The organism is Acinetobacter sp. BD54 (genome assembly GCF_044778325.1).
Classification (GTDB): Bacteria; Pseudomonadota; Gammaproteobacteria; order Pseudomonadales; family Moraxellaceae; genus Acinetobacter; species Acinetobacter baumannii.
The window spans coordinates 57,672-115,342 of the sequence record NZ_JANJEP010000010.1 but is presented as its reverse complement, the minus strand read 5'-3'; the positions used below and the strand labels follow the sequence as shown (position 1 = coordinate 115,342).

Below are 57,671 nucleotides of genomic sequence, written 5' to 3'. Positions count from 1 at the left end.
TTTAAGTACCTTTCAAGCGGGTGCATTAGGCAGTGCTTCCTTGGCAGGTATGGGGATTGGCGGTATTTTGGGTGGCTGGGCATGTGACAAGTTTGGCCGTGTACGAACCATTGCCAACTCGGTGACTTTCTTTTCTGTAGCGACTTGTTTGTTAGGCTTTACGCAAAGCTTCGAGCAATTTATGGCTCTACGTTTTATAGGTGCTTTAGGAATCGGAGCACTCTATATGGCCTGTAATACCTTAATGGCTGAATATGTGCCAACCACTTACCGTACAACGGTCTTGGGCACGTTACAGACGGGCCAGACTGTAGGTTATATTGCTGCAACGTTATTAGCTGGCGCAATTATTCCAGATCATGGCTGGCGCGTTTTATTCTTCCTGACCGTAGTACCTGCTTTCGTTAATATTTTTCTACAACGATTTGTGCCAGAGCCAAAATCTTGGCAGCTCACCAAAATTGAAAGCTTGCAAGGCAATAGACAACCTAAAGAAATGGTGGTGGCTGAAAAGCCGAAAAGTGGCAGTATTTATAAGCAAATTTTTAATAACTTTAAGCACCGCAAGATGTTTTTGTTGTGGATGACCACAGCATTCTTCTTGCAGTTCGGTTATTACGGCATTAACAACTGGATGCCAAGTTATTTAGAAACAGAAGTGCATATGAACTTTAAAAACTTAACCAGTTATATGGTGGGTTCATATACTGCAATGATTTTAGGCAAAATTTTAGCGGGTTATCTTGCTGATAAATTTAACCGCCGTGCTGTTTTTGTGTTTGGAACAATAGCCAGCGCCGTGTTCTTGCCAATCATTATTTTCTTCAATACTCCTGACAATATTTTGTATTTATTGATCACCTTTGGCTTCTTATATGGCATTCCATATGGTGTGAACGCGACTTATATGGCTGAAAGTTTTTCAACCGATGTGCGCGGAACAGCCATTGGCGGTGCTTATAACATTGGTCGTGTCGGGGCCGCTATTGCACCAGCCACGATTGGTTTCTTAGCATCGGGCGGGACGTTTACCATGGCCTTTATTGTGATGGGCGCTGCGTATTTTGTTGCGGGTGTATTGCCAGGCTTATTTATTAAAGATCGTCAGTACGATCCACAAAGACAATCATAAACAATGACAGGAAGGTGCTCTAAGTACCTTCTAAAAAGATAAGGGTATCGTTATGGGTGCATTACAAGGAATTCGGGTTTTAGATTTAAGTCGTGTGCTTGCGGGGCCATGGTGTGGGCAAATCTTGGCAGACCTTGGCGCGGAAGTGATTAAAATTGAACGTCCTCGAGTCGGTGATGACACACGTATGTGGGGCCCACCATGGATGCTCGATCAAGACGGAAACATGACTCGTGAATCTGGCTATTTTCAGTGTACCAACCGCAATAAATATTCGGTTGCAGTGGACATAACCACACCCGAAGGTCAGGCCTTAATTTATGAAATTGCCAAGACTGCCGATGTCGTGATTGAAAATTATAAGACAGGGTCTTTGGCTAAATATGGTTTGGACTACGCGTCATTAAGTGAGTTGAACCCGAACATTGTTTATTGCTCGATTACCGGTTTTGGGCAAGATGGCCCACGTGCAGAAGAACCCGGTTATGATTTTATTATTCAGGGTATGTCTGGCTTAATGAGCATTACTGGCGAGCCTGATGATGTGGCAGGTGGTGGTGCGCAAAAGGTTGGTGTGGCTGTGGTAGATATTCAAACTGGATTGTATTCCACCATTGCCATTCAAGCGGCACTGATTGCACGCTCACACACAGGACGCGGTCAGTATATTGATATGTCACTCCTTGATGTGCAGGTCGCGGCACTGGCAAATCAGGGAATGAATTATTTAGCTTCAGGTAAAGCGCCACAACGCATGGGTAATCAACACCCAAGTATTGTGCCGTATCAAACTTTTAAGGCTAAAGATAAAGAATTTATTATTGCTTGTGGCAACGACAAACAGTTTAAAGATTTGTGTATTGCGATTAATTATCCAGAGTTGCTCGAAAATGATAAGTTTGTGCGTAACCAAGAACGCGTAAAATATCGAAATGAACTGATACCTTTATTGTCCGAGCACTTTTTGCAGAAAACTGCTAAAGAATGGGTTGATATGATTCATGCGTTAAAAGTACCAGTAGGTGTTATCAACTCTATTGAAGATGCTTTAGCTGAACCACAAATTGTACATCGCAACTTGGTGGTGAACATTCCTCATCGTTTAAATGAAAACTTCCAAACCATTGGCTCACCAATCAAACTGTCTGATACTCCCGTTGAATATCATCATGCACCGCCAGAGCTAGGTGAGCATACTGCTCGAATCTTATCGAGATTTAAAACAGCAGAAGAACTTACTGCATTAAAAGAGAAGGGTATTATTGATGGGAAAATTGCTTAAGCTATTACCGTTTTCAATATGTCCATTCAATTATCATTGTAGTTGAATATAAAAAACCGCTTTTATAGCGGTTTTTTATTAGGAAGTTTTTCTAATCTTAAACATTATGACTTCTTCGAAATACGCTCTTCGATGGCAAATTTGAGTAAAGAAGCACTGCGGTAAAAACCATGTGCGAACTTTCCAAATGGCATGGTAATGAAGAATGTCATGACCGTAGCTAAATGGAAAATCAGTAAAAGTGCCATGTAAGGGGTATTGCGAAATGCCATGAGTGCTAACCCTGAAGCGCTAACGATAAGTAGAAGGAAAATAAAGCCTCGATCTACAGGTTTTTGCTCACGGTCACCATGTAATGGGTGACGTTTAAGATTTAAATAGAGCAAGCCCGATGGTCCAATCACTAAGCCAATCCCACCCAAAGTACCCAAAATCACAGGCAAGCTAAAGATAGGGTAAGGCGCATGTAGGTCAAGAAAATAGTGATATAAAGTCGCTACACCTGTAGCTGCAAAGCAAAGCATAAAGCCATAAAACGTCAGGTGATGGAACACACGGCGGATTTGTGTATAACGGTCATCTTGTTCATTACAGCCTTTACCATGACCGCCATCTAAATATTTAAGTGTTAATACATTTTGAGTGGCTTGAACCAGATCTGGTTTCTCAACTTTGCCATGAATGACTTTAGAGGTTTGTCGCCAGAATTTGCTAACTCCAATGCCGAGTAAAACAATTGCAACTGTAAAGGTCGCTCCAAACAATAGTGCTAAAAAGTTATGCGGGAAAATCGCATAAAAATTACCTTGATAGCCTGCAAACAGGTCGGTGCCTTTCCACCACACTACAGCTAACATGCAAAAAAAAGAAAATAAGTGTTAACGTCGAAACAAAAGGAATACCTACAGACTTATAAAGTCGACCTAAAGGCTGAGGTGTAGCAAATTCTTGATAAGTTTCTAAACGTACTTGTGCCATCGCTTTTGGAATATTTACACCAAACTCGTGTGGTGGAGCATATTGGCAAGCATGTAAACATGCACCACAGTTATGGCAGAGGTTTGCCATGTAATGAATATCGGCTTGGTTAAACTCAAGACGTTTGGTCATAGCCGCAAAAACAGCACAAAATGACTCACAGTAACGGCAAGCATTACAAATCTGTAGCACTCTTTGGACTTCTTGCTCGTGGTCTGAGAGCTGAACAACTGGAATTAGGGCTTTGGTACTAGCATTCATGTTCAACTCCTTGTGAAAGTGCATAGTGGGCGGCATTTTTTCCGGCAATGCGTCCAAAGGTTGTGCCGATCGACATACCAACGCCTGCGGTATAACCCTGACCGAGTACGTTACCTGCCATCATTTCACCTGCGACAAATAGGTTATGGCTTGGTTTATTGTTAAAACGTACCGCAGCATCGTCTTCAACTTTTAAACCTAAATAGGTAAAGGTAATGCCGGGTTTAAGGGCATAGGCATAGAAGGGTGGTTGATCGAGAGGAACAGCCCAATGAGTTTTGTTGGGAACAATATTTTCGGTGGTGCAGTCATCTAAAACGGTATGGTTAAAGGTGCCTTGCACACAGGCTTGATTAAATTCTTCTACGGTATGGCATAAGGTTTTTGCATCCAGCCCGATTTTTTCGGCTAACTCTTGAATGCTATTTGCTTTTACACCTGCAAACACAGGGGGCATAAAGCGACCAATGGCTTTTGAGTCGATAATCGAATAGGCAATTTGCTGTGGCTGTTTGGCAACAAGACGGCCCCAAATCGCATAACGTTTTGGCCAGAAGTCTTCGCCTTCATCGTAAAAACGTTCGGCTTTGTTATTGACTACGATCCCCAAAGAAACGCAGTCAATACGGGTGCAGATGCCGCCGTCATATAATGGTGCGCGTGCATCTACAGCGACACAATGTGATTGTGATGGGTCACCAATAATATCGGCGCCTTGATCTATCATAAATTTGAGTAAGTTGCCTTGATTAAAGCGGGTACCTCGAATAATAAAATTATCGGCAGGCCATTCGCCGTTTTCATTTTGCCCCCATGCTTCTCTTAACCATTCGAGATTTGACTCAAAACCGCCTGCGGCCAATACACAGCTTTTTGCTTTAAACACACGGCCATCTTCAGCAATTGCAGCTTCAAAATGTCCTTGGTTTAACTTTAGATCTTTAATTTTTGTGTTATATAAAATTTCGATACCAAGTTCTTGGGCGCTACGGTAATACGCATTAATAAGGGCTTTACCGCCACCCATAAAAAAGGCATTGGTACGTGCAACATGCAAAGCACCCGATAGCGGCGGCTGAAAATTCACACCATGTTTACGCATCCAGTCACGACAAGTCGCCGTGCTACGAATGACGAGGCGGGCTAAGTGTTCATTGGTTTTGCCCGCAGTCACTTTAAGTAAGTCTTGCCAATATTCTTCTTCGGGATAGGCATCGACCAATACGTCTTGAGGAGCATCATGCATGCAGCGAAGGTTACGAGTGTGTTGTGAGTTACCACCACGCCATTCTTTAGGTGCTGCTTCTATTACCAGCACAGAAGCGCCACTTTCTCTTGCCGTGAGCGCGGCACACAGTGCGGCATTCCCACCACCAATCACAATTACATCATGCATGGATTTCTCCCTTTCTCAGCTAGGGCTAATGTAGCTTCAAAAGGGAAGATGAAGTGAGAGGCTAGGCTTGAATGGGTGTTTAGTAAAAATAAACACTAATGGCTTAAGTGTTTATGAGTTCCGCACCGGGCCAGCGCTTTTCATTAATCAAGTTTGCTACACAGGCACGAATCACCACTTTCGTGGCTAAGGTGGCAGGCGAGAGTTCTTCTTCAGAGAGACTAATTAAATAATTAATACGTTCAATGGCAGGTTCTACAACGCGTAGCAAACATAAGTCTTGCCGCGAGTTTAACGATGCACCCGCAGGTTGAATGGTTGCCATTTCGAGTTGGCTTATACTTTCCATTAACAAATGCAGCCCATCAATTTCATAGGCCACTTTAAGTTGGTGAATTTTCTGTTCGAGCAATAAACGCAGTCCATGTCGTTGGCTCGGTAAAATCAGGGGAAGTTCTTTAAGCTGTAAATGAGTAATGGTCTGAGTGTCGATACAGCTTTCAAGATGGTACTGACTCAGCACTTCTTTAGGCGAGATTAAAAAAATTTGCTCTTTGACTAAAGGTTGTATGGCCCACTGTGGGTCGACATCGTCACTAAAGATGATAGCCACATCGAGCTGCCTTGCATTAACTAAAGCTTTGAGATCACCCGATAACCCTTCGATTAAACGGACTTTAATGTCGGGATAACGGTTTCTCATGAGTTTTAAAAAGTGCGTGCCAATAACCGATGCGACACTTGGCGAAAAACCGACGGTGACATGACCACTTAAACGTGAAGAGTGTGCAGAATCTACAGCATGGTCTAAGTGCCTAAGCGCCAGTTGAACTTGTTGAAAAAAAGCTAAACCCGCAGGGGTGGGAACCGTACCCAAAGCAGTACGTTGTAAAAGGCGAATAGAAAGCTCGCTTTCTAATTTTGAGATTTGCTGACTTAATGCAGACGTTCCAATATCGAGATTTTTTGCAGCTTTACCCAAGCTTCCTGACTCGATCACTGCAATAAAATACTTTAATTGTTTAAGTTCCACGGCAAATTCTACTTTGACCTTTGTTAATTATTCTACACTGGTTTATTGCTCTACATTTTGTTCTATTGCTTTGAGTAAACCGTTCAAAGAGTAAAGGCAACATCCTCTCAAAATGCTGCCTTTTAGAGCTTTTATTGTTTAACCTGCTCAAGACCCTGTTCTTCAATAATTTGTGTTGCTTGAGGCGATTTCACAAATTGAATAAGTTCTTTTGCGACTTTTGCATGTTCCGAGTTTTTACCAATACCAGCAGCAAACACGGTAACCTTTTGGTAAGGCGCAGGGATTGGACCAACTAACTCAACTTGACCATATTTGCCGGTAAAAGGTTTGATTTCACTAATTTGCTGGAAACCAATATCAAACTGGCCTTCGGCAATACGTTTTGCAACGCGGTCACCTACCACTTTTTCTGCTTTACTCGAAATTACTTTGTATTCGACAGGTGGAAAGCTTGGGAAAACATCTTTTTCAAGATGCGTACCACTCGCACTTGCTGAATAGCCTATGTGCTTGGCATTTAATAAAACTTTTTCAAATTTTGCCGCAGAGCTAATGTCTGGCTTTGGTGCACCTTTAGGCACAGCCATGCCAATGCTTGAATTTACTAAAGCACTTTGTGAATTTGGGTCTACATAACCCTTTTCTGCGAGTTTGCTTAGTTCAGGAGCAGCCAAAACTACCACGTCAAAACGTTCACCACGATCAAGACGGTTTGGAATTGCAGTCGGTGATTCACCCATTGATGAACCAGATGAGAGGTGAACCGTGTGACCAGTTTGCTTTTCAAATATTGGAATGAGTTTTTCCATAGATGAATAGAAACCGCCTGAGCTAATTACTTCGAGCGTATCTGCATTGGCAAATGTAGATCCTAAGCCTGCACCAGCTAGGCAAATGGTTATGAAGATAGGGGACTTTTTCATGGTGCCTCACTTGAATTGCAAGAAAGCACAGTACGGAGATTTAAGGTCTGCCGTACTGTTTATTAAAATTTCAGGTTAAGGAATGAGTTGTTTTAAGCGCTAACCTTTGCAGGTTCAGCAATTGCGTCAGGATCTTTCTGTTTAGAACCACGACATAAATACAAGCTTGAGATGAGACTACATACCGCAGCGAGCATGAGCCAGAACGCTGGTGTGCTTGCATTACCTGTATTTTCGACAAGGAAGGTACAAGCCATTGGAGTCATACCACCAAAAATCGCGGCTGCAAGACTAAATGCTAAAGAGAAGCCAACGGTACGTACACGTTTTGGCATCACTTCGGCAAGCGTTGCGACCATAGTGCCGTTGTACATACCAAAGAAGAACGAGAAGTAAGCAAGGGTAATAAGTAGGTTTGAGAAGCTAATGTCGCTCACCAACCAGCTTAAAACCGGATAGCTGGTAAAGATCGCAAGTGTAGTAATACCCACTAATACTGGACGACGACCAATTTTGTCTGAAAGCAAACCACCCATTGGCAACCAGAAGAAATTTGACAAACCTACAAACACGGTTGCTAACAGGCTATCTGTTACCGACATTTCTAAAGTACGTTTCGCATACACCGTGGTATAAACCGTAATAAAGTAGAATGTGGTGGTGGTCATCGCACTCATCATCATGCCGGCAAGTACAATGCGCCAGTTGCTTACAAGTGTGCTGAAAATTTCTTTTGAAGATGGATGAGTTTTTTGCGCTTTAAAGTCTTCTGTTTCCTCTAAAGTACGACGGAACAAGAAGATTAAAGGAATGATTAAACAGCCAATTAAGAACGGAATACGCCAGCCCCATTCACCCACTTGAGCATGAGTTAAAATGGTGTTGAGCCAATAACCAAGTAAGGCCGCAAACACAACCGCAATTTGTTGGCTACCAGACTGCCAGCTAGTAATAAAGCCACGGTTTTTATCGGTTGCAATTTCAGCGAGATAAATTGAAACACCGCCAGATTCAACGCCTGCCGAGAAGCCTTGTAATAGACGCCCAATCACCACCAAAATTGGCGCGATAATACCAATGGTTTCATAACCCGGCACAAAGGTAATTAAGATGGTTCCAATTGCCATAAGACTTAAAGTGACAATCAAACCCTTACGGCGACCGACTTTGTCGACATAGGCACCCAAGAAAATAGCGCCGAGAGGACGCATAAGAAAACCCGCAGCAAATACGGTAAATGTCATCATTAAAGAGACATATTCATTATCAGAATGGAAAAACTTTGCTGCGATATAGGTGGCATAGAAACCAAAAAGAAAAAAATCGTACTGTTCTAAAAAGTTGCCACTCGTTACATTTAATATTTTTTTAAAAGTAGCCCTACGGTTATTAACGACATCCATTGGAGACCTCCTTGGCCTAACAAAATGGAAACATTCACGATCTTCAAGGATTGGACGTAAACTGATTCAATCAATAAACCTAAATAGGAAATGGGTTAGAGATGAGATTTAAAGGTGTCCTTCGTAGAAAATGTGATACCTTGTTTCCAGTTCAAACTACACATCTATGTTTCGATAAACAGAAAACCACTTATCATTCGAAGGAAAATGTAATCTTAAAAAGCAGGAGGGAGTGAGAGGAGAAAATTAATTAGGTATTTAGAAAAATTAATGACCCTTTATAAAATAATTTCAGAACATGGCCAAATCTGGTTTTGAATCAACTCTTTCACACATGCCTTAATGGCTGACTTGGCAGCAAGTGCAGCAGGTGATAATTCTTCTTCGGCAAGACTCACCAAATAGTTAATTCGTTCAACTTCCGGGTCGACAACCTTAAGCAATTGCAGCTTGTGTTTATACTCTTGCAGGCAAGCACTTCCGGGCCTCACACTTGCAAGGTCAAGATGAATCAGGCTGTCCATAAGCAAATGCAAGCCATCAATTTCATAGACGACATTGAGCTGTCCAATCTTGTGCTCAAGCAGTTTCCTTAAGCTATGGCGTTGACGTGGCAACACTAAAGGAATATCGCCAATTTGCTGCGACTGAATAATTCTACTTTTAATACATTCGCTAAGTCCGTATTTTTCGAGCACTTCTTTGCGTGCCATTAAATACATTTGCTCGCGTACCAAAGGCTGAATTGACCACTGTTTATCAATTTCATTGGTAAAAATAATGGCAATATCAAGCTGACGCGAATTAATCGACTGAATCAGGTTCCCCGACAGCGTTTCTACAATCTCTAAACGAATGTCTGGGTAACGTTCAGACATTAGCTTCATTAAAGGGATGCCAATTAAAGCAGTAATGGTCGGTGGAAAACCAAGGCTGACATGACCTGAAAGCCGTGCTGAATGTGCAGCATCTATGGCGAAGTTCACTTGACGCAAAATAAGTTGCGAGTGCTTTAAAAAGGCAAGGCCAGCAGGGGTTGGGGTTACACCAAAAGCATTACGCTGTAATAAGCGAATGCTTAACTCTTGTTCGAGCTTACTAATTTGCTGACTAATCGCCGAAGCACCCACATCGAGTTTTTGGGCAGCTTTTCCAATACTGCCTGATTCAACGACCGTCAAAAAATACTTTATTTGCTTGATTTCCATAATAAATATATTCGCTCATCATCCTTGATTTATAGAGATATGAAGGATTGGGAAATCTATCATGCGTTTTAATATTAACAGCAATATATAAAAAAGTTTCTTAAAAATTAAACGGCTCTACTGAAACTTAGTAAAAAGCAGAACTACACCCGACACACAAAAAATAGAGCTTATTCCAAATCTTAATTTATTTCCTGAGCTGGAGGACTCTTAATGAGAAAAGGGATTTTGTTAATTATTTTACTTTTAGTTGGTTGTACTGCTAATACAATAAACACAAATGTCGAGGTTGGCATTTGTGTTAGAGCATTATAAAAAGCCGCTTAAAGCGGCTTTTAATAGTATTCAAAGGCTTCCTTTGAGAAAATTAACTTAAGTCGAATTTCTGCATACATATTTTCATCAGTATTAAAATTTGCAAGTAAGCCATATTTATTAACTTTTTCTCCTAAATTGGGATAGATCATTGCTAAAAATGCTATACACATAATTTCATCGTGAGTCATATACATTCTAAGAAGTTGTATAGATTCACTCATATACTCTTTAGCTGCATTGTCTTCAATGTAATGGATTAGATCATTTATATAATTAATGTATAAGGTTCTCTCAAAAGGGGATCCCCATTGGTCATAAAAAGATAAATAAGTATTTACCACTTCATCTAATATATGCTCTCTATATTTTTCTTGATTAGTATCATCCATACCTTCTAAAATGATATTTTCAATAGTATTCAAAAACTTATGGGAAAATAAATTAAGAATAGCGTTTCCACTCAGATCTCTATATTTCATTGATTCTATTCTTCTATTTTTTTCTTGGAGTAAATTAAAAAAATTCTCATTAAAATGCTGTTGTTTTGCATCTTTAATTTGTTGTTTTAAAAGTTTTGCTTGCTGGTTAGTAATTTTTCTTTGCTGCTTAGCAATTTTATTGCTGCGTTTAATTTCTCTTCTTTGCTCTTTAATTTCATTTCTTTGTGCCTTTAACTCATCACCTTGTAGGTATAAAGAAAGAATAAGAAAAACAAAGGCTAAACCACTAAAAAGAGTGTTTAATGCACCATAACTATCGCCATAAGTTCCGTATTTCTCACCAATTTTTTGGGCATGAGTTTCGAAGTCAAATGGCTTAAAATGAATATCCGTTGTAGGTCTTAAGGGTACTTGTATCGGAGTATTGTATTTATCTATCCAATTTAATATGAAAGGGAAATATGCCCATAATAAAATCAGACCCAAAAGAAGTGAAAAGAAAAGAAAGATTTTGAAGTAAGACCATAATTTTTTATTTTTTGACTTTTTACCCATAATGATTGCCATGTAAACTTTTGTATCATAAAAATATGATATCAAATTTAAACTGGCCCAATCATATAAAAAAGCCGCTTAAAGCGGCTTTATAGTGATATTACATGGGTAATCAAAAATTTCTGGATTTTCCTTTTTCAGAGTTTCCCGCCATTTCGGTTGTTTTTCTTGAATCCATTTATTTAAATCTGGCTCCTGCTCAATACTATGCTTTACAGATTTTATATAAACTGGATTCGTAACAAATTTACCCATTAAACATAAAGTATTTAATGGAATAGGTTTTACAGTTTTTTCAAGTTTAAATTCTGCACTTGCTTGGTCATCATATCTTTTTAATAAGCCCAGCTTAAATAAAGCATCATCATACAATTGTTTAGTTAAAGCTGACGGGGCCTCTTTTTGAGCTAAAGCATAAGTACCCGCATCAAGATTAAAAACCGTAGGTAAAAATCTAGCTTGGATATCTAATTCTTCTTCTGGTGTTGGTTTCGCGCTACAACCTGTAGTTAAAAAGGGTAAAAGGCAAATTACTAAATATTTCTTCATTCTAGAAAATTCCTTCGATTTCATCTGGATATAATCCTTGTGCAGCTAAGGTTTTTAACATAGTTGGGTTATAGTCTTGGTTAAAGTTCTGTTGATACATCTTTCTGTTAATTTGGGTACCATGACCATTTCTGCGCGAAATCATATGTGCTCCAGTCATAATGTCATCAACCCTCAAATCATCAATAGCTCCTTTAAGACCGACTAAATCTTCAATGGCAAATGATGTACCAAATCTAGTTGTAAAAGCGTTACTTTGGAAGACTGCCATTAAAACAGCTGCATCTTTTTGATAATGTTTTCTTAAGTAATTTTGGAATTTGACATACATCCCAGTGTGAAAACCTGTTGAAAGTAAAACGTCTTCATTTAATTTGGCAATGTCATACTCCATACCAAATCGTACTGCTAATAAAAACTCTAATTTATTTCTTCTTTCTACATATTCCCATTGCTGTGCAGACATCATAAATGTATAGGGCATTGCTATTGGGCGGTCAAATTGGAAATAACAGAAAGGCTTGGGTACATTACAGCTTTCGACTTTTGATGGGTATCCCTCCCAAGCTTTGCTATTTGGTGGAATATTTTTAGTAATTGGTTGATTACCCATAATTCTTACTCCAGCGGTGGCATTGGTTCTGATAAGTCTAGAGTTTCGATTTTGACTTGTTCAGGCTTAACACCTGTTACAGCAAGCTCAGTTTTTCCAGCTCTATTAGTTTTCCCTTGAATTTTTTCGCCCGATGGTAGCGTTAGCTCGTATGGAAAGTCTGTTAATGGTTTACCTGTTTTCGGATCATTAAATTGGAAAACAACGCTATTTTCTTTTTCTGTATTTTGAACAAAATTATCGTTTGTCGTAGAGCTTCCAGATCCGCTTGAACTACCTTGATCACGCACCCACAAACTTTGACTTGGTAAGAATGTTGCACCGCAGCTGGCTTTGTCACCAGCCACAATAATTGCTCGGCCATTAATAACGACAAGTGGGCTACTTGATAGGGCTGTAACCATGACTTTACATTTAGGGCAGAAATGAGTCATACCCTCAACATGAGCTGCTTTACCATCAATTAAATATGTACTATCACCAGTACTAACTATCCCACCGTGATCGGTAGTATTGCCAATAACTATTGCTGGTTTCATATTAACTCCCTATATAATATTCTTCTGAAAATACGGTCTCATATACTTCTTCATAATTAAAACTTGCTAACGCTTTAATTCTATTTAAAAGTTTGTTTTTAACTAAAATTTTACGTAAATCTTCATTGTTAAAAGCAACCAGTGAAATAGAATATAATTCTTTATTTGAATAGTCTGAAATGAAAACGGATAATGCTATACTTTTATCTTCTGTAGTTATTCCTTTGAAATTATTAATAAAATTCACCATGTAAATAAAGTGTTCAATATATTGGGAACTGCATAAATAGAAATAAGGTGCGACTAATAAATTATTTGATTGTATTTGTTTATTAATATCTTTAATTACTTCATCACTATGTTTATAAACTTCTCGGTTATTATGACTATATGCATTATAAATGTTGTAAGTGTTTGAATAAACATGGTAAAAAATACTATTGTCTAATGGTCTCATTGAATAGTTCATTGGAAGATTATCTGCTTCCTTATAATATTCCTGCTTTCTACTCATTAAGGGATAAATAATATTATAAAAGTTTTGAAGTATAGCTTCATTGATTTGTTGTTCTAATAAATCTGCCTGCTGCTCAGTTATTTTTCTTTGTGATTCTGCAATCTCATTAGCTTTGCTTATCTCATCTCTTTGAGCGATTAGTTCTTTTCTTTGTTCGACGAGCTCTTTTCTTTGCATAAATAAAGAAATTAGTAAAAGCGCAAAGGCCCATCCACTAAATAATGTATTTAAAGAACCATAACTGTCACCAAAAGAACCAAATTTATCGCCTATTTTTTCTAAACCTTCCGATTTAATACTTGACATATTAATCTGATTGGTAAATCTAATATTAATCCATTGTAAAAAATCTGGAAAGTAATACCAAACTAAAAAGATTATAATTAGTGCGGCTATAACACCTATAAGTTCTATCAAATCTCTATTTTCTTGATTCTCTTCTTTTTCAGATTTATTAGCCATCTTCTACCTTACAAAACATTTATATTTTATATAGAGAATATAAATTCTACTAAATATAGTTTTGTATCTTGACATAACAGCGCACCCTCGGCAATGTGGAGAAGCACGGCAAAATCGGTGGCAGATGTGGAAGTCTGTTTAATTCAAAAGAGAGTATAAAATATCTGCTCTAAATCGGCTTTTTTACCTAAAAGGTCTGATCGACTATATTTGTTATGGTAGATCGGGCAGGGTAGCTTTTAGCTGGCTGTTATACTCTGCCGAAATGACTTTGATTGGGGAGAGCATATCTATAGCGAAAATATTGCCGATGAATATATCGCTCTAGTTCAAGCAACCAAGCCATCGGAAACCAACGACGTACTCATTTCGACTTCTAGACCAAATTTTTTCAAAAACATGAGCCGCATTGCTGAGTTAAAGCAGAGCTTAAAAGGCTACACCAAAGTTGAACTCGAGCATTTTTATTTATGTTTAGAAGGTTGTTTGGCGGGACTTGGCGCAACGATCATCTCAATTTATATGATTGAAAAAGAGCTGGAGTGGAACTTACTGAAAAAAATTTCACCTGTTGTACAAGATGGTTCAGCCTATTTTTTACTTTCTCATAGCGCTTTTGAGGAAGATTCACGCAAAACCATATTTTTAGAATGGCTAAAAGCAGAGATGAATGAAAGTCAGCACACATTACTTTAAGTTGATTCTTCTAAAATTGAATTTTTTTAATAAGTATCTGAAAATAATGATAAATATTTAGAGTGATTAAAGCGCTATGTGAGCGTCATATATTGAATTTCTGCTGTCTAAAATTCCCTAAGATGAAAAATATTTAACTTCATACTTATTTATAAAACCCTAAACATGAATTTCACTCAGTTTTGAATGAGACTAAATCATTTTTATTCATGTTGTGATTGCGGTATAAATCTATCCATGCTCTGAAGCGCTCCAGTTATTTACTTTTGATAAGACCACAAGGCACAAAACTGACAAGACTGGAAAGTTCAAACAGAGCAAAAAGATTTTTTAGGTTTATCTCAGAAATTAGGGTACTGATCACAATGAGTAAAGAATTTACATTTACGATTAAGAGTATTTGTTTCGATGAGAACTATCGTCCAGCAGACAATACGCGTATTACAACCAACTTTGCTAACTTGGCGAGAGGGATGAGCCGCGAAGAAAATTTGCGCAACACCTTACGGATGATCGACAATCGTTTCAATGCCTTAGCTCATTGGGACAACCCTAAGGGCGACCGCTATGGCGTTGAACTTGAAATCATTTCAGTTGAAATGAACATTGATGCCGAAAACCGTACTAGCGGGCTTCCTTTAATCGAAATATTGAAAACCAATATTGTTGATAAAAAGACCAATGAACGCATCGAAGGCATTGTAGGTAACAACTTCTCGTCTTATGTACGTGACTATGACTTTAGTGTGCTGTTGTTAGATCACAACAAAAACAAGTCTACGTTTAGCACGCCAGAAAAGTTTGGTGAATTGCACGGCAACTTGTTTAAGAGCTTTATTAACTCTGAGACTTATAAAGCCAACTTTAAAAAGGCACCTGTGATTTGCTTAAGCGTTTCAACAAGTAAGGTGTATCACCGTACTGAAAACGAACATCCTGTTTTAGGTGTTGAATACAAGCAAGAAGACTATTCATTAACCGATGAATATTTCCAAAAAATGGGCTTAAAGGTTCGCTATTTCATGCCGCCGCATAGCGTTGCGCCGTTAGCGTTCTACTTTACTGGCGATTTGTTGAGTGATTACACCAACCTTGAGTTGATTAGTACCATTAGTACGATGGAAACCTTCCAAAAGATTTACCGTCCTGAAATTTACAATGCAAATTCAGTAGCTGGAAAATCTTATCAACCAAGCTTGAAGCACCAAGATTATTCACTTACTCGAATTGTGTATGACCGTGAAGAACGTAGCCGTCTGGCTATAGAGCAGGGGAAGTTTGTTGAAGAGCAATTTATCAAACCATACCAAGCGATTCTTGAGCAGTGGTCTGCGAATTACGCTCCTAATTAATCAACATATAGGTCATTTATTATGAAAAAGTTATTACCGACTTCAACTGCTGGCAGCTTACCAAAACCGTCTTGGCTTGCAGAACCTGAAAAGCTTTGGTCGCCGTGGAAACTCGAAAACGAAGGCTTAATTGAAGGTAAAAAAGACGCGTTACGTTTAGCACTTCACGAACAAAAACTTGCGGGTATTGATATTGTTAGCGATGGCGAACAAACCCGCCAACACTTTGTGACGACATTTATTGAACACTTAAATGGTGTAGATTTTGAGAAGCGCGAAACAGTTCGTATTCGTGACCGTTACGATGCAAGCGTACCGTCTGTGGTTGGTGCGGTGTCTCGTCAAAAGCCTGTGTTTGTTGAAGATGCAAAGTTTTTACGTCAGCAAACTGATCAGCCAATTAAATGGGCATTACCTGGCCCAATGACTATGATTGATACGCTTTACGATGGTCACTATAAGAGCCGTGAAAAGCTTGCTTGGGAATTTGCCAAAATCTTGAACCAAGAAGCGAAAGAGTTAGAAGCTGCTGGTGTAGATATCATTCAGTTTGACGAACCTGCATTTAACGTATTCTTTGACGAAGTAAATGATTGGGGTATTGCAACTTTAGAGCGTGCAATTGAAGGCTTAAAATGTGAAACTGCGGTGCACATTTGCTACGGTTACGGTATTAAAGCCAATACTGACTGGAAAAAGACACTCGGTTCAGAATGGCGCCAGTACGAAGAAGCTTTCCCGAAACTTCAAACTTCTAACATTGATATCATCTCGTTAGAATGTCACAACTCTCGTGTGCCAATCGACTTACTCGAACTTATTCGTGGTAAAAAAGTCATGGTGGGTGCAATTGATGTTGCAACAAACCAGATTGAAACACCGGAAGAAGTTGCCAACACACTACGTAAAGCGCTTCAGTTTGTAGACTCAGACAAGCTTTACCCGTGCACAAACTGCGGTATGGCACCTCTTTCCCGTGAAGTGGCACGCGGCAAGCTAAATGCCTTAAGTGCAGGTGCAGAAATCGTTCGCCGAGAACTTACGGGTTTTGATCTTACTGCTTAATATTTACCAATAAGTGGTATAAAGGGTTACTTTTTTGATGGTGGTTGATAATCAAACAAGTAACCCTCATTTTACTTACTACATGTCGCTCTAATCAGATCGCATGTCGATAGTACCTTCCTGATGGAGTTGGGCGGTATAGCAAACACACAGGAAAAGGTACGGTTCAATTTAGGAATAATGTCATGGTTCAAGCAACAGACTTTAGAAATGCAATGTCTTTACTCACAAGTGCGGTTAGTGTTGTGACCACGGCAGGCATGTCTGGCCGTTTTGGATTTACTGCCTCTGCTGTTTGTAGTGTGACTGACACACCGCCGACATTATTGGTCTGTATGAACCAAGCTGCGAGTTCACATGCACATTTCCTAGATAACAAAATCTTAACCGTAAATGTGTTAGGCGCGCACCACGAACATATTTCAAAAGCATTTTCATCTAAGCTCACACCAGAAGAACGCTTTAAACATGGCGAATGGATTGAGTTAGAAACAGGCGCACCTGTGTTGGAAGATGCTTTGGTGAGCTTCGATTGTGAGATTGAGCAAATTCAACAAGTCGGCACACACACGATTTTTATATGTCCGATTGTGGCGATTAAACAAAGCCAACATGACCAAAGTTTGGTTTACTTTAACCGTGCTTATCACCAAGTGGGGCAGACAGAGACTGTCTAATCCTACTTATTATTTCGTTATTTCATATTAAAAGTCTCATTAAGAAATCAATAAGCACGGATCGCTTCTGTTTAATTTTAAAAATATAATTAAATATAATATCTTAAATAATAATTAAGTTAATCTAATGAAAAACAATAAGAAATTTAATCACTTGTCATTAAAGCTACATTGACACATCTCAACTCTCAGATTATGCTTTGCGTGCTGGCCACATTGCCAGCCGGTTTTAGCAGACCGCGCTCAAGAACATTGAAAAAACTCGTTTTTTTTGATGTAGACCCGTTCGTCTCCCTTTTTGTAGCGGTAGGACGGAAGGGGGACACCTTCGGGTGTGCTGGGTCTTGAGCCAGTCTGCTAACCCCCTTTCGTTCTGCCACCATAATTCCAAATGAATGCTTTGGCAGAACTCCCAAAATCAGGAGTTGGCTATGCACATCCACCATTTCTTGGCCTTAAGCGCCAAAAGCTATAACGACACAGCTTAAAAAATTACAGCAGCTTGAACGCCATAAGGTTTTCAGGCTTTACGTCATTTTTACTTAAAACTTAGCAAAACAAAACTTGAGATGTGCCAAGCACCGTCTTACGGCTTTGCTGTGCCTTTTTTTCTCCCAAAAGGGCACAGGCTTTTTATCTCATTTAGAAACAACAAGAATTTATAACGGTAAAACTATGCCAATTTTAGAAATATCTTCCAAAAAATTACAGGTGGTCCAAACCGCAATCCAACTCTTTACCACGCATGGGTTCCATAATGCAGGGGTAGACCTCATTATCAAAGAAGCCAAAATACCGAAAGCCACGTTTTACAACTACTTCCACTCCAAAGAACGCCTAATTGAAATGTGCATCGCCTTTCAAAAAAGCCTACTTAAAGAAGAAGTGCTCTCGATTATTTACTCAAGCCGTTACTACACCCAAAAAGATAAACTCAAAGAAATTATTGTTTTACATACCAATTTAAACAGCCTATATCATTTGCTGCTTAAAGCAGTTTTTGAAATAAAACGGCTATATCCGCAAGCCTACCGTATGGCAGTTGAATACCGAAAATGGCTACATCGGGAACTTTTTGACCTGATTTTTAGCTGTGAGACCCGTGTTTTCAAATTTGATGCAGACATGGTTTTAAACTTAATTGATGGCTTGATGCTACAGGTTTTAAGCTCTAACAGTTTGAATGAACGAGATGTGGTGTTAGAGAGGTTTTGGGGGAGGGGAATAATAAAATAGTATACGGTGACTATACTTAAAGTTATTCAATAAAATTTTATTTTCATGCTAATATTTACTCGCTAAGAATGTATACAATATATTTATATATTATTTTATACATTAATTTGCGGGTCATTATTTAGGTTGAGATATATTAATAATGAAATTATTTATAAAAATTATTTTATCCTTATTAGCTGTTTTTCTTATTCTATTAGTTTTAACTTCATCTTTTAATCTGAAATTAAAAGTTTTTAAATTATTTCATCCTGATTGGGTTGAAGTAAAAGGTTATAAAATTTTAGATTATAGCGTCTATTGTAAAAGAAAATATTGGCATAGAGGAATGGATAGAAGTGCACGCGGAGATATAAGGTATCAATATACATATCAAAATAAAGTTTATAAATCAGAGGAAAAAGATTTTTTGGTTGTATATAGATTATTTATTTCTGAAAACTGTGATGAGATGAAAGGCCAAAATTTATCTATATTTAATAAGATAAAGAAAAATAATGAATTAAAAGTTTTTATTTCACCAGATATAAAAAAATCAAAAATATTAATAACTAAAAAAGGCTTATCATTTAGAAACTCTTGGGTGATAAATCTTATGTTGGAAATCCAACTAATAATTTTAGTATTAATTGGTTTAATTATATATCTTACTGTCACATCTAAAAAATAATAGAGGACTAATTTGTATGTTAATAGTATATAATTATCAGTCAATTGCTAAAAATTAATCTATTATAGTTTTGAGTTATGAATAAATTTTTCTATAGTAGTCTCTATCTTGTATTATTTTTACTTGTTTTAATTTTTTTATGCACAAGTATTCCTGCTGCTAAGTTAAAAATCTTTAATGTAACTCATCCAACTTGGGTGCGGCTAGAAAAATTTCAGATCTTAAATTATGAAATTAAGTGCTCAAGCCCTTGGGGACGAGGCGGGGATAAAATGGCAAATCTAGCAGTTTCATATCAATATAATTATGGAAATAAAAGCTATTTTCAACAAGACCAAGTTTTTTTTAGAGTATATAAAACATATATTTTTGAACGTTGTGATTCTTTTAAAGAAAAGAATAAACAGCTTTTTAATAAGGCTGTAAAAGATCATACAATAAAATTATTTATAAATAAGAATTCCCCTAATAAAGCTAAGTTATTTTTTTCAAATAAAGAATTTAACTATAGATTATCTTGGTTAAGTATTTTCTTTTCAGAAATACAAGGAATTCTATTAACCTTACTTGTGGTAATTACTATTTATACTGTTTATATTATATTTTTGAGAAGATGATTTTGTAAGTGGTTTTTATTTAGAAAAATTAAAAGAAGTTTATATTTAAGGAAATAAAAGTAATTCAAAATAAATTTTTTCTGATCATTAAAAGTGTTGTTAATAAAAATAGATTTAATATTCAGAGTGTACTGATTAATAAATCTATTTTTATATAATTTTTAATTTTATTGTAATTTAATGAAATTGTTGTAAAGCTTCTTTTGCTGGTTCATATCCATTGTCGGCAGCTTTTTGGAACCAAAATTTAGCTTTTTCATAATCCGAGAAAACATTAGCATACATATAGGCTAGATTATTTTGAGCTTCAGGTACGCCTTTTTCTGCTACTTTTATATATAGCTCTAAAGCTTTTTCATTATCTTGTTTAACAAGAGTACCATCAGAATAAATATTTGCTAAATTATATTGAGCTTCAGAAAGATTTTGATCTGCAGCTTTCTTATATAATTCTAGCGCTAAATTAATATCTTTTTTTATTCCATTCCCTGAAAGATAAGCATTTGCTAAATTATATTGAGCTTTAGCATATCCTTGATCAGAAGATAATTTATAAAATTCTAAAGCTTTTGATCTATCTTTATTTACATAATAGCCATTATCGTACATCAAACCCAAATTATATTGAGCTTCCGGAAAGTTGTTTTTAGCAGCTTTCTCATACCAATAGAAAGCTTTTTCTTCATTCTTCTGAGTTCCAATCCCTTTAAAGTACATTCCAGCTAAATCATTTTGAGCGATAGGTAATCCCTTTTCCGCTGCCATTTGGAAATAAGAAAAGGCTTTTTGATAATCTTTAGTGACATCTTTACCTAAGAAATATCTACCACCTTGTTCATATAATTGACTTGCTTCACTTTGAGTTTTATTTTGTTGTGGAATCGGTTCTGAGCAGCCTGCGGTACCTAATAAAAATATACTTATGAGGCTAGAAAACATTAAACACTTTAAATTCATAATATATCTCTTTTAAATTAATCTGCTCCAACTATATGCCATTCTACCATTGGATCTCTTTTTATAGCCTCTTGTTTCTCTCTCTCTGCCGCTTTTGTCTCAACTTGATCCAATATATCTACTGCATCGAGAACGCCTTGAGCTGCCTCTATAGCGGTCTTTGTTTTTCCAACCGTATTTCCTAACTCATCTCCTTTGTCTTTTAACCAATATTTGAAACCTATGGCTGCACCAGCACAGGTGAGACCAACAACTGTAGCTTTTCTAGGATCTAACCGTTTTATTGCTACTTTTGCGCATTTTCCTGCAGCAGCAAGCCCAGCTACTTCACCCGTTTTTTCTCCAGCTTTAGATAACACTAATGTAGAAGATTTTGTTGCAAGGGCCTCAGGATTTCTATCAACGATAGCTAACGTTAACTCTACTCCATCTGCAAAATTACCTGCTTTTGACCCCAATTTATCAATTTTGGTTCCAAATTTTTTAGTATCGAATACTTTTGTATGCTGATTACCCTTAAAAATTTGTCCTGTCTGGGGGTTTTCTTTATAAAATCGGAATTCTTTGGCTTTTTCTAACCTTTCTTTACTAAATAATGGAGTATTCTTTGAATGTATAAGACCCCATCTAAAATTGTAATTATCTACAACAGAAGTTCCATCTTTTAAGCGCCCTAATATATCTGAAGATTCTGAAGCTACATTAGCAGCAGTTTCGAGATGTTCTCTGGTAAACACTGAAACGGGCCTACCATTTTGATTTACTTTCTGTTGTAAATCTTTCTGTTCATTTGCCATCTTTATCGCTCACAATACTTTTGAATATTCAATTATTTATGATAGTTACTTCTTAAATAATCGCCTTTCTCATCTGTTTCTTGTAATAAATCGATTTCTTTTAAGATCTTAGGACTTACTAAAATTATCTCCCTTACCAAGTTATTTTCTATTCTTAGTATTGGCTTAAATTCATTAGTAATTAAACTTTTCACGGATAATATTGGAAAGTCATCTTTAGGACATACAAATACGGCTTCACCATCATTATTTGTTCTACATTCCATAAGAATTTTATTATTATCATTGCTTAAGTTAAATTCTAAATTTGGTATAGGATCTCCTACAAAATCTAGGAATTTAATATAAGTATTATCCTCAATAGTTCCACCAAAACGACTAATATAGTAGTGCCATTCATCTCCACCAATAAGAACTTTAACTTTTTCCTGTTTCTGTGATCTGATACGTCCAGTCCTACCATATTGATCAAGGAAGCCAGTTTTTACTTGTCCATTTGAATGCAAAACAGAATATTTAATATTTGATGTATTTGGAAATAGATTATAAACATCTAATTTATTGCTAAAAGGAGATTGAACGTTAGGGATCTCTGGTAAAGAATAATTAGCTTTTTCACCGCCTTTAAAAAGGTGTTGTCCAGCTTTTGGCTCAAATTTCCCTGGCGTAATCAGGGTAATACCATCTTTATTAATAATGATTTGAGAACCACCAGCCATTAATAACCTCAATTTTTATAAAAATATTCAGAATTTTGCATTGATATAGCCTAAAATAAATGTATATCAAATGTCTCGTTATTTTACGTAAAATATGACTTTCATCATAGCTATTCAATTAAACGATAGCATTATTGTTGCAGCTGACAATAAAAGAGTAACTTTGAATAAAGATTCAAATATAGAATTTTCTACTACGAATGATTCTAAATTATATGCTTGGGAACAAGGTATTATTACTGGTACTGGAGAATCATATGTTGTTCAGCAAACAGTTGATATATTTAAAAATATAGCAAATTCTAAACTAAAGACTTTACCTGAATGCCTAGATATTTCTAAGAGAATACGTATCTTAGAATTAGGTCAAAACCTTGACCAAGTTCATAATGGAAAACTACTTTGCTCTAGTTATGGTCAAGAAGGTGCGCAATTATATAAAATTGAAAGATTTGATAAAACATCTCAGCATACACTGAAAAAGGTTTCTCCCATGGAGATTATTATTTGGTTGTTTCATCCAAATGTAGACTTGATTGCAGATAATTTGAAGAGGCTTTATTCTGATCTCAGAGATTATTCTCTATTTTCAACACAAGTTGATTGGATCAATTATTATATCAATAGACTTTCACCAATTTATCAAAAACAAAGTAAGGTCGATCCATATATGAGTCAAAGCTTTGATATCTTTTTTCAAACGAAAGATGAGCATTTCTTTGGGCATATTCCTAATACACAAAATATTCCTTTAAGCTTTCAACAAGTTTTTAAAAAGAATAGCTATATTAAATAGATATAAAAGAACAAAATAAAGCTAGATTTTACGATGGCTATTACTAGGCATAGCCATAAAATTACTGGCTTAATGCATTACTTGTTTGATAAAAAGTTATGTGTATTTTATAAAGAACTCTCATACTCCACATACCCATCTTCAATTGCAGGAATAATATCTACAAACTCAAAGTAGGGTACTGTACAAAACTCAGAGTCTCGTATCGCATCAATCACAAAATAATAATCTTGCAAAGATGTCGTCTCAAACACAGCAATATCACTGGCTTTAGTGCTAAACGCTTCAACGTCATACCACCGAACTTTTACAGACGGGTATTTATCAAAAATAGGTTCAAGCTTTTGTGTACTAAACTCAGCCCGCTTTTCACGTGGTAAAGCCAACCAAGCAGGCAAAGCTCTTAAATGAATAAAAAAAGTATAGGTTCTAGACATAACTACTCCATGACTGGGCGAGTTGTAGTTCAACTGAAAAAGACAGCATTTGCTTGTCATATCAACATGACTTAATCAGTATATGAGTGATTACTCACATTAAATACTCGCATTTCGGGCCATGTCAGAAACACTCCCAGATCCACGCAAACGCCCGCGTCAAGCACGTTCAGTGGCTACTTTTGAAGCAATATTAGAAGCGGCTGCTCGCATTTTAGAGTCTTTAGGCTTTGCTGGATTTAACACAAATGCCGTGGCTGAACTTGCTGGTGTAAGTATTGGTAGCCTATATCAGTACTTTCCATCTAAAGATGCTTTAATTGTCGAGTTAATTCGACGTGAGCGGGCTGAGCTTTCAAATCGTATCGTTGAAGCCATACAGCAACACGACACTACAGACCTAAAAGAAAAAATAAAGCTCATCATACATGCTGCTGTGCAACATCAATTGAGCCGCCCACAGTTGGCACGAACACTAGAGTTTGCTTCTGAACTCATTGGAAAAGACATTGAGGAAAGTGAGCTTCAACACGAACTTGAAACCATAATTTCTGATCTGTTTATACGTTCTGGTATTTCACATGCACAGACAGTCGCACAAGATGTAATTGCTTTAAGCAAAGGAATAATTAACGCGGCAGGTATAGCAGAGGAAAGTGATTTAAATGATTTACAGCAGCGTGTTGAAAAAGCTGTATTTGGTTATTTAGATCTGGATTAATGGTCTATAAGTATGAGCGTATTGCTGTTAAAAGCTCTTTAATAAAAAACACCTTCCAAACTCAAGATTTGAAAGGTGCTTTTATAGGGGTTATATCTTTATGAAAACATTAGACAGTCGGTAAAGCATGTAAAAGTTGATCAGTTAACTGATTCACTGTGTTAAGTGAAATCGTATGAATCAAATTACCGCCTGTTGGATCAGGTTCACCCACCGCAATACCTTGATTTGAACCTACCGAGCCGAGGATATTTCCTAAAATATCTTCTACATCTACAGAATTACTATTGTCTGAGTCACCATAGTTAATGCTAATTAAGCCATCTAGGCCACCCAGTAAACCACCGTCGCCGCTGTCAACACCACCAATAATCGTGGTGATTGAACCCAAGAGGCCACCGTTTTCAGTGACTAGGTCATCACCTACAATATGCTGAATAATGGTAGATGCCGTTGAACCATTGGTAATAAGGGTATCAATTACACCAGTAATCGAGCCACTTGCACCCTCAAGGTCAGCGCCTGCAAGGTCAGAAATAGCCTCAAGCGTACCGTTAACACTATCGCGTGAAGTCTCGAAAAGTAGTTTTCCAAGGTCTGCAAAATCACCGACAGGATGCTCTGCATCAGGGAACACACCAATAATTGTTCCGGCAATCGTATCAATACCTGTATTAATCAAACCTGTTTTTAGGCTTTCTAAATTTTGTAGAACGTCAATACCGCTTTGAATAATACCTGTAAGTGGGTTATCGCCTAGATCACCACCGATGCCGCCTATGCCACCGATAATGCCAGTAATCGGGCTTAGGATGTCTCCATCACCACCAATGCCACCGATAATGCCAGTAATTGGACTTAAGATATCTCCATCACCGCCAATACCACCAATAACGCCAGTAATCGGATCTAAGATATCGCCTGTACCATCACCACCAATAAATGAGAAGGAGTTGCCTAATACATTAAGTGGTGTAGTGATAGGGGCAACAACGTCAACATCATCGCCATTACCGTTGCCAATGCCATAATTATGTTCACCGTTACCTGATGAAATACCATTTAATAAGCCATCACCAGAGCCGTTGCCTGAGTCGCCAGAACCAATCACACCACCTGAAGTGTTGCCGTTGTTGGTAGTGTCATTGTCATTGACTGTGTTTGAAGTAGTTGTTGGTGAAATATTAATAGAGTCGGTGGAAGAGCCGCCGATACCAGATAAAGCATTGCCCAAAATATTTAAGCCGCCAGTAAATGGAAGCGTAAAGTCTGCATCATCACCGTTTCCGTTACCAATGCCATAGTTATGCTCGCCATTACCAGATGCTGCACCATTTAAAAGGCCATCGCCAGAGCCATTGCCCGAACCGCCACCAAGGCCACCTGTATTGGCATTATCAATGGTGTCATTATCATTGACGGTATTGGTTGCTGTGGTTGGTGCAACATTTACCGAGTCACTAGATGAACTGCCAAAGCCTGAAAGCGAGTTGCCGGAAAAGTTAAGTACACCAGTCAGAGGGAAAGTGAAATCTGCATCATCACCGTTTCCGTTACCAATACCGTAGTTGTGTTCGCCATTGCCAGAAGCAGCGCCGTTTAACAGTCCGTCACCAGAGCCATTTCCAGAACTTCCACCCACAAGTCCGCCTCCATCATTTCCATTATCAGTTACGTCATTGTCATTAACTGTATTGGTCGTTGTAGTTGGGGCAGTATTAATTGAACTAGAAGATGAATTGCCAATGAGTGAGAAAGAGTTACCAGAGAAATTAAAAACACCTGTAATTGGTGCGGTAATATCTACATCATCACCATTTCCGTTGCCAATGCCGTAGTTATGCTCGCCATTGCCAGAAGCAGCGCCATTAAGTAAACCATCACCAGAGCCATTGCCTGAACCACTACCTGTGCCGCCGCTATTACCATTATCAATGGTGTCATTGTCGTTCACTGTATTTGATGTGGTGGTTGGCGCAGTATTGACTGAACTTGATGAAGAATTACCAATGAGAGTAAATGAGTTTCCTGAAATGTTTAGAACGCCGGTAATCGGAGCAGTAATATCAACATCGTCGCCGTTACCATTGCCAATACCATAGTTATGTTCACCATTGCCAGAAGCGATACCATTACCTGCGCCATCACCTGAACCATTGCCGGAACTACCCAAAGCGCTCACGCCGCTATCACCAGTACCATTGCCGTTATAGGTGGTGTCGTTGTCATTCACAGTATTTGACGTTGTAGTTGGCGAGGAATTAACAGAACTTGCAGATGAATTGCCAATTAGAGTAATTGAGTTACCAGACAAGTTAATAGGAAGGGTAATTGGGGCTGTAATACTTGCGTCATCCGCAATCCCATTTCCGATACCGTAGTTTTGCTCGCCATTGCCAGAGCCAATTCCATTTAACAAGCCATCGCCCGAACCATTACCAGCACCTGAGCCATTGCCGTTATAGGTGGTGTCGTTGTCATTCACGGTATTTGATGTATTGGTTGCAGAGTTGTTGACCGAACTAGAAGATGAGTCACCAATTAGGGTAATAGAGTTACCCGCAAGGTTAATTGGAATTGAAAGTGGGGCAGTAATGCTTGCGTCATCGGCAATACCATTACCGATTCCATAGTTGTGTTCACCATTACCAGAAGCAGTACCATTTAAAAGCCCGTCACCAGAGCCATTGCCTGTACCGCTACCAATGGTAGAGCCGTTACCATTATTTGTTACATCGTTGTCATTAACGTTATTTGAAGTGGTGGTTGGAGAGCTATTCACCGAATTTGAAGATGAATTGCCTATGAGAGTAATTGAGTTACCAGAGAGGTTGAGGGGAATGGTAATTGGGGCGGTAATGCTTGCGTCATCGGCAATACCATTGCCAATACCATAGTTGTGTTCACCATTTCCGGAAGATATTCCATTAAGTAGGCCGTCACCAGAGCCATTACCTAAATTACTGCTTGTGTTACTATTTTCAGGAAGTGGGATAATACTAGTAATCGAAGATAAAATACTTTTAATAAACATAATCTATTTCCATGTGATTTGTTTGAGATGTTGTTATTACTATTTATTGATTATGTGTTTTGGAGCACATAATTGAGAAAGAGTATTTAATTTTTTACTATTTGGTGTCAAGTTGTGTAATTTGTCACGGCTGATATAGCGAGTTTGTAAATATATTCAAAATCAACAAAATAAAAAATACGATTATTTTTAATAACATTTTTAAACATAAAAAATGGACTGAGTTAATAAAAAATTTTTAAGATTAAAATAATATATGTATTTAAAAAATTATTTATCTTTTTGAAATAAAATAATTTTTATTTAAAATTAAAGTAGCTGTGTTTATAACCTTTTGTTTTTAAAATAAATTTAATTTATTTATAGGGCTTAAAACTATCGCTTTAAATAAAGAGAGTGACAAAAATAATATAGATAAATTTTGTGATATTTTTACTTGAGTATTTATTCGGATTTGTAAAATAATCGTAGGGATATAAGTTTTTGTAATAATAATTTGGTATATCTACGCCGTCGGCTGAGTTTTCGTTCGTTTAAAAGCCAGAGTGGGTCAGCCGACACCTTATTTTATCTATTTCTAAAATTCTTTTGAAAACAATAATTTTTATTTTAGTATTTTAAATTGTTTTTATAAATTATTTAGATTTTTATATTATTTATTTTTAAATTAAAAGAATATAACTTATATACGATTAAGTTCAGAACAGCCTTATATAAATTATTAAATATTTATTGAATAAAGAATAAATAAATGAGGCTTGAGCTGAGCCTAAATAATTCTGGTAATAAAAAAGCCACTCTAGATGAGCGGCTTTTCGGGAAAGCGGTAAAACTTACCAGCTTAACGCACCACCAGTTTGGTAGTCAGTTACGCGAGTTTCAAAGAAGTTCTTCTCTTTACGTAAGTCCATCATCTCCGACATCCACGCAAATGGGTTAGTTACACCAGCAAATTGCTCTGGTAAACCTAACTGAGATAAACGACGGTTACAGATGAATTTCAAATATTCTTCCATCATGCTTGCGTTCATACCCAATACACCGCGTGGCATTGTGTCACGTGCGTATTCGATTTCAAGCATCGTACCTTCAAGAATCATTTGAATTACTTCTTGTTGGAACTCGGCAGTCCAAAGGTGAGGGTTCTCAATCTTGATTTGGTTAATCATGTCGATACCAAAGTTCAAGTGCATAGACTCATCACGCAAAATGTATTGGAACTGCTCAGCAACACCATTCATCTTGTTACGGCGACCCATACTCAAAATTTGAGTAAAGCCACAGTAGAAGAAGATCCCTTCAAGAACACAGTAGAACGCGATCAAGTTACGAAGTAAACGTTGGTCGTTTTCAGGCGTACCTGTGTGGAAAGTAGGGTCACTTAACGATTGAGTGTATTTCAAGCCCCAAGCTGCTTTACGCGCAACCGATGGAATCTCGCGGTACATGTTGAAGACTTCGCCTTCGTCCATACCTAAAGATTCGATACAGTATTGGTAAGCGTGAGTGTGAATTGCTTCTTCAAACGCTTGACGCAAAATGTACTGACGGCATTCAGGGTTCGTGATGTGACGGTAAATTGCCAATACGAGGTTGTTCGCAACCAAAGAGTCCGCAGTCGAGAAGAAACCTAAAGAACGCATAACGATCGTACGCTCATCTTCAGTTAAGCCATTTTCAGACTTCCAAAGTGCGATATCGTGGTTCATGTTCACTTCTTGAGGCATCCAGTGGTTTGCACAACCATCTAGATATTTTTGCCAAGCCCACTCATATTTAAATGGAACAAGCTGGTTCAAGTCGGCGCGACAGTTAATCATGGCTTTGTCGTCAACTTGAACGCGTTGCGCGCCCATTTCTAACTCTTCAAGGCCAGGAGCAACATCCAAATGTTCTAAGGCTTCAGATGCTCGAGCCATTGAATCGGTTGGATTTGTTGATCGCACGGAATGGGTTCCAGTGGATTGTGGAGCTGCCACGCTCTGCGATGATGGCTGCGCAGCAGATACATTCTGCGAATCAGGCGTTTTTTCCGGGTTGACGGGCGCAGACTTGTGTTCAGGTGCAGCCGGTTTTTGCGAATCATCTTCAAAATCGTCCCAACTAAGGATAGACATTGTTGTTCTCTCTTCGTTGTATATATCTATGTTCGACATCTCTAAACGAAGATGTCACTACTATACGCTCATAATGTGTAAACAAAATTAAGTTTTATTGATGTATGACCAAATTTTGGGCCTTTGGTCCATTATCCCTACAACTTATTTTGCTTACGCTGTTGTTTACGGATTTTAAAAAAGGCGTAAACCATAGGCGTATAAAAGAAAATAAAGGCAAAGATTAAGATTCCAACACCAAGCATATAGTTATGGCTGAGATGAAAAAACATAATCTTTACCTCGTTTAAAGTTGCTCTTTTTGTTAAAGAGCAACTTTATTGAATGTTATTGGCAAGCTTCGCAATCTGGGTTGTCGATTGAACAAGCCATAGGAACCGGAGCTGCTTGAGTAAAGCCGTCTTCTTCAGCTGCTTCAGGCTTCTTCGCTTCTACGACTGGAGCTGCCGCAGGTGCTGCTGCTTCTACAGTTGCAGGTTTAACCGCGTTTAACGCACCTGTGTTAATTGTAGATTTTTCAGCAGATGTTGCGCCTAACGCACGGAGGTAATAAGTCGTCTTAAGACCACGTAACCATGCCATCTTATAAGTGATGTCAAGTTTCTTACCGTTTGCACCAGAGATGTAAAGGTTAAGAGACTGTGCTTGATCAATCCATTTTTGGCGGCGTGATGCAGCATCAACAATCCAGCGTGGCTCAACTTCAAACGCAGTTGCAAAGATTGCTTTTAATTCTTCAGGAATACGAGCAATTTTTTGTACTGAACCTTCAAAGTGTTTGAGGTCATTAACCATCACTGTGTCCCAAAGACCACGTTCTTTTAATGCGCGAACAAGGTAAGGGTTAATTACAGTGAACTCACCAGACAAGTTAGATTTCACATATAAGTTTTGGAATGTTGGCTCAATAGACTGAGAAACACCACAAATGTTCGAAATGGTTGCAGTTGGAGCAATCGCCATTACGTTTGAGTTACGCATACCGTCTTTTTGAACTTTGGCACGTAAACTGTCCCAATCTAAACGTTGAGTACGGTCAACTTCAAACATACGTTCTGGACGAGATTTCGCAACAATTTCTAAAGAGTCGATTGGAAGGATACCTTGATCCCACAATGAACCTTTAAATGTTGAGTAAGCACCACGTTCAACAGCCAAGTCACTTGAAGTTTGGATTGCATAGTAGCTAATCACTTCCATTGACTCGTCAGCAAAGTTCACAGCTTCATCAGAACCGTAAGCCATACCCATTTCGTAAAGTGCATCTTGGAAGCCCATGATACCCATACCAACAGGGCGGTGTTTCAAGTTAGAGTTCTTTGCTTGTGGTACAGCGTAGTAGTTAATGTCGATAACGTTATCGAGCATACGAACTGCTGTTTTAACAGTGCGCGCTAACTTCTCACGGTCTAATACACCACCTTTAACGTGTTGAACAAGGTTGATCGAACCTAAGTTACATACCGCAATTTCGTCTTGGTTGGTGTTTAACGTAATTTCAGTACATAGGTTAGAAGAGTGAACTACGCCAACGTGTTGTTGTGGTGAACGTAAGTTACAAACATCTTTAAACGTGATCCAAGGGTGACCAGTTTCGAACAACATAGAAAGCATTTTGCGCCATAAGTCTTTCGCACGTACTTTCTTGTGCAACATGTTCTGTTCTTTCGCAACAGACTCATAGTATGCATAGCGTTCAGCAAACTCAGCACCAGTTAAATCGTGTAGGTCTGGAGTTTCAGACGGAGTGAATAGTGTCCATTCGCCATCTTCAAACACACGTTGCATAAATAGGTCAGGAACCCAGTTTGCAGTGTTCATATCGTGAGTACGACGACGGTCATCACCCGTGTTTTTACGAAGTTCTAAGAATTCTTCGATGTCTAAGTGCCAAGTTTCTAAGTACGCACATACCGCACCTTTACGCTTACCACCTTGGTTTACCGCAACGGCTGTATCGTTCGCAACTTTAAGGAACGGAACAACACCCTGAGATTTACCGTTTGTACCTTTAATATAAGAGTTCAAGGCACGTACAGGTGTCCAGTCATTACCTAAACCACCTGCCCATTTAGAGAGCATCGCGTTGTCACGCATTGCACCATAAATGTCATAAAGGTCATCACCAATCGTTGTTAAGTAACAGCTTGAAAGCTGTGGACGTAATGTACCTGAGTTAAACAGGGTAGGCGTAGATGCCATGTAGTCAAAGCTAGACAACAAATTATAGAACTCGATTGCACGCTCTTCTTTGTCTTGCTCATTAAGTGCAAGACCCATTGACACACGCATGAAGAATAATTGTGGTAATTCAAAGCGAACGCCATTTGAATGGATGAAGTAACGGTCAAATAGAGTTTGTAAACCTAAGTAGGTAAACTGGTTAGAACGTTCCGGTTGAATTGCCGCTGCTAGTTTTTCTAGATCGAACTTAAGCAAGTCCGGTGAAAGCAAATCAAGCTCTACACCTTTTTTCAAGAATGCTTCAAGTGCATTGTTTTCAGCTGTATCGGCTGGTAAACCTAAGAATGCTAAGCCAGTGCTGACCAACTCATCACGAAGCAAACGTGCAGTTACGTATGTATAGTTAGGTTCTTGTTCAATACGTGTACGTGTTGCCATCATCATGGTGGTAGCAATATCGCTTTCTTTTACGCCGTTATATAAGTTTTTAACGGTTTCATCGATAATTGCTTGAACATCAATACCTTCTAAGCCTTCAGCAGCTCGATTTACAGTTGCTTGCAGTGCACTTAAATCAAGTGGTTGAAGCTGACCGTTTGCATCGGTAACTTGCAAGGTAGGGTGATGATTAGAATTTGTGTCTTTACGGGCACTTGCGCGTTGATCGCGATAGATAACGTAAGCACGAGCGACTTTGTGCTCCCCAGTACGCATCAGTGCAAGTTCAACTTGATCTTGAATCTCTTCAATATGAATGGTACCGCCAGAAGGTAAACGGCGAGTGAAAGTGTTCAGTACCATTTCCGTCAGTTGGGTAATACGGTCGTGAATACGGCTCGAATCCGCACTTTGTTGACCTTCCACAGCAAGAAAAGCTTTACCAATCGCAACAGAAATTTTCTCTGCATCAAATGCAGCAACATCTCCGGTGCGTTTAATCACCTGAATTTGACCGGGAGTCGAAGTAATTACGCTCATGCCAGCATAGCTCCATTGTCACTTTTGTTATGTTCATAGACCGTTTGAACCGAGCAAAAAACATGCCACGATATTTGAGGGATAAACACAAGACTTAGTAGTTAAAGTTTATTTTCAACACAAGATACGGGATTTTTTACGGTAGATCAATCTTGACTTTTTAGTAATTTTTTATCTGTATGATTTGTCGGGAGATAGCATACCAAAGCTGTGAAAAAACACTTATAGATAACTTTGTGGATAACTCGAAAAACAAACACTTGAGTGAATTTAAATTTAGTGAAGAAATAATTTGTTTAATATTCATACATAGGAAATATGAATAGATTATGACATTTAAGAACAATAAACAGATAATAAAAATACCTGAAAATTCAAAGATTAATAAAATGCAACAAAACATGGTTGTCATGTATCAGTTTGGTGAACGCCTACTTGTTTACAATGTAAACGTGTGTATATTGCAAATGATAAACGAATGTATCTGCAAGATTTTTAAGATACATGTAATGAGATTTATAGGGGCAATGATATGAGCCAAGAAGAAAAGTTACCAAAGATTCTGATCGTTGAAGACGACGAGCGTTTAGCGCGATTAACTCAAGAATATTTAATCCGTAACGGTTTGGAAGTTGGTGTAGAAACCGATGGTAACCGTGCAATTCGTCGTATTATTAGTGAGCAACCGGATCTTGTGGTCTTGGATGTCATGTTGCCGGGTGCAGATGGTTTAACCGTTTGTCGTGAAGTTCGCCCACACTATCATCAACCAATCTTAATGTTGACTGCACGTACTGAAGATATGGATCACGTACTTGGTTTGGAAATGGGTGCAGACGATTATGTCGCGAAACCAGTTCAACCACGTGTATTATTAGCGCGTATTCGTGCTTTGTTACGCCGTACGGATAAAACTGTTGAAGATGAAGTTGCTCAACGTATTGAGTTTGACGACCTCGTCATCGACAATGGTGGCCGTTCGGTAACGTTGAATGGTGAGCTTGTTGACTTTACAAGTGCTGAATATGACTTGTTATGGTTGCTTGCATCAAACGCTGGCCGTATTTTATCGCGTGAAGATATCTTCGAACGTTTACGTGGTATCGAATACGATGGTCAAGACCGTTCAATTGACGTACGTATTTCACGTATTCGTCCAAAAATTGGCGATGATCCTGAAAATCCAAAACGTATTAAAACTGTACGTAGTAAAGGTTACTTGTTTGTTAAAGAAACCAATGGATTGTAAAATCTGATTAAACTTCCTATAAGGTTGGTCGAGTGTTTAAACACAGTATATTCCTGCGAATATATGCGGGGCTGGTAATTCTTGTTGTTTTGGTAGCTGTTTTTGGGTATTTACTGGTACAAATTATCAACTACCAACGCGCACAAGAATACCGAGAATCTTTAACTGATGGTATTTCTTATGTCATTAGTGAAGGAGTCGCTCGACAACCTGGGAAGCAGCAAAAAATAGATTGGATTTCTGACGCATCTGATTTGCTCGAACTTCCAATTTATTATACCGATGCAAGTAAGGTTGAGCTGTCTCGGACCGAGAAAAAGCGGATAGAAGCACAAAAATCTGTAGTTCGTTACGATGCAAGCAATAGCATTGCATATGTCATTATTGGCTTACGTGACGACCCACAACATTACTTATCTATAAAAGTCGACAAAATCACTGAACGCCAAATGAAGGCTCTTCCTATTTTTGTGCTCGACTATTTAATGTTTTATCCGGGGCAGGAACAAGAATATCTTGCCAAGATTCAAAAGCATTTCTCATATCCGATCAATATTCAAAACATTCAAGATGTAAATCTGGATTCTGAACAGATTGGACGTTTGCGCCAAGACCAAAGTGTCATGTTGTACAAAGATAGTGCAACAGTGCGCGGTACAACCATTTCGATTGTGTCTCCAATACCGAATCATCCTGTGCAGGTGTTAGTGCTGGGTCCGGTTCCAATGTTTAACTGGATGCCTTTACAGCTTTCGGCGGGTATTACCTTATTTAGCTTATTCTTATTAAGTCTAGGTGTTTACGGTTTGATTTTGCCGTTAGAGCGCAAAATCCGTCAGGTGCGTTATGCATTAAACCGTATGAAATCGGGTGATTTGTCACTGCGTGTTCCTATTGAAGGAAGCGATGAAATGGCAAACTTGGCTTCAAGTTATAACAATATGTCTGACCATATTCAGCGTTTGATTGAGGCTCAACGTGAGTTAATGAGAGCGGTATCTCATGAGCTGAGAACGCCTGTGGCACGTATTCGCTTTGGTACAGAAATGTTAGCCGAAGAAGATGATTACAATCATCGTATGCATCAGGTCGACATGATTGATAAAGATATTGAAGCACTCAATACCTTAATTGATGAAATTATGACTTATGCAAAACTAGAGCAGGGTACACCTTCATTAGACTTTGCAGAAATTGTACTTTTTGAAGTGTTGGATCAGGTTGCAGTTGAAACTGAGGCTTTAAAAACACAGAAAGAAATTGAACTTATTCCACCGCCTTTATATGTGAAAGTAGATGCAGAGCGTCGTTACCTTCATCGTGTCGTGCAAAATCTGGTAGGTAATGCAGTTCGTTATTGTGATAACAAAGTTCGGATTACGGGTGGTATTCATAGTGATGGCATGGCTTTTGTCTGTGTTGAAGACGACGGACCGGGTATTCCTGAGCAAGACCGCAAACGTGTATTCGAAGCCTTTGCCCGTTTAGATGACAGTCGTACACGCGCATCTGGTGGTTATGGTTTAGGACTTTCGATTGTAAGTCGTATTGCTTACTGGTTTGGTGGTGAAATTAAAGTAGATGAAAGCCCAAGCTTGGGAGGCGCACGCTTTATTATGACTTGGCCAGCACATCGCTTTAAACAACCGCCATTAAAGACCAATAAAAAAGCACCTGCATAAGGTGCTTTTTTTATTGGTTCATTTATAACTGAGTTGCATCAGGTTCCAAAATAGGTTTGCCGCTTCTCAGGCTATTGAGTGCATCTGTATTAAAGTCAATCAAGAGCGAATTATTTTTAGCATCAATTTGATATTTTTGAATAAGAGGCTGATCCCCATTCAAAGTCTCAACTCTATATGAGTCTGCAATATGTAAAATGCCTTCTAGATTTGTTGTGGTTGATGCGAAATCTTGCCTAAAAATTTCATAGACATCTCGCAAGTCAAAAATGGCATTATCTGCATCTGGGTGTTTATGAATATAGCTTTCTATATGTCGCACCAGTAATTGTGCAAACAAGTAATAGTCTGGTTTATGCGTATATTCTAGATTCATGCATTTTTCTCCTTATTATCTGTTATTAGCATACATGGCAAAACAGAAGATATTGTATAAAATTCATTACACTAGATGATGACTTGGAAATATTACAAAGAAATAAAAACTCTATTACGCCCTTGACGCTTTGCTTGATAGAGTGCATCGTCTGCTTCTTTAAACAAACTTTCAATAGAACGGTGATAGCTTGGAGAATATAAGCTAATACCAATACTTACCTGCACAAAGATGGGTAATTTGCCATATACATAAATCGGTTGCTGACTAATTTGAATGCGTATTCTTTCCGCGAGTTCAAAGGCAGCCTCTCTGGTGGTATCCGGAATAAAAATTGCGAATTCTTCTCCACCAAAACGTCCTAGTAAGTCATGAGGGTGTAAAATATTTTGTATGGTCGTTACACAGGTCTGTAAGGCTCTATCCCCAATTAAGTGGCCATAACTATCATTCACTTTTTTAAAATGATCGACGTCCAACATAAAAAATGCAGAGGTCTTATTTTCCTTTTGTACTTTTTCTTGGAGTAGGCGGACTGACTGTAAAAATTGGCGTCGAGTTAAACTCGAGGTGAGTTCATCATGGGCAATTGCATGTTGTAACTTCTGAATTAATTCAGAATGGAGTGCGCTAATACTGGAAACGGTAAGTGGCGCAACCGTCATCATGATTAGCCCTATACGTATAGAAATGTTATTGCTTAAATAGTCTTGCGGATACAGTAATAAATAATGCCCTGAGACATGATAAATAATATATGCACTGGTAAAGGATGTAATGAGAGCAACAATAATCGGTTTATAGCGGATAGCGCACCAGATTAATGCGGCGATGGGGTAGAGTAGGGAACCTGGACCCGAGTCGTAATAACTCACTCCTATCGAAATTAAAACAGCGAATAAAGGCAAAAAATCAATCGCTTTGATATATATACGATTACCCTTAAGGTGGTTTTTTATTTTAAGGTAAGGGGGGATGTTTAAAATAATGGGCAACAACAATAAGGCATTTTGAAGCTCTGATGTAACCCAATAACCAAATTCGGCCCAAAAACTACCAATCATAAATTTGGTGTTAAACATAGGCACAAAAGTTGCTGCAAACAAAGCACCGGTTATGCTGCCAATCCCGCATAGTGCGAATAAGAGTAAATAAGAATAGCCTTGATAAGCTGCTTTTATATGGCGATTAAACAATATTGCGAGTGCTAATGTCGTTACTACATACAGGTAGTTGGATATCGTTAAAATAAGGGTGAGAAAAAGGGGTGTCCCATTAACTAAATCGGCAATCATGTAACCGGTAAAAGCACCGGCAAAACTACCTATTTGGCGTGTTTGTGGAAATCGAAGCAATAGGCCTAGAAATACCGAGTTAGCAGGCCAGAAAAAAGCAAGAAAACTAAGAGGACGAGATGCAATTCCAATAAAGCAACATAACGTAATAATGATGGTAAATAAGAGAACAAATTTCAGGGAGGTAGAAAATGAAAATTCACGAAGTGAGTATGGCATCAGCTGCCCTTAATGATAAATACTCTTATCCAAGAGTAATAAAATATTAATGCATGATTAAACATTCATCATAATTCAGAGGGGAAGATGAATACAATAAAAAACCGATTAATATTATAAAAAAGTAAGGTGTTTAATTTGACCGATTGAGCAATTGTGCAAATAATATTAAAAATCAGAAAATGAAAAAAATCATTACAAGTGCGAAAACTATCAAATAAACCGATTATAAGCGGTGAAACCCCCTCTACAAGACATAGATGATTACTTTTGATTGGAAAATCATCCAAAAGACTAAGACGCTTCAACTAGCAAGGGAAATTAGAAATCAGGTACAATTGGCGGGATTAATTTTGTGTTTGGTGTATTTGAAGGCCAATACATACATTCTTTGTTAAATAATAGGCCTGCCAGGAGTTATCCCCGCATGAGTGCCATTACTCCATACGACTGGGCGATTATCGCCTTCGTGATCGGCGTTACATTTCTTTGCGTCTTTATGCTCACAGTTCCCTTACTCCTCGGGGGGAAATCGTGGGGACGTGCTAAGCAAGAGCAGTTTGAATCAGGTGTCGTGAGTGCTGGTGGCGCTCGCATTCGCCTGTCTGCAAAGTTCTATCTAGTTGCAATTTTCTTCGTTGTTTTCGACTTAGAGGCACTTTACCTCTATGCATGGTCTACTTCTGTGCGTGAAGTAGGATGGTTGGGTTATACCACTGTCGTAATCTTTGTCGTTGACCTATTAATTGCGCTTGTTTATGCCTTCTCTGTAGGTGCTTTAAGTTGGGCACCGGCAGATCGCCGTAAATTAGCAGGTGAGAAGATTAAAGTCGGTTCACCAACAATGAACATTGCTGAAATTACACGCTTTAACTCTATTGAAGAGCTCGTAACTGACCCTACAGGCCAGATTCCAGCCCAATCATCAGGTCGTGTTAAGTCAAAAACTACACCTGCATTGTCATCTGAAAAGGAGTAAGTCGGGATGAAATATACTCTGACCCGCGCGAATCCGGATGCTGATCAATATCCATTGCAAGATCGTCAAATTGTGACAGATCCACTTGAAGAGGAAGTGAATAAAAACGTATTCATGACTCGTTTAGAGGATGTCTTGCATACAGCAGTAAACTGGGGACGTAAAAACTCTTTGTGGCCATTTAACTTTGGTACCTCATGTTGTTACGTTGAATATGCAACGACCTTAACAGGCGTGCATGACTTGTCCCGTTTCGGTGCAGAGGTTATTCGTGCTTCACCTCGTCAGGCTGACTTGATGATTGTTGCAGGTACCTGCTTTGTAAAAATGGCTCCGGTTATCCAACGTTTGTATGAACAAATGTTAGAGCCTAAATGGGTTATTTCAATGGGTGCTTGTGCAAACTCTGGAGGTATGTACGACATCTATTCAGTAGTACAAGGTGTAGACAAAATTATTCCTGTTGACGTGTACGTCCCAGGTTGTCCGCCTCGTCCTGAAGCATTAATCCAAGCATTAATGCTTTTACAAGACCAGATTCAATTAGAGCGACGCCCGCTTTCTGCCGTGATTGGTGATGATCTTCAGCCAGTGTATAAGCCAAAGATGATGCCAGAACGTGATCGTAAGAATGCGCAGCGTATTGCCGTTAAAAACTTACGCTCTATGGATGAGATTAAATAATTTTTTGACGGTGTTTTGACATATCTAACCGATATGTTCATCGAGAAAATTGACAGAATTTGTATTAAATAGGAAGCCAAGCCAATGGCTGAAACTGACATTGCTATGCCAGAATCAACACCAGTTGATTCACGCCCAGCATTTGCAATCGTAGAAGAGCTCAAAACCAAATTTGGTGAGAATTTCTATGTGCAGGCGACTTTTGAAGAGTTTCCAACAGTCTGGGTTGAGCGCGCACGCGTGCAAGAAGTCCTCATGTTCCTGCGTAAAGTGGAACGTCCTTATGTAATGCTGTTTGACTTATCAGCGATGGATGAGCGTTTACGCCAACATCGTGATGGTTTGCCAGCATCTGACTTCACTGTGTTCTATCATTTATTATCGCTTGAGCGTAATAGTGACATTCGTATCAAGGTTGCCTTGAACGAAAACGATCTTAACCTCCCGACAGCGACAAATATCTGGCCAAATGCCAACTGGTATGAACGTGAAGCTTACGATATGTTCGGTATCAATTTCGAAGGGCATCCAATGCTTCGTCGTATCTTGTTACCAACTTATTGGGAAGGGCACCCGCTTCGTAAAGAATATTCAGCACGTGCGACAGAATATACGCCGTACATGCAAGACAAAGCGAAGCAAGATTTCGAACAGGAACACTTACGCTTTGTACCAGAAGACTGGGGTCTTAAGCGTGGTAACGCTGACGAAGACTTCATGTTCTTGAACTTGGGTCCTAACCATCCATCTGCGCACGGTGCATTCCGTATTGTATTGCAGTTAGACGGTGAAGAAGTGAAGGACTGTGTTCCTGATATCGGTTATCACCACCGCGGTGTGGAAAAGATGGCTGAGCGTCAAACATGGCACTCTTTCATTCCTTATACTGACCGTGTTGACTACTTGGGTGGTTGTGCGCAAAACATGCCATATGTCATGGCTGTTGAACAGCTTGCTGGAATCAAAGTTCCTGAGCGTGCACAAGTGATTCGTGTCATGTTGAACGAATTGTTCCGTATTAATAACCATTTACTTTACTGTGGTACGGCAATTCAGGATGCCGGTGGTATGACACCAGTATTCTATATGTTCGCAGACCGTCAAAAAGTATACGACATCGTTGAAGCAATTACGGGTTACCGTATGCACCCGGCATGGTTCCGTATTGGTGGTACAGCACATGACCTTCCAAACAACTGGCAAAAACTTGTTAAAGAGTTGCTAGATTGGATGCCAAAACGTTTGAATGAATACTACACAGCTGCATTTAAAAACTCTGTGTTTATTGGTCGTACACGTAATGTTGCTCAATACGATGCCAAATCTGCACTTGCATGGGGTGTAACCGGTACTGGTTTACGTGCAACAGGTATTGATTTCGACGTTCGTAAATATCGTCCATACAGTGGCTATGAAAACTTCGACTTCGAAGTTCCGGTTGAGTATGAAGGCGATGCGTACGCTCGTGTACTTGTTCACTTCCGTGAAATTGAACAGTCACTCAAAATTATCAAACAGTGTTTGGATAACATGCCTTCTGGTCCATATAAAGCGGATCACCCATTGGCTGTTCCACCACCAAAAGATAAGACGTTACAAGATATTGAAACTTTGATTACGCACTTCTTGAGCGTGTCATGGGGTCCTGTCATGCCTGCTGGTGAAGCGTCATTCATGACTGAAGTTGTGAAAGGTGCAAGTACTTATTACTTGACTTCGGATAAGGCAACGATGAGTTATCGTACTCGTATCCGTACACCGACGTTTACTCACTTACAGCAAATTCCTTCAGTGATTAACGGCAGTTTAGTATCTGACTTAATCATTTATCTGGCGACCATTGACGTGGTTATGGCTGACGTGGATCGCTAAGAGGTAACGCAAAATGATGATTCTGACTGATAAAAAACCACGTGTGAATGTTGAAGGGATTTTGACTGCTGAAGAAATCCACGAAATTGAACATCACATTGGTCACTATCCATACCCACGAGCAGCTTCTTTAGATGCATTAAAGTGCGTACAGCGCCGTAATGGCTGGGTAGATGATGCTCAAATGAACGCCATCGCACAATTATTGACGATTAGTGTTGCAGACTTGGAAGGTGTAGCAACGTTCTACAACCGTATCTATCGCCAACCTGTAGGTCGCCACGTAATTTTGCTTTGTGACTCAATTGCTTGCTTCTTGATGGGTGCTGAAACACTTGCTGAAGCATTCCAGCGCGAATTAGGTATTCAGTTTGGTCAAACGACACAAGATGGTCGTTTTACGCTGCTTCCAATTTGCTGTCTAGGCAACTGTGACAAAGGCCCAACGTTAATGATTGATGAAGATACTCACGGTTTAGTAGAAGTGACATCAATCAAACAGTTATTGGAGAAGTATGTATGAATACTGAACCAAAACCAATTTATGGCGACGGTAATCCGGAAACTCATCCACTGACTTGGCGTTTAAGCAAACAAGAATCGGTACGTAGTGCTGACGATTACGAAGCACTTGAAGGTTATGCCGGCTTTAAAAAAGCATTAGGTATGAAACCTGCTGAAGTGCTTGAAGTCATTAAAGCTGCAACTGTAAAAGGTCGTGGTGGTGCAGGCTTCCCTGCAGGGATCAAATGGTCTCTTATGGCGCCAAATGATGGCGGTCCACGTTACTTGATCTGTAACGCCGATGAGATGGAACCAGGTACCTTTAAAGACCGTTTGTTGATGGAAAAACTTCCTCACCAATTGATCGAAGGTATGTTGATTGCAGGTTATACCCTAGAAGCAACTCAAGGTTATATCTTTATTCGTGGTGAATATATCGAGGCTGCACAATACCTAAATGAAGCGCTTGAGCAAATCCGCGCTAAAGGTTACTTAGGTGACAACATTTTAGGTTCTGGCTGGAACTTCGAGTTACACGTGCACACCGGTGCAGGTCGTTATATTTGTGGTGAAGAAACTGCATTGATTAACTCACTTGAAGGTCGCCGTGCTAACCCACGTACTAAACCACCATTCCCGCAAGTTGCTGGTGCATGGGGTCGTCCAACGATTGTGAACAACGTTGAGACTTATAACAACTTGCCAGCAATCATGCTTCGTGGCCCAGAATGGTATATCGGTTTATCAGCAGGTAAATCAAAAGATCCGGGCACAAAGATTTATGGTGCGTCAGGTAAAGTAAAATTCCCTGGTCTTTGGGAACTACCATTTGGTACGACTGCACGTGAAGTAATCGAAGAACATGCTGGTGGTATGCGTGATGGCTTGAAGCTTAAAGCATGGTTACCAGGCGGTGCGTCTACTGACTTTTTACCGGCGGATACCATTGATTTACCAATGGATGCTGAAACCATTATGAAAGCAGGTTCTCGTTTAGGAACATGTTTATTAATGGTGGTAGACGAGACCCAATGTATGGTGTCGTTGACCCGTAATCTGGAAGAATTCTTTGCGCGTGAATCATGTGGCTGGTGTACACCTTGCCGTGATGGTTTGCCATGGGCTGTTAAAGCGCTTAAAGCACTTGAGACAGGTGAAGGTAAGAAAGAGGATATCGACCACTTACAAGAACTTACTCGTAAATTGTGGATTGGTAAAACTTTCTGTGCCCACGCACCAGGTGCGATGGAGCCGCTTATGGGCGCACTCAAACATTTCCGTAGCGAGTTTGAAGCGAAAGTGACTGATCGTCCTGTCGTGCAAACTAGCAACGTAGAACAAGCTTAAGGGATTCGACTATGGCTACAATTCATGTCGATGGAAAATCGTACGAAGTCAATGGATCAGAAAACTTGCTACAAGCATGTTTATCCCTTGGCATTGATATTCCGTATTTTTGTTGGCACCCATCCTTAGGTTCTGTTGGTTCATGTCGTCAATGTGCCGTAACTCAGTATGCAAATCCTGAAGATACGCGCGGACGTCTTGTGATGTCATGTATGACACCAGCATCTGACAATACCTATATTTCGATTGAAGACAAAGAAGCAGTAGATTTCCGTGAATCTATTGTTGAGTTCTTAATGACCAACCACCCACACGACTGTCCAGTGTGTGAAGAGGGTGGTCACTGTCACTTACAAGATATGACTGTAATGACAGGTCACGACCGTCGTCGCTATCGTTTTACTAAGCGTACACATTACAACCAAGAACTAGGCTCATTCATTGCACATGAAATGAACCGTTGTATTGCTTGTTACCGTTGTGTTCGTTACTACAAGGATTATGCAGGCGGTACAGACTTTGGTGTATATGCTAATGCATCACGTGTTTACTTTGGTCGTCCAGAATCAGGTACTTTAGAGTCTGAATTCTCTGGTAACTTGACTGAAGTATGTCCAACTGGTGTATTTACCGATAAGACTCATTCAGAGCGCTATAACCGTAAATGGGATATGCAATATGCACCAAGCGTGTGTCATGGCTGTTCTTCAGGTTGTAACATCTCTCCAGGTGAGCGTTATGGCGAAATCCGTCGTGTAGAAAACCGTTTCAATGGTTCGGTTAACCAATACTTCCTTTGTGACAAAGGCCGTTTTGGCACAGGTTATGTAAACCGTGCAGATCGTCCACGTCAACCTCAATTCCGTAATGGCGAAACAGTAGCTACTGTTTCTGTTGACCAAGCGTTGGACCAAACAATTGCGAAACTTGAAGGTAAAAAAGTTCTAGGTATCGGTTCGCCACGTGCAAGCTTAGAATCAAATTACGCATTGCGTGAACTAGTGGGCCAAGCAAACTACTCAACAGGTGTTGCACAAAAAGAGCAAAGCCTCGTTGAACTTGCTGCTTCAATCATGCAAACAGAGGGTATTTACAACCCGAACATGCGTGAAATTGAAAGCTACGATGCAGTATTAATTTTGGGTGAAGATTTAACTCAAACTGCTCCACGTATGGCATTGTCAGTTCGTCAAGCTGCAAAAAATAAAGCTCGCGAAATGGCTGCAAAAACACGTACACCGGACTGGTTGGCTGAGCCTGTACAACGTATTGGTCAGGAAGCGAAATCTCCGATCTATATCTTAGCTGCAACTCAAACTCGCCTTGCGGATGTTGCGACTGGTGAAGTTGTTGCATCTCCAAATGACATTGCGCGTTTAGGTTTTGCAGTTGCTGCGGCAGTTAAAGGTGAAACAGTTAATGGTTTAGATGACGATGCAAAAGCATTTGCTCAAACTATTGCCGACACTTTAAAAGCAGCAAACAAACCGTTAATTATTGCGGGTACGAGCTTGCAAGATGCTTCAATTATGGAAGCAGCAGCAGAGTTAACGCAAAACCTTGGCTCAAAAGCTGGTTTAAGCCTTGTTGTTCCTGAAGTGAACTCTATGGGCTTGGCATTATTGGGTGGCTTAAGCCTTGAACAAGCATTTGCTCAAGACTACGACACACTTGTTATTGTTGAAAATGACTTATTCCGTCGTTTACCGGCCGCTCAAGTTAAAGCAGCACTTGATAAAGCTGAAACAGTAATCGTGCTTGACCACAGTGAAACTGAAACTGTGAAACAGGCTGATATTGTACTTTCAGCAGCAAGCTTTGCCGAAGGTGATGGTACTGTCGTAAGCCAAGAAGGACGTGCACAACGCTTCTACCAAGTTTACGATCCAAGCTACTACAAACCTGAATACGCGATTAAAGAATCTTGGCGTTGGTTGCATGCCATTGAAACTGGCCTTAAAGGCAAGCCAATTGATTGGACAGTACTTGACGATGTAATCGAAACAATCGTGAAGAACGTACCGGTACTTGAGGCAATTCAAGACGTTGCGCCAGACGCTGGCTACCGTGTACATGGTTTGAAAATTGCTCGTGAACCACGTCGTTATTCTGGTCGTACAGCAATGCGTGCACCTTTATCGGTTCATGAACCGAAGCAACCAACAGATCCAGACTCAGCATTAACATTCTCTATGGAAGGTTATGTAGGCCCGCAAAAAGCTTCTTCGCTTGTACCATTTGCGTGGGCGCCGGGTTGGAACTCTCCACAATCTTGGAACAAATACCAAGATGAAGTGGGTGGTCACTTAAAAGGTGGTGATTCAGGCGTTCGTTTATTCGACCGTTTAGCAAAACGTCCAGCACGTAGCTATGTTGCTCCAACAGCTGTAGTTGCAAATCCTGAAAGCTTCCGTCTTGTACCAATGCACCATATCTTTGGTTCTGGTGAATTCACAATTAAAACACCTGCAATGGAAACTCGTATTCCTGAAGCTGTATTTGCTGTGGGCGAACAAGACGCAACACGTTTGAATCTACAAGAAGGCCAACGTATTACAGTAAAAGCAGGCGAAACAACTGTGAGCTTACCTGTACAAGTAATCGAATATTTACCTACAGGTTATATTGGTTACCCAGTTGGTTTAGCTCCGACAGTATCTTTAGCTGAACCTGTTTCAGTGGCATTAGGAGTGTAATTCATGAATCAAGAAATTATACGTCAAACGCCACTTTGGGCTGAGAACTGGCCAATTGCTTACGCTGTGGTTCAAGCAGTTGTGATTTTGCTTGTTGTTGTTCTTGTTGCAGCGTTGATGTCTTTCATTGAGCGTCGTTTGCTTGCTTGGTGGCAAGACCGTTATGGTCCAAACCGTGTTGGTCCTGGTGGTATGTTCCAGATCGTTGCCGACATGCTTAAGATCATGTTCAAAGAAGACTGGACACCAAAATTTGCTGATAAATTAACTTTCCGTTTAGCTCCGGCAGTTGCGATGGCAACTGCGGTGCTTTCGTTCATGGTTATTCCTGTAAGCCCTGCATTGGGTGTTGCGGACATGAGCATCGGTTTGTTGTTCTTTATGGCAATGGCTGGTATTGCGGTTTATGCAGTGTTATTCGGTGGTTGGTCATCAAATAACAAATATTCATTACTTGGTGGTTTGCGTTCAGCTGCTCAAACAATTTCTTATGAAGTGTTCTTGGGTATCTCGCTAATGGGTGTGGTTGCAATCGCTGGTTCATTTAACCTTCGTGAAATTGTTGAAGCCCAACGTGATGTTTGGTTCATCATTCCACAGTTCTTAGGTTTCTTGATTTTCGTTGTTGCAGGTGTTGCGGTAACTCACCGTCACCCATTTGACCAACCTGAAGCAGAACAAGAATTGGCCGAAGGTTACCATGTTGAATATGGCGGTATGAAATGGGGTATGTTCTTCGTTGCTGAATATGTAAACGTTGTACTTATCTCTGCATTGATCGTGACTTTATTCTTTGGTGGCTGGTTAGCTCCATTCAATTTAGAAATTCCATTTGTTCCACCAGTGTTCTGGTTTGTGATTAAAACAGCATTCTTCGTAATGATGTTTGTATTGGCACGTGGTTCTTTAATGCGTCCACGTTACGACCAAGTCATGAACTTCGGTTGGAAAATTTGTTTGCCGCTGGCGTTGGTTAACCTATTGGTAACTGGTGCTGTGATTCTGATGAATCAGGCCTAAGACAGCAGGGAGTACAAAATGTATAAAATTCTAGCTGGAGTTGGGTCAATCGTTCGGACGTTATTCATGGTATTTACCCATGGTTTCCGTAAACGTGACACAATTCTTTATCCAGAAGTACCAGCAGAGGAAATTGTACCACCTCGCTATCGTGGTCGTATTATCTTGACACGTGACCCAGATGGGGAAGAGCGTTGTGTGGCATGTAACCTTTGTGCGGTTGCATGTCCGGTTGGCTGTATTTCACTGCAAAAAGCTGAAAAAGAAGACGGACGTTGGTATCCGGAATTTTTCCGTATCAACTTCTCTCGTTGTATCTTCTGCGGTATGTGTGAAGAAGCATGTCCAACTACAGCGATTCAGCTAACTCCAGATTTCGAGTTGGGCGAATACGTACGTCAAGACCTCGTATATGAGAAAGAAAACTTGCTCATTTCAGGTCCAGGTAAATACCCAGACTACAACTTCTACCGTGTAACTGGTATGGCAATTAACGGTAAAGAGAAAGGTCAAGCACAAAAAGAAAGTGCACCAATCGATGTACGGAGTCTATTACCATGATGTGGCCGTTTTATTTGATGGCGCTCGTGGCCATCGTTTCTACGGTTCGTGTAGTGACTAACACGAACCCTGTACATGCATTGCTTAGTCTGATTGTTTCATTGCTTGCTGTTGCTGGTATTTTCATGATCGTAGGTGCGCCGTTTGCTGGCGCCCTCGAAATCATTGTTTATGCTGGTGCGATTATGGTCTTGTTCGTATTCGTTGTGATGATGCTTAACTTAGGGCAACACACAGTTGAACAAGAACGTAAATGGCTTTCTTCAGATGCTTGGGCATATCCAGCACTCATGAGCTTTTTACTTGGCTTACTTTTAGTTTGGATGCTCGGTGGTGAATATACAACCATCTCTGCACCACTTGGAGCACAAGTAATTGGACCAAAAGTTGTTGGTCAAGCGCTCTTTACACACTATTTATTGTTGGTTGAAGTTGCCGCGATGTTATTGCTAGCAGCCCTTGTTGCAGCATACCACTTAGGTAAACGTGAACCAGGTGCAGAAGAGGAAAAAGAATAATGGGCCAGATCCCTTTAGAACATGGTTTGATTGTTGCAACCATTCTTTTTGCACTCGGTTTTTACGGTGTAATGGTGCGACGCAACCTTTTATTTATGTTAATGAGCCTTGAGATCATGATGAATGCTGCAGCGTTAGCATTCGTTCTTGCGGGTAGCGTATGGGCACAACCAGATGGACAAGTCATGTTCATTCTGATTTTAACCCTTGCTGCGGCAGAGGCGTGTATCGGTCTTGCGATTGTCCTTCAGTTCTATCATCGCTTCCATCATTTGGATGTGGATGCTGCTAGTGAGATGCGCGGATGAGTTATTTATATCTAACAGTATTATTTCCGCTAATCGGTTTTATTTTATTGGCGGCTGGGCGTGATAAGCTCTCTGAAAATGTTGCAGCAATTATTGGTGTAGGTTCTGTAGGTTTATCTGCATTATTTGCATTGATTGCTGGTATGGCATTTACCAGTAGCGGCCAGCAAGTTTTTGTTCAAAATCTTTGGACATGGTTCAATGTTGGTGGTTTCGCGCCTGGCATTAGCTTACATTTAGATGGCTTATCTTTACTCATGATGGGCATGATCACGGGTGTTGGTTTCCTAATCCACATCTTTGCATCATGGTACATGCGTGGTGAAGAAGGGTATGCGCGCTTCTTCTCTTATTTCAACCTGTTCGTTGCAAGCATGCTTTTGCTTGTGTTGGGTGACAACTTAGCGTTGTTATTCTTAGGTTGGGAAGGCGTAGGTCTATGCTCTTACTTGCTGATTGGTTTCTATTATGCAAATCCTGCAAATGGTTGGGCAGCGATCAAAGCATTTACAGTTACCCGTGTAGGTGACGTATTCTTACTTATCGCTTTATTCTTGCTTTACCAACAATTTGGTACGCTTAATACTCAGTACATCGTTGAACACGCAGCAGAAGTAATGACGAAGAGTTCGTCACTTACTATCTGGACTGCATTAATGTTGTTCTTGGGTGCTGCTGGTAAATCTGCACAAATTCCATTGCAAACATGGTTAGCAGATGCGATGGCAGGTCCTACACCTGTTTCTGCATTAATCCACGCAGCAACAATGGTAACAGCTGGTGTGTACTTGTGCTGTCGTCTATTCAGTGTATTTGAACTTGCGCCTGAAGTGATGCAATTCATTTCGGTAACAGGTGCTGTAACTTTATTAGTTGCAGGCTTTGCTGCTCTCGTACAAACAGACATCAAACGTATTTTGGCTTACTCAACTATGAGTCAGCTTGGTTATATGTTTATGGCTGTCGGTGCAGAAGCGTATCAAGCTGGCTTGTTCCACATGTTGGCTCACGCATTCTTCAAAGCATTATTATTCTTGTCTTCTGGTGCAGTTATTCTTGCTTACCATCACGAACAAAATATTTTCAAAATGGGTGGTTTGTTCTACAAAAACAAATTCCTATTTGCATGTTTTGCGATTGGTGGCGGTGCATTAGCAGCTATCCCATTCTTAACAATCGGCTTCTTCTCTAAAGACGCGATTCTCGGTGAGGTTTGGGTACAAGGTCAATCGATTGCTTTATATAACAGCTTATATTGGGCTGGTGTAGCAGGTGCATTCCTGACTTCAATCTATACCTTCCGTTTAATCTGGGTTGTATTCTTCGGTAAAGAAAATACACATTACCATGAGATTAAAGGTGCTACTTACTGGGCTCCATTAGGTATCTTGGCTGTATTGTCTACTTTTGTTGGTGCTGCATTAAAAGCTCCAGTAGCAAATATTTTGAATACGGCAAAAATTCCTGAATTCCATGTTGCTGAACAATTTGTTGAAGGCATGCATGGGGCAGAGCATTTAGCAGTAGGTATCGCGCTTGTTGGTTTAGCTGTTGGTATTGGTCTATTTGCATTTGCTTACGGTGCAGTAAAATCGTTTGCAAAAACAAGTCTTGGTGCTGGCTTAGCTCATATTTGTCGTACTGCATTTGGTTTTGATGCGTTGTATGACATCGTTTTTGTTAAACCTTATTTATTCTTCGCCAAACTATTTGGTCGTGATCCGATTGACAGCTTATGGCTTGTTCTTCCTGCGCTTGTTAAAGGCGGAAACAGTTTCACAAGCTCACGTCAAACAGGTTCATTGCGTGAATACGCATCAAGCATGTCACTCGGTGTAGTGGTGTTATTGATGATCTTGATCGTTATTCAGGTAGTGGGGAAATAAAATGGAAAACAATTTAATTTTACCCGCGCTGATCCTTGTTCCGTTCATTGCAGGTTTTACTTGTTGGTTAGTCGATAAACTCGACAAAACTTTGCCACGCTGGATCGCCTTAATTGGTATGCTCATTACGTTGGGCTTAGGTCTTGCACTTTGGCAAAGTGGTACTTATAGCTACGAGTTAGGCTCAAAAGTCCCAACTTGGACAGCTGAGTTTTACTTACCGTGGATTCAATCTCTCGGTATTGGCATTCATCTAGCAGTGGATGGCTTGTCTTTACTCATGGTGTTATTAACAGCTTTACTTGGTGTACTTGCTGTTGGTTGTTCATGGGGTGAAATCCAAAAGAATGTTGGTTTCTTCCACTTAAACTTGTTATGGAGTTTAGGGGGCGTTATCGGTGTGTTCTTGGCAATTGATTTGTTCCTATTCTTCTTCTTCTGGGAGATGATGCTTGTACCAATCTACTTCTTGATTGCGTTATGGGGTCATAAGGGTTCAAACGGTCGCTCACGTGTTTACGCTGCAACCAAGTTCTTCTTATATACGCAAATCGCTGGTTTAGTAATGTTAATCGGTATCCTTGGCCTTGTGGTTTATGGTTACATGATGACGGGTATGATCGGTTTTGATTACAACTATTTATTAGCTGTAGCGAATCGTTTACCTGCTGGCTTCGCGTATGGTTTCATGATCTGCTTCTTTATTGGTTTTGCAGTGAAGTTACCAGTTTTCCCATTGCATGGCTGGTTACCGGATGCCCATGCTCAAGCACCTACAGCGGGTTCTGTAGACTTGGCTGGTATCTTGATTAAAACAGCAGCGTACGGTTTGCTTCGTTTTGTAATTCCATTCTTCCCGGCAGCTTCTGCACAGTTTGCAGATATTGCAATTATTTTCGGTTTGATTGGTATTTTCTACGGCGCGTGGTGTGCTTACCAGCAAACTGATATGAAACGTTTACTTGCGTATACGTCGATTTCACATATGGGCTTCGTTTTACTTGCTATTTATGCAGGTAATATTTTGACCTTCCAAGGTCTAATGATCATGATGTTGGCACATGGTTTGTCATCAGCTGCATTGTTCATTATGTCTGGTCAAATCTACGAGCGCTTACATACACGTGATTTACGTTTGATGGGTGGTCTTCGTGGTCAGCTCCAGTATTTACCGTTCTTCTTAATGTTCTTCGTCGCAGCTCTTGTTGGTGTGCCAGGTTTAGGTAACTTTATTGGTGAATTCCTGATTTTGATGGGTTCATTTAATAAATATCCTGTATTCACGATCATTGCTTCTATCAGCCTTGTATTTGCAGGTTTGTATGGCTTGATCTTGATTCACCGTGCTTTGTTTGGTGAACCAAACTCTGAACAAAAGCAACACTACACTAGTCCATTAAAAGACTTATCTGCTCGTGAAGTTAGTATTTTGATGATTTGTGCGATTGGTCTCGTTTGGCTTGGTATCTATCCACAAACATTCTTGGATGTATCTCATTCAAGCATGCAGTGGTTGGTCAATAGTTATGTACCAGTACAAGAAGTCGTTGAAACTGTTCAGCAAACAGCTACTCAACTTGACCATGTGGAGATCCAATAATCATGAACTTCACAGTATCATTTTCTACGCTTATGCCTTTAGCACCGGTGATGATTGTTGCTTTGACAGCAGTCGTCGTCATGCTGTTAATTTCAATTAAGCGTAACCATAATTTAATCGCAACAACCTCTGTTGTCGGTTTAAACCTTGCTGCACTTTATATCTTGTTAGAATTATTTGGCGGTAAATTTGTGCCGGCAAATGTGATGGGCATGTTTATGGTTGATCCATTTACTATGTTCTATCAATTCATGATTTTAGTTGCATCATTGGCTTGCTGTACTTTGTCTCATGCATATATTGAGACTTATAAAGACAACCGCGAAGAACTCTATCTTCTGTTACTTGCTTCTGTAGCAGGTGCAATGTTGATGGTTGCAAGTTCACACTATGCATCATTCTTCATTAGCCTTGAGTTAATGTCGATTCCTGTATACGGCTTACTTGCTTATACATATCAACGTAGTCAGTCGCTTGAAGCAGGGATTAAGTATCTTGTGCTTTCTGCAACAGCTTCTGCAATGTTGTTGATGGGTATGGCGTATATCTACGCTTACACTGGTTCGCTTTCATTCTATGACTCTGTACAAGCTTTATTTGGTGCAATCAAACAGCCAATGGTGTTATTAGGTTTAGCACTCATTATTTTTGCTGTTGCATTCAAATTGTCGCTTGCACCGTTCCATAAATGGACACCAGATGTATATGCAGGTGCACCAGCTCCAATGGCAACGTTCTTGGCGACTGCTGCTAAAGTTGCAACAATTGGTTTGTTCGTACGTTATTTGCTTGCTTCTGGCGCAATCATGGTGAACTCGCTAGTGACTGTTTTGACAATCATTGCCGTATTGTCAATTTTAGTCGGTAACTTGCTCGCTGTTCGTCAGGTCAACTTAAAGCGTATTTTGGGTTATTCATCTATTGCTCACTTTGGTTATTTGTTAATTGCTTTAATCAGCATGACATATGCAAGCTTGGGCAGCGTAACTGTGTATGTGGTGACTTATGTATTAACGACTATTGGTGCTTTTGGTGCAGTAGCGTTAATGTCTAGCCCATATAACAACGTAGATGAAGCGCAAAGCCTTGCAGACTACCGTGGTTTGTTCTGGCGCCGTCCAGTACTTACAGCAACATTAACAGTCATGATGTTATCTTTGGCTGGTATTCCATTAACAGCAGGCTTCATTGGTAAGTTCTTGGTTGTTATGGCTGCTGTAACAACTCAACACTGGTTCTTAGCTGCAATGATTATTGTGGGTAGTGGTATTGGTTTGTATTACTACTTACGTGTGATGGTTGTTATGTATATGACTCCACCTGAAACTCCTCGTATTGATGCTGATGCACATTGGGGACAAAAAGTGGGTGGTTTAATGGTATTGGCTGCTGCTGCATTAGTTATTATTTTGGGTGTTTATCCAGATCCAATGATTAATTTGGCATTAAAAGCAGAAATTTTATCTCCATTACATTTCATGCTTTCTCAGCAACAATAATTCTTGTGTACAAAAAAGCCTCCAAATATGGAGGCTTTTTTTTATTGATAGTTAAAAAAAGATTATAATAAATACGTTTTTATATTTTTAGGTAACATCTGTGGCCATTCAAGAAATTCGTCACCCACTTATTCGTCATAAATTAGGTTTATTACGTCGTGCTGACATCAGTACCAAGAATTTCCGTGAGCTTGCTCAGGAAGTGACTATGTTATTGACATATGAAGCGACGAAAGACTTACCAGTTGTGGATTGTGAGATTGAAGGTTGGGCTGGCAATGTTACTACGCAGCGTATCGCGGGTAAAAAAATAACGATTGTACCGATTTTGCGTGCAGGTATCGGTATGCTTGATGGTGTGCTTAACCTAATTCCAAGTGCAAAAGTAAGTGTGTTAGGGCTTGAGCGTGATGAAGCAACTCTAGAAGTACGTACTTACTATAAAAAGTTAGTTCCTGATGTCGCTAACCGTATTGCCATGATTATTGATCCAATGTTGGCAACAGGTAATTCTTTAGTTGCTGCTATTGATGTATTAAAGGCAAGTGGATGTAAAGATATCCGTGTTATGGTGTTAGTTGCAGCACCTGAAGGAATCGCGAAAGTAGAGGCAGCACATCCTGATATTCAGCTTTATACTGCATCTATTGACAATGGCTTAAATGAACATGGTTATATTGTTCCAGGTTTAGGCGATGCTGGTGACAAAATTTTTGGTAGTGTTCAAAAAGACTAATTTTTGAAATAACAATAAAAAGAGACTTCATTAAGCCGTATAAATTTTAAGAGCGGAAATGAAAGTCTCTTTTTATTTACTACAGTAATTGCATTGGGAAAGTAGGGTGAAAAATCATGAAGCAAGAGTTTTATACTGGAAGGGTAAAACAATATAACGCCGATAAAGGATTTGGTTTTATTTCGACGACTGAAGGAGATATTTTCTTTCATATTTCTGATTTCCCTGCATCCGAAGGTGAACCGAAAAGAAATGAAAAAGTGAGATTTCTTGCTGCAGATAATCGAGGAAAATTTAAAGCAATTAAAATTGAGCGTATTGATCCTAACCCTGCGAAGACTAAGAAAACTAAAATTGCTGATCACAATAAAGCGATCACAAGTGAGTTATTGTCTAATTTCCGCCACTAATGAATGTGAAGATCAAGCTTTAAGCCTGATCTTCATCGCAAAATTTTAAAAATGCTTTAAGGCCCGGACCTTGATATTTTTGGCGGTGCACTAGCATATAAAGAGGGCGGGTAAGTTGCCAAAATGGAGTATCTAAAATAACAAGTTGACCTTTTTCACTTAAAGGTTCAATCGCTAACTTTGAAATACACGACATTCCTAAACCGCCAGCCACTATTTTTAAGATCGCTTCGTTATGTCCAAGCGTCAAACGGATGTTTGCATCTGGTAAATCTTGCAAAATTGCATTATCAAAGACTTCACGAGTACCTGAACCTTCTTCACGTAAGATCCATTCTACGTCATGAAAATCTTGAGGGGTAAGTGGGCGATTTAAACGTGTTAACGGGTGGTCAGGTGAGCAGCACACTGCTAGCTCATCGTCACGCCAGTGAATACATTGGAGTTGAGGTAAGTGACAAGACCCTTCAATTAAAGCTAAATCAAGCTGAAACTGATTTACAGCTTCAATCATTTGGCGTGTGTTACCAACTTGAAGTTGTAAATGCGCTTGTGGATGACGTTGCAAGAAGTTAGCCATTAAATCTGGCATGAGATAATCACTGATGGTTAAAGTAGCCCCGATACGAAGGTCAATACTCTGTAACTCACCCTTGGCTGCTTGTTCAAAGGCTTCACAGCGGCCTAAAATTTCTAATGCTTGGGGAAGCAGAAAACGTCCAAGATCATTTAGCTGCAAGCGCTTACCTAAACGATCAAATAAAGGAGCACCTAAGCCGTCTTCTAAATCGGCTAAAGCCATACTTGCTGCACTTTGCGTCAGTCTGACCGCATCACTGGCTTTAGTAACGGTTCCTTCTTGGGCGACTGCTACAAAAACAGCCAACTGGCGTAATGTCATCCGCATGTTTAAAAAGCCTTAACGTTTAAAAGTATTCATTATTTCGGCTGTCATGCTAACATGAGCGCACTATTTCATGCCACGTTGAAATCATGTCAATTGAAAAATTTAGCGTAGAAAAAGTTTTATCTGTTCATCGTTGGACCCCAACACTTTTCAGTTTTACCATGACGCGTCCTTCGCATTTTAAATTTACGGCAGGCCAATTTGCGCGTATTGGTTTAAAGGTAGGAGATGAGCTAGTTGTCCGTGCGTATTCGGTGGTGTCTTCTCCGTTTGATGAAACGCTAGAGTTTTTCTCAATTGTAGTACCAGACGGTGCCTTCACTTCGAATCTACAGCATTTGAAAGTCGGTGATGAGCTTTATTTGGAAAAAATTCCATATGGTTACCTGACGTTGGCACGCTATCAACAGCCTTTACCGCATGATCTGTGGTTACTGGCAACAGGTACAGGCTTGGCTCCATTTTTGTCAATGCTACAAGACTTTGAAACTTGGTCTAATTACCAGAAAATTAACTTGGTCTACAGTGTTCGTACTGCGGCTGAGCTGGCTTATGTTGACCGTATTCAAGAGATTGCTGAAACTTTTGGGGAAGGACATTTAGGTTTTAAATTTATTCCTATTATTACCCGAGATCCATCTGCACCGTTACATGAACGCTTACCCGTGTTAATCGAAAATGGTGAGCTAGAAAAAGTAGCAGGCTTAGAACTCAGCCCAGCATCAAGTCATGTCATGCTTTGTGGAAACCCACAAATGGTTGATGATACGAAAGAGGCTCTAAAACGCCGTGGTCTTACAATGAATCGTCGCGGTGAAGGAAATATTGCGGTAGAAAATTACTGGTAAAACAGGAAGTAAAATATTTTAAGAAAAATTTTATGGATATGTTTGTTTATTAATGGACAAACATATCCATAAACTCACGGATCTCTGCAATCGCGCTGTCGACATCTGTTGAAAGCCATGTTGGTTCAAATAATCCCGCATAGTGTTCAAGGCGGTCTTGAGGAACAACTAGGCGAACAGGACAATCTTCTTCGAGTAAACGCCACGGTAAAATTGGAACTTCATTGTCCAGAAATACATTGATATTACGAATATCAACAATCATCGCATTAATGCATTCAGGAAATGGCATGACCGAGAACTCTTCGGTGCGGCGACGGAAATATTCAAGATCACCCCATTTGAGTTCATAACTTGGTTTATTAAATTCAATAATACCAATGAGATGGTCATCTCTTGTCTGATGCAAATAACATTGATGTGTGACGTCAGTGTCGAGATCAAGAGTTACGCTTTGCTGACGATACATCATAAAATTGAGTAGCTTTAAAACAAGGGGGCTTATTATAGCGTATTTTATAAAAAGTAAGGGCTAAAACATATTGTATTACAAATCGGACTTTAGCGAAGATTCTGAATATCGAGAAGTTAGATTCTAAAACGTTATAATTAAAGTGGCTAAATTTTATACTAAATTAATATTTTTAAAAGTAGAGTTTTGCAACCGTAGACACCTTCTCATAATGCTTTTTCACACAATGCAACAAATCAAATTGTTATGATGAATATAAAGTTAATGATAATAGAAGAGGGGAAAGAAGATGCATGATTTTTCAAAACCGCCTCATGTGACGAGTCCGGAAGAGACTGCAAAAAAAAGAAGATTGCCAGTTTATATTTTAATTATTGTTGGGCTTTTTCTTCTCGCACTTGTGGTTTATATGGTTGCTGATCACAGCAAAACCCCAAAAGAGGAAGCCGCATTTCAACATGAGACCATACCACAAGTCATTAGTGGTACTTCTGATTTGAAGACCTATGAAGGGTAATAAGCTAACCAGTATATCGTGATAAAAAGCCTTTAGGATGTGACCTGAAGGCTTTTTTTGCAATCTTTTGCATCAATTTGTTGTATTTATGCAGAAGGTTGTTGATTGAAAAATATTCAAAACATAAGGTGACATAGACCGCATTTATCGTCATTTTTTACAACGAACTGGTGTTTTTCATTTAGTGATAACACTGAAAAGAACATAACAATTGAGGACATAACAATATGAATGAATTTTTTAATGGGCCTCGCGGCGCTCAGTTTGATGCGATGTATTACTGGGATCAGTTTCATCCTATTTTAGCTGCAATTGTCATCTTACTGGTAGGCTGGATCATCGCTTTATTGGTGGCGGCAGGTGTAAAAAAACTTCTGCAAAAAGTAAATACCAATGCGAAATTATCTTCAGCGACTGGACGTACACCCAATATAGAAGGTCTGATCTCCAAAGTCGTATTCTGGTTTATTCTGATTCTCGCCGTTGTTGCTGCTTTAAATGTGCTCAACATTAGTGGAGTGAGCGGTCCATTTAGCAACATGGTTAATCAGGTACTCGTCTATATACCAAATATCATTGCTGCTGTAGTGGTGGGCTTTATTGGCTGGATCGTTGCTCGACTGGTGCGGGCGGGGGTGACCAATGTTTTATCCCGAACTCAACTTGATGATAAGTTAAGCAGCGAAGTGGGTGTAGGGGGAATTAGCCAGAATATTGGTGAAATTCTTTACTGGCTTGTATTGTTACTTTTCCTTCCGATTGTTCTTTCAATCTTAGGATTAACAGGCTTACTGATTCCAGTTCAAAATATGGTAAATGAT

The 57,671-nt window shown here is 39.5% G+C and carries 53 protein-coding genes and 2 pseudogenes (2 of these 55 cut by a window edge); 32 read left to right on the top strand and 23 right to left on the bottom strand.

The window, feature by feature from the left end; genetic code table 11:
* Positions 1-1,132: the 3' portion of an MFS transporter gene (locus NQ782_RS15785; protein WP_031959527.1), read on the top strand. 191 nt of this gene lie to the left of the window's left edge; the window shows 1,132 of its 1,323 coding nt (coding positions 192-1,323); the start codon falls outside the window, past its left edge; its stop codon occupies positions 1,130-1,132.
* Between the two features lie 52 nt (positions 1,133-1,184).
* Positions 1,185-2,414 carry a CaiB/BaiF CoA-transferase family protein gene (locus NQ782_RS15780; protein WP_057094002.1) on the top strand — a complete coding sequence of 410 codons (1,230 nt, stop codon included), beginning with the start codon at positions 1,185-1,187 and terminating at the stop codon, positions 2,412-2,414.
* Between the two features lie 104 nt (positions 2,415-2,518).
* Here NQ782_RS15780 and tcuB read toward each other — a convergent pair.
* From tcuB to NQ782_RS15725, 11 genes and pseudogenes are all read right to left on the bottom strand, one after another.
* A pseudogene (tcuB, locus tag NQ782_RS15775) lies at positions 2,519-3,653 on the bottom strand (tricarballylate utilization 4Fe-4S protein TcuB).
* The gene (gene tcuA / locus NQ782_RS15770; protein ID WP_000543975.1) at positions 3,643-5,049 is read right to left on the bottom strand and encodes an FAD-dependent tricarballylate dehydrogenase TcuA; all 1,407 of its coding nucleotides are present in this window, start codon (positions 5,047-5,049) and stop codon (positions 3,643-3,645) included. Before tcuA ends, tcuB begins: the two are co-directional and overlap by 11 nt.
* Positions 5,050-5,152: 103 nt before the next feature.
* Positions 5,153-6,082, bottom strand: a complete 930-nt coding sequence (locus NQ782_RS15765; RefSeq protein ID WP_057094006.1) for a LysR substrate-binding domain-containing protein — start codon at positions 6,080-6,082, stop codon at positions 5,153-5,155.
* A 131-nt stretch (positions 6,083-6,213) separates the two neighbouring features.
* The gene (locus tag NQ782_RS15760; RefSeq protein WP_000749500.1) at positions 6,214-7,008 is read right to left on the bottom strand and encodes a substrate-binding domain-containing protein; all 795 of its coding nucleotides are present in this window, start codon (positions 7,006-7,008) and stop codon (positions 6,214-6,216) included.
* Between the two features lie 92 nt (positions 7,009-7,100).
* A complete protein-coding gene (locus NQ782_RS15755) occupies positions 7,101-8,411 on the bottom strand; it encodes an MFS transporter (protein WP_000383636.1) in 1,311 nt (436 codons plus the stop codon).
* A 278-nt stretch (positions 8,412-8,689) separates the two neighbouring features.
* Positions 8,690-9,619 carry a LysR family transcriptional regulator gene (locus NQ782_RS15750; RefSeq protein WP_057094009.1) on the bottom strand — a complete coding sequence of 310 codons (930 nt, stop codon included), beginning with the start codon at positions 9,617-9,619 and terminating at the stop codon, positions 8,690-8,692.
* Between the two features lie 335 nt (positions 9,620-9,954).
* Entirely contained in the window at positions 9,955-10,932 is a 978-nt protein-coding gene (locus tag NQ782_RS15745) for a hypothetical protein (RefSeq protein ID WP_057094010.1), read from the bottom strand.
* Between the two features lie 78 nt (positions 10,933-11,010).
* Positions 11,011-11,481 carry a hypothetical protein gene (locus NQ782_RS15740; RefSeq protein WP_057094012.1) on the bottom strand — a complete coding sequence of 157 codons (471 nt, stop codon included), beginning with the start codon at positions 11,479-11,481 and terminating at the stop codon, positions 11,011-11,013.
* 1 nt (position 11,482) lies between these two features.
* On the bottom strand, positions 11,483-12,094 hold the full coding sequence (locus NQ782_RS15735) for a hypothetical protein (RefSeq protein WP_031966861.1): 612 nt from the start codon (positions 12,092-12,094) through the stop codon (positions 11,483-11,485).
* Positions 12,095-12,099: 5 nt separating this feature from the next.
* Entirely contained in the window at positions 12,100-12,633 is a 534-nt protein-coding gene (locus tag NQ782_RS15730) for a PAAR domain-containing protein (protein ID WP_031966862.1), read from the bottom strand.
* Between the two features lies 1 nt (position 12,634).
* A complete protein-coding gene (locus NQ782_RS15725) occupies positions 12,635-13,612 on the bottom strand; it encodes a hypothetical protein (protein ID WP_213033908.1) in 978 nt (325 codons plus the stop codon).
* A 249-nt stretch (positions 13,613-13,861) separates the two neighbouring features.
* Between NQ782_RS15725 and NQ782_RS15720 the strand changes: the two are divergent.
* From NQ782_RS15720 to NQ782_RS15690, 7 genes and pseudogenes are all read left to right on the top strand, one after another.
* Positions 13,862-14,308 (top strand): annotated as a pseudogene (locus tag NQ782_RS15720) (LysR family transcriptional regulator); the annotation flags it as partial.
* A 365-nt stretch (positions 14,309-14,673) separates the two neighbouring features.
* A complete protein-coding gene (locus NQ782_RS15715) occupies positions 14,674-15,660 on the top strand; it encodes a DUF1852 domain-containing protein (RefSeq protein ID WP_000031355.1) in 987 nt (328 codons plus the stop codon).
* Between the two features lie 21 nt (positions 15,661-15,681).
* Positions 15,682-16,725, top strand: a complete 1,044-nt coding sequence (locus tag NQ782_RS15710) for a methionine synthase (RefSeq protein ID WP_000735350.1) — start codon at positions 15,682-15,684, stop codon at positions 16,723-16,725.
* Between the two features lie 185 nt (positions 16,726-16,910).
* On the top strand, positions 16,911-17,402 hold the full coding sequence (locus tag NQ782_RS15705) for a flavin reductase (RefSeq protein ID WP_000249482.1): 492 nt from the start codon (positions 16,911-16,913) through the stop codon (positions 17,400-17,402).
* Positions 17,403-18,077: 675 nt separating this feature from the next.
* Positions 18,078-18,638 (top strand): TetR/AcrR family transcriptional regulator, encoded by a 561-nt coding sequence (locus NQ782_RS15700; protein WP_057094723.1) that lies wholly within the window; start codon positions 18,078-18,080, stop codon positions 18,636-18,638.
* Between the two features lie 142 nt (positions 18,639-18,780).
* Positions 18,781-19,308: a hypothetical protein gene (locus tag NQ782_RS15695; RefSeq protein WP_086231142.1), complete on the top strand. Its 528-nt coding sequence runs from the start codon at positions 18,781-18,783 to the stop codon at positions 19,306-19,308.
* Positions 19,309-19,580: 272 nt separating this feature from the next.
* On the top strand, positions 19,581-19,925 hold the full coding sequence (locus NQ782_RS15690) for a hypothetical protein (protein WP_249476925.1): 345 nt from the start codon (positions 19,581-19,583) through the stop codon (positions 19,923-19,925).
* 177 nt (positions 19,926-20,102) lie between these two features.
* Here NQ782_RS15690 and NQ782_RS15685 read toward each other — a convergent pair whose 3' ends face one another.
* Genes NQ782_RS15685 through NQ782_RS15675 form a run of 3 tightly spaced genes read right to left on the bottom strand, consistent with a single transcriptional unit; the run spans position 20,103 to position 22,398 of the window.
* Positions 20,103-20,882, bottom strand: a complete 780-nt coding sequence (locus tag NQ782_RS15685; protein WP_086231144.1) for a tetratricopeptide repeat protein — start codon at positions 20,880-20,882, stop codon at positions 20,103-20,105.
* Positions 20,883-20,899: 17 nt separating this feature from the next.
* Positions 20,900-21,679, bottom strand: a complete 780-nt coding sequence (locus tag NQ782_RS15680; RefSeq protein WP_001262785.1) for a hypothetical protein — start codon at positions 21,677-21,679, stop codon at positions 20,900-20,902.
* A 32-nt stretch (positions 21,680-21,711) separates the two neighbouring features.
* Positions 21,712-22,398 carry a hypothetical protein gene (locus NQ782_RS15675; RefSeq protein ID WP_000897076.1) on the bottom strand — a complete coding sequence of 229 codons (687 nt, stop codon included), beginning with the start codon at positions 22,396-22,398 and terminating at the stop codon, positions 21,712-21,714.
* A gap of 94 nt (positions 22,399-22,492) precedes the next feature.
* Here NQ782_RS15675 and NQ782_RS15670 point away from each other — a divergent pair, with 94 nt between their 5' ends.
* Entirely contained in the window at positions 22,493-23,194 is a 702-nt protein-coding gene (locus NQ782_RS15670; protein WP_031994344.1) for a hypothetical protein, read from the top strand.
* A gap of 107 nt (positions 23,195-23,301) precedes the next feature.
* Here the strand turns inward: NQ782_RS15670 and NQ782_RS15665 are convergent, their stop codons facing one another.
* The gene (locus tag NQ782_RS15665; protein ID WP_031994345.1) at positions 23,302-23,631 is read right to left on the bottom strand and encodes a darcynin family protein; all 330 of its coding nucleotides are present in this window, start codon (positions 23,629-23,631) and stop codon (positions 23,302-23,304) included.
* A gap of 121 nt (positions 23,632-23,752) precedes the next feature.
* On the opposite strand from NQ782_RS15665, the gene NQ782_RS15660 reads away from it, so the two are divergent.
* Complete coding sequence (locus NQ782_RS15660; RefSeq protein ID WP_031994346.1) at positions 23,753-24,352, top strand: TetR/AcrR family transcriptional regulator; 600 nt, start codon at positions 23,753-23,755, stop codon at positions 24,350-24,352.
* A 109-nt stretch (positions 24,353-24,461) separates the two neighbouring features.
* Here the strand turns inward: NQ782_RS15660 and NQ782_RS15655 are convergent, their stop codons facing one another.
* From NQ782_RS15655 to NQ782_RS15640, 4 genes are all read right to left on the bottom strand, one after another.
* Positions 24,462-27,386, bottom strand: a complete 2,925-nt coding sequence (locus tag NQ782_RS15655; RefSeq protein WP_057093552.1) for a hypothetical protein — start codon at positions 27,384-27,386, stop codon at positions 24,462-24,464.
* 833 nt (positions 27,387-28,219) lie between these two features.
* Positions 28,220-29,503: a ribonucleotide-diphosphate reductase subunit beta gene (locus tag NQ782_RS15650; RefSeq protein WP_000025827.1), complete on the bottom strand. Its 1,284-nt coding sequence runs from the start codon at positions 29,501-29,503 to the stop codon at positions 28,220-28,222.
* 137 nt (positions 29,504-29,640) lie between these two features.
* Positions 29,641-29,775 carry a hypothetical protein gene (locus NQ782_RS15645; RefSeq protein ID WP_000465010.1) on the bottom strand — a complete coding sequence of 45 codons (135 nt, stop codon included), beginning with the start codon at positions 29,773-29,775 and terminating at the stop codon, positions 29,641-29,643.
* A gap of 55 nt (positions 29,776-29,830) precedes the next feature.
* On the bottom strand, positions 29,831-32,665 hold the full coding sequence (locus NQ782_RS15640) for a ribonucleoside-diphosphate reductase subunit alpha (protein WP_000111539.1): 2,835 nt from the start codon (positions 32,663-32,665) through the stop codon (positions 29,831-29,833).
* A 329-nt stretch (positions 32,666-32,994) separates the two neighbouring features.
* Here NQ782_RS15640 and NQ782_RS15635 point away from each other — a divergent pair, with 329 nt between their 5' ends.
* Genes NQ782_RS15635 through bfmS form a run of 3 tightly spaced genes read left to right on the top strand, consistent with a single transcriptional unit; the run spans position 32,995 to position 35,596 of the window.
* Entirely contained in the window at positions 32,995-33,201 is a 207-nt protein-coding gene (locus NQ782_RS15635; RefSeq protein WP_000143214.1) for a hypothetical protein, read from the top strand.
* A complete protein-coding gene (gene bfmR, locus NQ782_RS15630) occupies positions 33,198-33,914 on the top strand; it encodes a response regulator transcription factor BfmR (protein WP_267581255.1) in 717 nt (238 codons plus the stop codon). Before NQ782_RS15635 ends, bfmR begins: the two co-directional genes overlap by 4 nt.
* A 32-nt stretch (positions 33,915-33,946) precedes the next feature.
* Positions 33,947-35,596, top strand: coding sequence for a sensor histidine kinase BfmS (gene bfmS / locus NQ782_RS15625; RefSeq protein WP_057094382.1), 1,650 nt, complete (start codon positions 33,947-33,949; stop codon positions 35,594-35,596).
* Positions 35,597-35,618: 22 nt separating this feature from the next.
* Here bfmS and NQ782_RS15620 read toward each other — a convergent pair whose 3' ends face one another.
* Together NQ782_RS15620 and NQ782_RS15615 are read right to left on the bottom strand one after the other, a co-directional pair.
* Positions 35,619-35,972: a hypothetical protein gene (locus NQ782_RS15620; RefSeq protein WP_001047855.1), complete on the bottom strand. Its 354-nt coding sequence runs from the start codon at positions 35,970-35,972 to the stop codon at positions 35,619-35,621.
* 92 nt (positions 35,973-36,064) lie between these two features.
* Positions 36,065-37,486 (bottom strand): sensor domain-containing diguanylate cyclase, encoded by a 1,422-nt coding sequence (locus NQ782_RS15615; RefSeq protein ID WP_267581252.1) that lies wholly within the window; start codon positions 37,484-37,486, stop codon positions 36,065-36,067.
* Between the two features lie 427 nt (positions 37,487-37,913).
* On the opposite strand from NQ782_RS15615, the gene ndhC reads away from it, so the two are divergent.
* The 15 genes from ndhC (at position 37,914) to NQ782_RS15540 (ending at position 54,106) form a co-directional block, all read left to right on the top strand.
* Entirely contained in the window at positions 37,914-38,465 is a 552-nt protein-coding gene (gene ndhC, locus NQ782_RS15610; RefSeq protein ID WP_001274550.1) for an NADH-quinone oxidoreductase subunit A, read from the top strand.
* A 6-nt stretch (positions 38,466-38,471) separates the two neighbouring features.
* Positions 38,472-39,149 carry an NADH-quinone oxidoreductase subunit B family protein gene (locus tag NQ782_RS15605; protein WP_000878003.1) on the top strand — a complete coding sequence of 226 codons (678 nt, stop codon included), beginning with the start codon at positions 38,472-38,474 and terminating at the stop codon, positions 39,147-39,149.
* Positions 39,150-39,233: 84 nt separating this feature from the next.
* Positions 39,234-41,021 carry an NADH-quinone oxidoreductase subunit C/D gene (nuoC, locus tag NQ782_RS15600; protein WP_000852150.1) on the top strand — a complete coding sequence of 596 codons (1,788 nt, stop codon included), beginning with the start codon at positions 39,234-39,236 and terminating at the stop codon, positions 41,019-41,021.
* A gap of 13 nt (positions 41,022-41,034) precedes the next feature.
* Entirely contained in the window at positions 41,035-41,544 is a 510-nt protein-coding gene (gene nuoE / locus NQ782_RS15595) for an NADH-quinone oxidoreductase subunit NuoE (protein WP_000973142.1), read from the top strand.
* Positions 41,541-42,872 carry an NADH-quinone oxidoreductase subunit NuoF gene (gene nuoF, locus NQ782_RS15590; RefSeq protein WP_001091095.1) on the top strand — a complete coding sequence of 444 codons (1,332 nt, stop codon included), beginning with the start codon at positions 41,541-41,543 and terminating at the stop codon, positions 42,870-42,872. The genes nuoE and nuoF overlap by 4 nt, the downstream gene beginning before the upstream one ends.
* Positions 42,873-42,883: 11 nt before the next feature.
* Complete coding sequence (gene nuoG / locus NQ782_RS15585) at positions 42,884-45,568, top strand: NADH-quinone oxidoreductase subunit NuoG (protein ID WP_000190954.1); 2,685 nt, start codon at positions 42,884-42,886, stop codon at positions 45,566-45,568.
* A gap of 3 nt (positions 45,569-45,571) precedes the next feature.
* On the top strand, positions 45,572-46,588 hold the full coding sequence (gene nuoH, locus NQ782_RS15580) for an NADH-quinone oxidoreductase subunit NuoH (RefSeq protein ID WP_001070989.1): 1,017 nt from the start codon (positions 45,572-45,574) through the stop codon (positions 46,586-46,588).
* An 18-nt stretch (positions 46,589-46,606) separates the two neighbouring features.
* Positions 46,607-47,149 (top strand): NADH-quinone oxidoreductase subunit NuoI, encoded by a 543-nt coding sequence (gene nuoI, locus NQ782_RS15575; protein WP_000276693.1) that lies wholly within the window; start codon positions 46,607-46,609, stop codon positions 47,147-47,149.
* The gene (gene nuoJ / locus NQ782_RS15570) at positions 47,149-47,667 is read left to right on the top strand and encodes an NADH-quinone oxidoreductase subunit J (RefSeq protein ID WP_014205902.1); all 519 of its coding nucleotides are present in this window, start codon (positions 47,149-47,151) and stop codon (positions 47,665-47,667) included. Before nuoI ends, nuoJ begins: the two co-directional genes overlap by 1 nt.
* Positions 47,667-47,975: an NADH-quinone oxidoreductase subunit NuoK gene (gene nuoK / locus NQ782_RS15565; protein ID WP_000529822.1), complete on the top strand. Its 309-nt coding sequence runs from the start codon at positions 47,667-47,669 to the stop codon at positions 47,973-47,975. Before nuoJ ends, nuoK begins: the two co-directional genes overlap by 1 nt.
* Entirely contained in the window at positions 47,972-49,861 is a 1,890-nt protein-coding gene (gene nuoL, locus NQ782_RS15560; protein WP_000121137.1) for an NADH-quinone oxidoreductase subunit L, read from the top strand. The genes nuoK and nuoL overlap by 4 nt, the downstream gene beginning before the upstream one ends.
* 1 nt (position 49,862) lies before the next feature.
* Complete coding sequence (nuoM, locus tag NQ782_RS15555) at positions 49,863-51,461, top strand: NADH-quinone oxidoreductase subunit M (RefSeq protein WP_000429844.1); 1,599 nt, start codon at positions 49,863-49,865, stop codon at positions 51,459-51,461.
* 2 nt (positions 51,462-51,463) lie between these two features.
* The gene (nuoN, locus tag NQ782_RS15550; RefSeq protein WP_001011955.1) at positions 51,464-52,960 is read left to right on the top strand and encodes an NADH-quinone oxidoreductase subunit NuoN; all 1,497 of its coding nucleotides are present in this window, start codon (positions 51,464-51,466) and stop codon (positions 52,958-52,960) included.
* Between the two features lie 100 nt (positions 52,961-53,060).
* Complete coding sequence (gene upp / locus NQ782_RS15545) at positions 53,061-53,696, top strand: uracil phosphoribosyltransferase (protein ID WP_001007343.1); 636 nt, start codon at positions 53,061-53,063, stop codon at positions 53,694-53,696.
* A 116-nt stretch (positions 53,697-53,812) separates the two neighbouring features.
* Positions 53,813-54,106 (top strand): cold shock domain-containing protein, encoded by a 294-nt coding sequence (locus NQ782_RS15540; RefSeq protein WP_057094378.1) that lies wholly within the window; start codon positions 53,813-53,815, stop codon positions 54,104-54,106.
* A 19-nt stretch (positions 54,107-54,125) separates the two neighbouring features.
* Here the strand turns inward: NQ782_RS15540 and gigC are convergent, their stop codons facing one another.
* On the bottom strand, positions 54,126-55,013 hold the full coding sequence (gene gigC / locus NQ782_RS15535) for a LysR family transcriptional regulator GigC (protein ID WP_001242992.1): 888 nt from the start codon (positions 55,011-55,013) through the stop codon (positions 54,126-54,128).
* Between the two features lie 86 nt (positions 55,014-55,099).
* Here gigC and NQ782_RS15530 point away from each other — a divergent pair, with 86 nt between their 5' ends.
* Positions 55,100-55,861 (top strand): ferredoxin--NADP reductase, encoded by a 762-nt coding sequence (locus NQ782_RS15530; protein WP_000021170.1) that lies wholly within the window; start codon positions 55,100-55,102, stop codon positions 55,859-55,861.
* 49 nt (positions 55,862-55,910) lie between these two features.
* On the opposite strand, the gene NQ782_RS15525 is transcribed toward NQ782_RS15530, so the two are convergent.
* Positions 55,911-56,330, bottom strand: coding sequence for a hypothetical protein (locus NQ782_RS15525; RefSeq protein WP_002000170.1), 420 nt, complete (start codon positions 56,328-56,330; stop codon positions 55,911-55,913).
* Positions 56,331-56,622: 292 nt separating this feature from the next.
* Between NQ782_RS15525 and NQ782_RS15520 the strand changes: the two genes are divergently transcribed.
* Both NQ782_RS15520 and NQ782_RS15515 read left to right on the top strand, forming a co-directional pair.
* Positions 56,623-56,850: a hypothetical protein gene (locus NQ782_RS15520; RefSeq protein ID WP_000543705.1), complete on the top strand. Its 228-nt coding sequence runs from the start codon at positions 56,623-56,625 to the stop codon at positions 56,848-56,850.
* A gap of 227 nt (positions 56,851-57,077) precedes the next feature.
* A protein-coding gene (locus tag NQ782_RS15515; RefSeq protein ID WP_057093393.1) for a mechanosensitive ion channel crosses the window boundary here: on the top strand, positions 57,078-57,671 show its start. The gene runs 1,077 nt beyond the window's last position; the window shows 594 of its 1,671 coding nt (coding positions 1-594); the start codon lies at positions 57,078-57,080; its stop codon lies beyond the right edge, outside the window.

Coding starts and splice junctions, on each gene's coding strand:
- NQ782_RS15725 (WP_213033908.1), bottom strand. CDS start 13,612: ATGGCTAATAAATCTGAAAAAGAAGAGAATCAAGAAAATAGAGATTTG.
- NQ782_RS15650 (WP_000025827.1), bottom strand. CDS start 29,503: ATGTCTATCCTTAGTTGGGACGATTTTGAAGATGATTCGCAAAAACCG.
- NQ782_RS15520 (WP_000543705.1), top strand. CDS start 56,623: ATGCATGATTTTTCAAAACCGCCTCATGTGACGAGTCCGGAAGAGACT.
- nuoK (WP_000529822.1), top strand. CDS start 47,667: ATGGGCCAGATCCCTTTAGAACATGGTTTGATTGTTGCAACCATTCTT.
- NQ782_RS15640 (WP_000111539.1), bottom strand. CDS start 32,665: ATGAGCGTAATTACTTCGACTCCCGGTCAAATTCAGGTGATTAAACGC.
- NQ782_RS15670 (WP_031994344.1), top strand. CDS start 22,493: ATGACTTTCATCATAGCTATTCAATTAAACGATAGCATTATTGTTGCA.
- nuoF (WP_001091095.1), top strand. CDS start 41,541: ATGAATACTGAACCAAAACCAATTTATGGCGACGGTAATCCGGAAACT.
- NQ782_RS15645 (WP_000465010.1), bottom strand. CDS start 29,775: ATGTTTTTTCATCTCAGCCATAACTATATGCTTGGTGTTGGAATCTTA.
- ndhC (WP_001274550.1), top strand. CDS start 37,914: ATGAGTGCCATTACTCCATACGACTGGGCGATTATCGCCTTCGTGATC.
- NQ782_RS15750 (WP_057094009.1), bottom strand. CDS start 9,619: ATGGAAATCAAGCAAATAAAGTATTTTTTGACGGTCGTTGAATCAGGC.
- NQ782_RS15655 (WP_057093552.1), bottom strand. CDS start 27,386: ATGTTTATTAAAAGTATTTTATCTTCGATTACTAGTATTATCCCACTT.
- NQ782_RS15540 (WP_057094378.1), top strand. CDS start 53,813: ATGAAGCAAGAGTTTTATACTGGAAGGGTAAAACAATATAACGCCGAT.
- nuoG (WP_000190954.1), top strand. CDS start 42,884: ATGGCTACAATTCATGTCGATGGAAAATCGTACGAAGTCAATGGATCA.
- nuoN (WP_001011955.1), top strand. CDS start 51,464: ATGAACTTCACAGTATCATTTTCTACGCTTATGCCTTTAGCACCGGTG.
- NQ782_RS15780 (WP_057094002.1), top strand. CDS start 1,185: ATGGGTGCATTACAAGGAATTCGGGTTTTAGATTTAAGTCGTGTGCTT.
- NQ782_RS15705 (WP_000249482.1), top strand. CDS start 16,911: ATGGTTCAAGCAACAGACTTTAGAAATGCAATGTCTTTACTCACAAGT.
- NQ782_RS15635 (WP_000143214.1), top strand. CDS start 32,995: ATGACATTTAAGAACAATAAACAGATAATAAAAATACCTGAAAATTCA.
- NQ782_RS15700 (WP_057094723.1), top strand. CDS start 18,078: ATGCCAATTTTAGAAATATCTTCCAAAAAATTACAGGTGGTCCAAACC.
- NQ782_RS15760 (WP_000749500.1), bottom strand. CDS start 7,008: ATGAAAAAGTCCCCTATCTTCATAACCATTTGCCTAGCTGGTGCAGGC.
- NQ782_RS15620 (WP_001047855.1), bottom strand. CDS start 35,972: ATGAATCTAGAATATACGCATAAACCAGACTATTACTTGTTTGCACAA.
- NQ782_RS15525 (WP_002000170.1), bottom strand. CDS start 56,330: ATGTATCGTCAGCAAAGCGTAACTCTTGATCTCGACACTGACGTCACA.
- NQ782_RS15755 (WP_000383636.1), bottom strand. CDS start 8,411: ATGGATGTCGTTAATAACCGTAGGGCTACTTTTAAAAAAATATTAAAT.
- NQ782_RS15605 (WP_000878003.1), top strand. CDS start 38,472: ATGAAATATACTCTGACCCGCGCGAATCCGGATGCTGATCAATATCCA.
- nuoC (WP_000852150.1), top strand. CDS start 39,234: ATGGCTGAAACTGACATTGCTATGCCAGAATCAACACCAGTTGATTCA.
- NQ782_RS15530 (WP_000021170.1), top strand. CDS start 55,100: ATGTCAATTGAAAAATTTAGCGTAGAAAAAGTTTTATCTGTTCATCGT.
- NQ782_RS15715 (WP_000031355.1), top strand. CDS start 14,674: ATGAGTAAAGAATTTACATTTACGATTAAGAGTATTTGTTTCGATGAG.
- nuoL (WP_000121137.1), top strand. CDS start 47,972: ATGAGTTATTTATATCTAACAGTATTATTTCCGCTAATCGGTTTTATT.
- NQ782_RS15685 (WP_086231144.1), bottom strand. CDS start 20,882: ATGAATTTAAAGTGTTTAATGTTTTCTAGCCTCATAAGTATATTTTTA.
- NQ782_RS15615 (WP_267581252.1), bottom strand. CDS start 37,486: ATGCCATACTCACTTCGTGAATTTTCATTTTCTACCTCCCTGAAATTT.
- NQ782_RS15695 (WP_086231142.1), top strand. CDS start 18,781: ATGAAATTATTTATAAAAATTATTTTATCCTTATTAGCTGTTTTTCTT.
- tcuA (WP_000543975.1), bottom strand. CDS start 5,049: ATGCATGATGTAATTGTGATTGGTGGTGGGAATGCCGCACTGTGTGCC.
- NQ782_RS15680 (WP_001262785.1), bottom strand. CDS start 21,679: ATGGCAAATGAACAGAAAGATTTACAACAGAAAGTAAATCAAAATGGT.
- nuoJ (WP_014205902.1), top strand. CDS start 47,149: ATGTGGCCGTTTTATTTGATGGCGCTCGTGGCCATCGTTTCTACGGTT.
- nuoM (WP_000429844.1), top strand. CDS start 49,863: ATGGAAAACAATTTAATTTTACCCGCGCTGATCCTTGTTCCGTTCATT.
- nuoI (WP_000276693.1), top strand. CDS start 46,607: ATGTATAAAATTCTAGCTGGAGTTGGGTCAATCGTTCGGACGTTATTC.
- NQ782_RS15730 (WP_031966862.1), bottom strand. CDS start 12,633: ATGAAACCAGCAATAGTTATTGGCAATACTACCGATCACGGTGGGATA.
- NQ782_RS15665 (WP_031994345.1), bottom strand. CDS start 23,631: ATGTCTAGAACCTATACTTTTTTTATTCATTTAAGAGCTTTGCCTGCT.
- nuoH (WP_001070989.1), top strand. CDS start 45,572: ATGAATCAAGAAATTATACGTCAAACGCCACTTTGGGCTGAGAACTGG.
- bfmR (WP_267581255.1), top strand. CDS start 33,198: ATGAGCCAAGAAGAAAAGTTACCAAAGATTCTGATCGTTGAAGACGAC.
- NQ782_RS15660 (WP_031994346.1), top strand. CDS start 23,753: ATGTCAGAAACACTCCCAGATCCACGCAAACGCCCGCGTCAAGCACGT.
- nuoE (WP_000973142.1), top strand. CDS start 41,035: ATGATGATTCTGACTGATAAAAAACCACGTGTGAATGTTGAAGGGATT.
- NQ782_RS15740 (WP_057094012.1), bottom strand. CDS start 11,481: ATGAAGAAATATTTAGTAATTTGCCTTTTACCCTTTTTAACTACAGGT.
- NQ782_RS15735 (WP_031966861.1), bottom strand. CDS start 12,094: ATGGGTAATCAACCAATTACTAAAAATATTCCACCAAATAGCAAAGCT.
- NQ782_RS15675 (WP_000897076.1), bottom strand. CDS start 22,398: ATGGCTGGTGGTTCTCAAATCATTATTAATAAAGATGGTATTACCCTG.
- NQ782_RS15745 (WP_057094010.1), bottom strand. CDS start 10,932: ATGGGTAAAAAGTCAAAAAATAAAAAATTATGGTCTTACTTCAAAATC.
- NQ782_RS15710 (WP_000735350.1), top strand. CDS start 15,682: ATGAAAAAGTTATTACCGACTTCAACTGCTGGCAGCTTACCAAAACCG.
- gigC (WP_001242992.1), bottom strand. CDS start 55,013: ATGCGGATGACATTACGCCAGTTGGCTGTTTTTGTAGCAGTCGCCCAA.
- NQ782_RS15690 (WP_249476925.1), top strand. CDS start 19,581: ATGGCAAATCTAGCAGTTTCATATCAATATAATTATGGAAATAAAAGC.